55 protein-coding genes, 1 tRNA gene and 1 pseudogene (1 of these 57 running past the window's edge) are annotated in these 57,350 nt (G+C 61.4%); 23 read left to right on the forward strand and 34 right to left on the reverse strand.

Translation table 11 applies throughout. From position 1 onward, the window contains the following. The first annotated feature begins 192 nt into the window (after positions 1-192). Together F1609_RS24250 and F1609_RS24255 are read left to right on the forward strand one after the other, a co-directional pair. On the forward strand, positions 193-1,119 hold the full coding sequence (locus F1609_RS24250; protein ID WP_167079233.1) for an aldo/keto reductase: 927 nt from the start codon (positions 193-195) through the stop codon (positions 1,117-1,119). Positions 1,120-1,139: 20 nt separating this feature from the next. Beyond that, positions 1,140-1,439 (forward strand): metal-sensitive transcriptional regulator, encoded by a 300-nt coding sequence (locus tag F1609_RS24255; protein WP_167079234.1) that lies wholly within the window; start codon positions 1,140-1,142, stop codon positions 1,437-1,439. Here the strand turns inward: F1609_RS24255 and pssA are convergent, their stop codons facing one another. Next, positions 1,440-2,219, reverse strand: a complete 780-nt coding sequence (gene pssA, locus F1609_RS24260; protein WP_229422036.1) for a CDP-diacylglycerol--serine O-phosphatidyltransferase — start codon at positions 2,217-2,219, stop codon at positions 1,440-1,442. Between the two features lie 149 nt (positions 2,220-2,368). Here pssA and F1609_RS24265 point away from each other — a divergent pair, with 149 nt between their 5' ends. Both F1609_RS24265 and F1609_RS24270 read left to right on the forward strand, forming a co-directional pair. Further along, positions 2,369-3,322: a CAP domain-containing protein gene (locus F1609_RS24265; protein ID WP_167079236.1), complete on the forward strand. Its 954-nt coding sequence runs from the start codon at positions 2,369-2,371 to the stop codon at positions 3,320-3,322. Between the two features lie 74 nt (positions 3,323-3,396). Then, positions 3,397-4,029, forward strand: a complete 633-nt coding sequence (locus F1609_RS24270; RefSeq protein ID WP_167079237.1) for an Hpt domain-containing protein — start codon at positions 3,397-3,399, stop codon at positions 4,027-4,029. Between the two features lie 14 nt (positions 4,030-4,043). Here F1609_RS24270 and F1609_RS24275 read toward each other — a convergent pair whose 3' ends face one another. The 14 genes from F1609_RS24275 to rpmH form a co-directional block, all read right to left on the reverse strand. Continuing rightward, positions 4,044-4,259 carry a hypothetical protein gene (locus F1609_RS24275; RefSeq protein WP_167079232.1) on the reverse strand — a complete coding sequence of 72 codons (216 nt, stop codon included), beginning with the start codon at positions 4,257-4,259 and terminating at the stop codon, positions 4,044-4,046. 284 nt (positions 4,260-4,543) lie between these two features. Further along, positions 4,544-5,095, reverse strand: coding sequence for a DUF1439 domain-containing protein (locus F1609_RS24280; protein WP_167079238.1), 552 nt, complete (start codon positions 5,093-5,095; stop codon positions 4,544-4,546). Between the two features lie 91 nt (positions 5,096-5,186). Further along, positions 5,187-6,509, reverse strand: a complete 1,323-nt coding sequence (locus F1609_RS24285) for an RNA polymerase sigma factor (RefSeq protein WP_167079239.1) — start codon at positions 6,507-6,509, stop codon at positions 5,187-5,189. A gap of 16 nt (positions 6,510-6,525) precedes the next feature. Then, positions 6,526-7,356, reverse strand: coding sequence for a YciI family protein (locus F1609_RS24290; protein ID WP_167079240.1), 831 nt, complete (start codon positions 7,354-7,356; stop codon positions 6,526-6,528). Between the two features lie 83 nt (positions 7,357-7,439). Then, entirely contained in the window at positions 7,440-7,853 is a 414-nt protein-coding gene (locus tag F1609_RS24295) for a YciI family protein (protein ID WP_167079241.1), read from the reverse strand. 14 nt (positions 7,854-7,867) lie between these two features. Continuing rightward, the gene (locus tag F1609_RS24300) at positions 7,868-8,353 is read right to left on the reverse strand and encodes a VOC family protein (protein WP_167079242.1); all 486 of its coding nucleotides are present in this window, start codon (positions 8,351-8,353) and stop codon (positions 7,868-7,870) included. A gap of 170 nt (positions 8,354-8,523) precedes the next feature. Further along, positions 8,524-9,306 carry an EAL domain-containing protein gene (locus tag F1609_RS24305; RefSeq protein WP_167079243.1) on the reverse strand — a complete coding sequence of 261 codons (783 nt, stop codon included), beginning with the start codon at positions 9,304-9,306 and terminating at the stop codon, positions 8,524-8,526. Between the two features lie 92 nt (positions 9,307-9,398). Further along, positions 9,399-9,956 (reverse strand): riboflavin biosynthesis intermediates N-glycosidase, encoded by a 558-nt coding sequence (ybiA, locus tag F1609_RS24310; RefSeq protein WP_167079244.1) that lies wholly within the window; start codon positions 9,954-9,956, stop codon positions 9,399-9,401. Positions 9,957-10,022: 66 nt separating this feature from the next. Beyond that, a complete protein-coding gene (locus F1609_RS24315; protein WP_167079245.1) occupies positions 10,023-10,958 on the reverse strand; it encodes a hypothetical protein in 936 nt (311 codons plus the stop codon). A gap of 150 nt (positions 10,959-11,108) precedes the next feature. Further along, positions 11,109-12,488 carry a tRNA uridine-5-carboxymethylaminomethyl(34) synthesis GTPase MnmE gene (gene mnmE / locus F1609_RS24320; RefSeq protein ID WP_167079246.1) on the reverse strand — a complete coding sequence of 460 codons (1,380 nt, stop codon included), beginning with the start codon at positions 12,486-12,488 and terminating at the stop codon, positions 11,109-11,111. 110 nt (positions 12,489-12,598) lie between these two features. Continuing rightward, entirely contained in the window at positions 12,599-14,272 is a 1,674-nt protein-coding gene (gene yidC / locus F1609_RS24325; RefSeq protein ID WP_167079247.1) for a membrane protein insertase YidC, read from the reverse strand. Between the two features lie 11 nt (positions 14,273-14,283). Continuing rightward, the gene (yidD, locus tag F1609_RS24330) at positions 14,284-14,544 is read right to left on the reverse strand and encodes a membrane protein insertion efficiency factor YidD (RefSeq protein ID WP_167079248.1); all 261 of its coding nucleotides are present in this window, start codon (positions 14,542-14,544) and stop codon (positions 14,284-14,286) included. Continuing rightward, the gene (gene rnpA, locus F1609_RS24335) at positions 14,541-14,975 is read right to left on the reverse strand and encodes a ribonuclease P protein component (protein WP_167079249.1); all 435 of its coding nucleotides are present in this window, start codon (positions 14,973-14,975) and stop codon (positions 14,541-14,543) included. The genes yidD and rnpA overlap by 4 nt, the downstream gene beginning before the upstream one ends. Positions 14,976-15,007: 32 nt before the next feature. Continuing rightward, complete coding sequence (gene rpmH / locus F1609_RS24340; protein WP_010401996.1) at positions 15,008-15,142, reverse strand: 50S ribosomal protein L34; 135 nt, start codon at positions 15,140-15,142, stop codon at positions 15,008-15,010. Positions 15,143-15,785: 643 nt separating this feature from the next. On the opposite strand from rpmH, the gene dnaA reads away from it, so the two are divergent. From dnaA to gyrB, 3 genes are all read left to right on the forward strand, one after another. Continuing rightward, positions 15,786-17,201, forward strand: coding sequence for a chromosomal replication initiator protein DnaA (gene dnaA / locus F1609_RS24345; RefSeq protein WP_167079250.1), 1,416 nt, complete (start codon positions 15,786-15,788; stop codon positions 17,199-17,201). 302 nt (positions 17,202-17,503) lie between these two features. Continuing rightward, entirely contained in the window at positions 17,504-18,610 is a 1,107-nt protein-coding gene (gene dnaN / locus F1609_RS24350; protein WP_167079251.1) for a DNA polymerase III subunit beta, read from the forward strand. Positions 18,611-18,787: 177 nt separating this feature from the next. Beyond that, on the forward strand, positions 18,788-21,280 hold the full coding sequence (gyrB, locus tag F1609_RS24355; RefSeq protein ID WP_167079252.1) for a DNA topoisomerase (ATP-hydrolyzing) subunit B: 2,493 nt from the start codon (positions 18,788-18,790) through the stop codon (positions 21,278-21,280). A 108-nt stretch (positions 21,281-21,388) separates the two neighbouring features. On the opposite strand, the gene F1609_RS24360 is transcribed toward gyrB, so the two are convergent. The 3 genes from F1609_RS24360 to F1609_RS24370 form a co-directional block, all read right to left on the reverse strand. Then, complete coding sequence (locus tag F1609_RS24360; RefSeq protein ID WP_167079253.1) at positions 21,389-22,498, reverse strand: MrcB family domain-containing protein; 1,110 nt, start codon at positions 22,496-22,498, stop codon at positions 21,389-21,391. A gap of 450 nt (positions 22,499-22,948) precedes the next feature. Further along, complete coding sequence (locus F1609_RS24365; protein ID WP_167079254.1) at positions 22,949-23,611, reverse strand: DUF4276 family protein; 663 nt, start codon at positions 23,609-23,611, stop codon at positions 22,949-22,951. Further along, positions 23,611-24,690: an AAA family ATPase gene (locus F1609_RS24370; protein ID WP_167079255.1), complete on the reverse strand. Its 1,080-nt coding sequence runs from the start codon at positions 24,688-24,690 to the stop codon at positions 23,611-23,613. The genes F1609_RS24365 and F1609_RS24370 overlap by 1 nt, the downstream gene beginning before the upstream one ends. A gap of 286 nt (positions 24,691-24,976) precedes the next feature. On the opposite strand from F1609_RS24370, the gene F1609_RS24375 reads away from it, so the two are divergent. The 7 genes from F1609_RS24375 (at position 24,977) to F1609_RS24405 (ending at position 35,167) form a co-directional block, all read left to right on the forward strand. Next, positions 24,977-26,050: a hypothetical protein gene (locus F1609_RS24375; RefSeq protein WP_167079256.1), complete on the forward strand. Its 1,074-nt coding sequence runs from the start codon at positions 24,977-24,979 to the stop codon at positions 26,048-26,050. A gap of 253 nt (positions 26,051-26,303) precedes the next feature. After that, complete coding sequence (locus F1609_RS24380) at positions 26,304-26,912, forward strand: DUF2760 domain-containing protein (protein ID WP_167079257.1); 609 nt, start codon at positions 26,304-26,306, stop codon at positions 26,910-26,912. Next, the gene (locus F1609_RS24385) at positions 26,909-28,762 is read left to right on the forward strand and encodes an Hsp70 family protein (protein ID WP_167079258.1); all 1,854 of its coding nucleotides are present in this window, start codon (positions 26,909-26,911) and stop codon (positions 28,760-28,762) included. Before F1609_RS24380 ends, F1609_RS24385 begins: the two co-directional genes overlap by 4 nt. A gap of 8 nt (positions 28,763-28,770) precedes the next feature. Further along, entirely contained in the window at positions 28,771-31,599 is a 2,829-nt protein-coding gene (locus tag F1609_RS24390) for an Hsp70 family protein (protein ID WP_167079259.1), read from the forward strand. A gap of 159 nt (positions 31,600-31,758) precedes the next feature. Then, complete coding sequence (locus tag F1609_RS24395) at positions 31,759-33,459, forward strand: hypothetical protein (protein ID WP_167079260.1); 1,701 nt, start codon at positions 31,759-31,761, stop codon at positions 33,457-33,459. A gap of 56 nt (positions 33,460-33,515) precedes the next feature. After that, complete coding sequence (locus F1609_RS35260) at positions 33,516-33,983, forward strand: HNH endonuclease (protein WP_167079261.1); 468 nt, start codon at positions 33,516-33,518, stop codon at positions 33,981-33,983. A gap of 92 nt (positions 33,984-34,075) precedes the next feature. After that, positions 34,076-35,167 (forward strand): phospholipase A, encoded by a 1,092-nt coding sequence (locus F1609_RS24405; protein ID WP_167079262.1) that lies wholly within the window; start codon positions 34,076-34,078, stop codon positions 35,165-35,167. Between the two features lie 67 nt (positions 35,168-35,234). Here the strand turns inward: F1609_RS24405 and F1609_RS24410 are convergent, their stop codons facing one another. From F1609_RS24410 to F1609_RS24420, 3 genes are read right to left on the reverse strand one after another with little or no spacing between them, the layout of a single operon-like run. After that, a complete protein-coding gene (locus F1609_RS24410) occupies positions 35,235-35,999 on the reverse strand; it encodes a hypothetical protein (protein WP_166881596.1) in 765 nt (254 codons plus the stop codon). 45 nt (positions 36,000-36,044) lie between these two features. Further along, positions 36,045-36,833: a DUF2491 family protein gene (locus F1609_RS24415; protein WP_167079263.1), complete on the reverse strand. Its 789-nt coding sequence runs from the start codon at positions 36,831-36,833 to the stop codon at positions 36,045-36,047. Between the two features lies 1 nt (position 36,834). Then, a complete protein-coding gene (locus tag F1609_RS24420) occupies positions 36,835-37,389 on the reverse strand; it encodes a hypothetical protein (protein WP_167079264.1) in 555 nt (184 codons plus the stop codon). Between F1609_RS24420 and F1609_RS24425 the strand changes: the two genes are divergently transcribed. Together F1609_RS24425 and F1609_RS24430 are read left to right on the forward strand one after the other, a co-directional pair. After that, positions 37,382-37,867 (forward strand): hypothetical protein, encoded by a 486-nt coding sequence (locus tag F1609_RS24425; RefSeq protein ID WP_167079265.1) that lies wholly within the window; start codon positions 37,382-37,384, stop codon positions 37,865-37,867. The two genes, F1609_RS24420 and F1609_RS24425, sit on opposite strands and share 8 nt — an antisense overlap. Positions 37,868-37,962: 95 nt before the next feature. Further along, positions 37,963-38,448 carry a phage regulatory CII family protein gene (locus F1609_RS24430; RefSeq protein ID WP_167079266.1) on the forward strand — a complete coding sequence of 162 codons (486 nt, stop codon included), beginning with the start codon at positions 37,963-37,965 and terminating at the stop codon, positions 38,446-38,448. 43 nt (positions 38,449-38,491) lie between these two features. Here the strand turns inward: F1609_RS24430 and F1609_RS24435 are convergent, their stop codons facing one another. Next, a complete protein-coding gene (locus F1609_RS24435) occupies positions 38,492-38,896 on the reverse strand; it encodes a hypothetical protein (protein ID WP_167079267.1) in 405 nt (134 codons plus the stop codon). 119 nt (positions 38,897-39,015) lie between these two features. Next, on the reverse strand, positions 39,016-40,203 hold the full coding sequence (locus F1609_RS24440) for a GGDEF domain-containing protein (RefSeq protein WP_167079268.1): 1,188 nt from the start codon (positions 40,201-40,203) through the stop codon (positions 39,016-39,018). Positions 40,204-40,360: 157 nt separating this feature from the next. Here F1609_RS24440 and F1609_RS24445 point away from each other — a divergent pair, with 157 nt between their 5' ends. After that, a complete protein-coding gene (locus tag F1609_RS24445; protein ID WP_167079269.1) occupies positions 40,361-41,362 on the forward strand; it encodes a 2-hydroxyacid dehydrogenase in 1,002 nt (333 codons plus the stop codon). Between the two features lie 63 nt (positions 41,363-41,425). On the opposite strand, the gene F1609_RS24450 is transcribed toward F1609_RS24445, so the two are convergent. The 10 genes from F1609_RS24450 to F1609_RS24495 all read right to left on the reverse strand — a co-directional run bounded on the left by F1609_RS24450 (position 41,426) and on the right by F1609_RS24495 (position 52,161). Further along, positions 41,426-42,073: a hypothetical protein gene (locus F1609_RS24450; RefSeq protein ID WP_167079270.1), complete on the reverse strand. Its 648-nt coding sequence runs from the start codon at positions 42,071-42,073 to the stop codon at positions 41,426-41,428. A 1-nt stretch (position 42,074) separates the two neighbouring features. Next, a complete protein-coding gene (locus F1609_RS24455; RefSeq protein ID WP_167079271.1) occupies positions 42,075-43,196 on the reverse strand; it encodes a pesticin C-terminus-like muramidase in 1,122 nt (373 codons plus the stop codon). Positions 43,197-43,564: 368 nt separating this feature from the next. Continuing rightward, positions 43,565-44,137: a DUF4123 domain-containing protein gene (locus F1609_RS24460; RefSeq protein WP_167079272.1), complete on the reverse strand. Its 573-nt coding sequence runs from the start codon at positions 44,135-44,137 to the stop codon at positions 43,565-43,567. Positions 44,138-44,139: 2 nt separating this feature from the next. Beyond that, positions 44,140-44,475 carry a PAAR domain-containing protein gene (locus tag F1609_RS24465; RefSeq protein WP_167079273.1) on the reverse strand — a complete coding sequence of 112 codons (336 nt, stop codon included), beginning with the start codon at positions 44,473-44,475 and terminating at the stop codon, positions 44,140-44,142. A gap of 27 nt (positions 44,476-44,502) precedes the next feature. Then, complete coding sequence (locus tag F1609_RS24470) at positions 44,503-47,127, reverse strand: type VI secretion system Vgr family protein (RefSeq protein ID WP_167079274.1); 2,625 nt, start codon at positions 47,125-47,127, stop codon at positions 44,503-44,505. A 354-nt stretch (positions 47,128-47,481) separates the two neighbouring features. Next, positions 47,482-48,222, reverse strand: coding sequence for a DUF4142 domain-containing protein (locus F1609_RS24475; RefSeq protein WP_167079275.1), 741 nt, complete (start codon positions 48,220-48,222; stop codon positions 47,482-47,484). A gap of 344 nt (positions 48,223-48,566) precedes the next feature. Further along, positions 48,567-49,376, reverse strand: a complete 810-nt coding sequence (locus tag F1609_RS24480) for a response regulator (protein WP_167079276.1) — start codon at positions 49,374-49,376, stop codon at positions 48,567-48,569. Positions 49,377-49,409: 33 nt separating this feature from the next. Beyond that, a complete protein-coding gene (locus F1609_RS24485) occupies positions 49,410-49,751 on the reverse strand; it encodes an Hpt domain-containing protein (RefSeq protein WP_167079277.1) in 342 nt (113 codons plus the stop codon). Further along, positions 49,748-50,134 carry a response regulator gene (locus tag F1609_RS24490; RefSeq protein ID WP_167079278.1) on the reverse strand — a complete coding sequence of 129 codons (387 nt, stop codon included), beginning with the start codon at positions 50,132-50,134 and terminating at the stop codon, positions 49,748-49,750. The genes F1609_RS24485 and F1609_RS24490 overlap by 4 nt, the downstream gene beginning before the upstream one ends. Continuing rightward, a complete protein-coding gene (locus F1609_RS24495) occupies positions 50,131-52,161 on the reverse strand; it encodes a PAS domain S-box protein (protein ID WP_229422037.1) in 2,031 nt (676 codons plus the stop codon). Before F1609_RS24495 ends, F1609_RS24490 begins: the two co-directional genes overlap by 4 nt. Before the next feature lie 353 nt (positions 52,162-52,514). Here F1609_RS24495 and F1609_RS24500 point away from each other — a divergent pair, with 353 nt between their 5' ends. The 6 genes from F1609_RS24500 to F1609_RS24525 all read left to right on the forward strand — a co-directional run bounded on the left by F1609_RS24500 (position 52,515) and on the right by F1609_RS24525 (position 57,263). Then, positions 52,515-53,102: a hypothetical protein gene (locus F1609_RS24500; protein WP_167079280.1), complete on the forward strand. Its 588-nt coding sequence runs from the start codon at positions 52,515-52,517 to the stop codon at positions 53,100-53,102. Positions 53,103-53,269: 167 nt separating this feature from the next. Beyond that, positions 53,270-53,343, forward strand: a tRNA-Cys gene (locus F1609_RS24505). 35 nt (positions 53,344-53,378) lie between these two features. Continuing rightward, positions 53,379-54,551, forward strand: a complete 1,173-nt coding sequence (locus F1609_RS24510; protein ID WP_167079281.1) for a DUF1565 domain-containing protein — start codon at positions 53,379-53,381, stop codon at positions 54,549-54,551. A 154-nt stretch (positions 54,552-54,705) separates the two neighbouring features. Next, positions 54,706-56,010, forward strand: a complete 1,305-nt coding sequence (locus tag F1609_RS24515) for a cation:proton antiporter (RefSeq protein WP_167079282.1) — start codon at positions 54,706-54,708, stop codon at positions 56,008-56,010. A 91-nt stretch (positions 56,011-56,101) separates the two neighbouring features. Beyond that, positions 56,102-56,785, forward strand: coding sequence for a hypothetical protein (locus F1609_RS24520; RefSeq protein ID WP_167079283.1), 684 nt, complete (start codon positions 56,102-56,104; stop codon positions 56,783-56,785). A 37-nt stretch (positions 56,786-56,822) separates the two neighbouring features. Then, positions 56,823-57,263, forward strand: coding sequence for a hypothetical protein (locus F1609_RS24525; protein WP_167079284.1), 441 nt, complete (start codon positions 56,823-56,825; stop codon positions 57,261-57,263). A gap of 51 nt (positions 57,264-57,314) precedes the next feature. Here F1609_RS24525 and F1609_RS24530 read toward each other — a convergent pair. Continuing rightward, positions 57,315-57,350 (reverse strand): annotated as a pseudogene (locus F1609_RS24530) (transposase) (its annotated part continues 240 nt past the right edge of the window); the annotation flags it as partial.

Below are 57,350 nucleotides of genomic sequence, written 5' to 3' on the forward strand. Positions count from 1 at the left end.
GGACCGGCTATGCCAGCGAAGCAAAACCGGGACCGATCACCATGCTGCATGGGCTACAGCGCTTCGACAGCATGGTGCACGGCTGGAAACTTGCAAAAATGTGGGCATAGCATAGCGCCTGCGCGGGGGCGACGGCATTGAGGTCAGCGTTCTAGCCTGGCTACTTAATACTCCATATAAAGAAAGAAAACCATGACCGCAGCCCTGCCCGCCGACCTGTTTTGCCCGCGCGTCAACACCCGTCTCCATGGCCCGGCGCTGTCGCGCATCGTGGCCGGCATGTGGCGCATGGGGGAGTGGGGCATGACGGCCGAGCAGCGCGTGGCCTTCATCGAGCAGTGCATCGCGCTCGGCGTCACCAGCTTCGACCATGCCGATATCTACGGCAACTACGGCGTCGAGGGCCTGTTCGGCGAGGCCCTGCGCCTGCAACCTTCCCTGCGCGACCGCATCGAACTGATCAGCAAGTGCGGGATCAAGCTGCTCTCGCCGCAACGCCCCCAACACACCATCCAGCATTACGACACCAGCGCCGCCCATATCGTGGCCTCGGTCGAGGAATCGCTGCGCCAGCTGCACACCGACCGCCTCGACCTGCTGCTGATCCACCGTCCCGACCCCTTGATGGCGTTCGACGAGATCGCCGCCGCCTTCACCAGCCTGCGCCAGGCCGGCAAGGTCTTGCACTTCGGCGTGTCGAATTTTTCGCGCCACCAGTTCGAGTCGCTCAACCGCCGCATCGAGCTGGCCACCAACCAGGTCGAGTTTTCGCCCCTGCACACCACGCCGATGTTCGACCAGACCTTCGACGGCCTGCAAGACCTGGGCGTGGCGCCGATGATCTGGTCGCCGCTGGCCGGCGGGCGCCTGTTCGCCAGCAGCGACGACAATGCCGACCGCCTGCGCCTGATGATCAAGGGCATCGCCGACGAACTGAATCAACCGTTCGCCAGCGTGGTGTTCGCGTGGATCATGCAGTTGCCATGCCGCCCGCTGCCGCTGACCGGCACCGGCCGCATCGAAGCGGTCGCGGTGGCCGTGGCCGGCACCGGCTTCACGCTCAGCCGCGACCACTGGTTCACCATCCTGCGCGCCGCGCGCGGGCACGAAGTAGCCTGAGCCGGCGCCACGGGCAGCGTATGCCGGACATCGTCGACAGCAGCGCCCTGAGCGCCTTGCAAAAGAAGGACTTGCTGCACCGCCTGGCGCGCATCGAAGGCCAGTTGCGCGGGGTGCAGAAGCTGGTCGCGCAGGCGGCCACGGCGGCCGATTGCGATGCCGTGGCCCAGCAAATGGCGGCGGCGCGCAAGGCGCTCGACCGCTCGTTCGTCCAGTTGCTCACCAATACCATGCAAACCCAGAGCGCCAACGCGGCCACGCTGGCCGAGGCGCAGGCGGCGGCCAGCAAGCTGGCCGCCATGCTCGATAAATTCGCCTAATCAGTCTTCATACACCGCCGGCGCCGGCACGCCGCGCCAGCCCAGTTGCCATGCGATATTGAGCAGCAGGGTAAAACTGATGTACAACACGAAAAACAGCACGAAGAAGCGCGTTTGCAGCCAGGCCAGTAAACCCAGACCGACGCCGATGACGACGAACAGGCCCACGCTTTTCGGCTGCTTGGAACTCGGAAAGCGCACCGTCGAGACCATCAAGGTGCCCACGCCCACCATCAGGGCCATCACCAGGTAGCCCTGCGCGACGGTGGTCAGCGGCGCCGGCCAGGCCACCACGACGGCGGCCACGCAGGCCGCGCCGGCGGTGATCGGCATGCCGACGAAGTAGCGCGGATCGGTCCGTCCCACATTCACGTTAAAGCGCGCCAGGCGCAGCGCGCCGCAGGCGACGAACACGAAGCAGGCCAGGCCGCCGGCGCGCAGCAGGGTCGGATGGTCGACCCCCAGTTGCACGAAACCATAGCAATACAACAGCATGGCCGGGGCGCAGCCGAAGTTCATGACGTCGGCGATCGAGTCGAGCTGCATGCCGAATTCGGACGAGGTATTGGTGGCACGCGCGACAAAGCCGTCGAGCGCGTCGAACACGCCAGCGAGCACCAGCAAAATGGCCGACATGCGGTAGTCGGCGGCCAGGCCGACGTGGGCGTTGTCGACCGACATGACTATGCTGCCGAAGCCGCACGCGATCGATAGCAGCGTGACAAAGCTCGGCAGGGCAAACTTGGCGCGCGCGAGGCGCTGCTGGCGTGTGGGTTTCAAGTGGGTTCGCAATCGCATCAGGAATAGTGTTGGTATTTTACAGCGTCATCCTGTCTGCGCCAGATCAATCCCGGGCAAACAAATCTCACCGATTTTCAAATTCCCCTAAAATCGATTTTTAGCGGATTTTTCTGCACGGAGAACTCGGGATGAACGGATTTCAACGCTCGAACATGGCTGCGGCGCTGTCATGCGCGCTGTTGCTGTCCGCCTGCGGCGGCGGCGGCGACAGCAGCAGCAACGCCACGCCGCCCCAGAGCAGCGCCTCGGCCGCGCTGGCCCAGGTGCCGGGCGCGCCGCTGGCGACCAACAATACCGCCATCGATGGCCTGAACTGGATCAATTTCCGCCGCACCCAGATCGGCATGCCGGCGCTGGCGCGCAACACCAGTATCGACCGCGCCGCCCAGGGCCATTCCGACTACCAGAAGATCAACAACAAGGTCACGCACGACCAGGCCAGCGGCGCCCCCGGCTTCACCGGCGCGCAACTGAGCGAGCGCCTGACCGAAGCCGGCTATCTGTTCGCGCCCACCGAGCGCGCCTATGGCGAGGTGATCTCGGCCACCTCGAACGCGTCCGGCTTTTACATGGCGGAAGAATTGATCACGGCGATCTATCACCGCTTCGTGATGTTCGAGCCCAAGTTCAAGGAAATCGGCACCGGCGCGGCGGCCAATGCGAGCGGCTACATCTACTTCACCAGCAACTTTACCGCCAACAATGGCTTCGGCCCGGGCATGGGACGCGGCAATATCGCCACCTGGCCGGGCGATGGCCAGACCGGCGTCACCCCGAATTTCTTCAGCAACTATGAAGAACCGGATCCGGTCGAGAACCTGAACGAAGTGGGCTATCCGATCAGCGTGCACGCCGACCTCGACGCCACCCTGACGGTGCAAAGTTTCACGGTGCGCCCGCGCGGCGGGGCGCTGCTCAACGTCAAGCTGCTCAAGCTCGGCGTGGACAGCCACACGCCGCAGTCCGCAGCGGCGATCATTCCGCTCACCGTGCTGGCCGCGCGGACCGTGTACGAGGTCAATTTTTCCGGCGCCATCGACAACGTGCCCATCACGAAAACCTGGACTTTTACCAGCAAATAGGGCGTGATCGCTGCAGTTTGCCGGCGCGAGTCTGCTATCGTGTGGTTTTTCAGATAAGGAACGCAAGCCCGTCCATGCCACCAAACGAGAAGCCGCCCGTCCCCCTCGAACTGCGTTCCGATGCCGCCACGCGCCAGGTGATCGACATGGCCGACGGCATCGACCGCATCATGGGCAACCGCGCGCTGTATGCGCGCATGCTCCAGCGCTTTCGCAGCGACTATGCGCACGGGACGCTGCCGATCGGCGCGGCGCTGGCCGCTGGCGACACCATCCTGGCGCACCGCCTGGCCCATACCCTCAAAGGCGCCGCCGGCCTGATCGGCGCGCACCGCCTGCATCAGCATGCCAGCACCCTGGAACTGGCGATCCGCACCGATCCGGCGGCGCAGGAGGCGGCGCTGGCCGCGCTGGGAGATCCCTTCAACCAGGTCCTGCGCCTGCTCGACCAGGTGCTGGCGGGCGGCGCGCCCAACAGCGTTGCACTGGACATGCCGCAGCGCTCCCTGATGCCGGACCCGGCCCTGCTGGCGCGGCTGGTGCAACTACTGGTCGAGGCCGACGGCGCGGCGGTCGACCTGCTGGAAGAGTCGGGAACGAGCCTGCGCGTGATCCTGGGCGAGGCCAGGCTGGCGCAGGTCACAAAAGCGGTGAATGACTTCGATTTCGACGGCGCCCTGCGCGCCCTCAGGCAAGCGGCGGGCTAAGCCGTCAGGGCGCTTCAGCGCGTGTATTCGGCTTCCTCGTCGAAGGCGTCGGCGCAGGGCTTGCCGCAGAAGCGCTTGACGCTGTCGAGCGGCTTTTCGCAGTACCAGCACGAACCCTTCGGCGGCAGGGCCTGGCGCGGCCGCACCGGGGCCGACTGCGCATCGGACTGGTGCTCGGGCCCCATGTCCTGCGTGTCTTTTTTCGGAAAATCATCCTCTATCGTTCCCACAAGTCCCCCCCAAAATGACAGCACAGCGAATTCTCAAAGCAAGATTACTTTAGCGGAATACTTCGGACATGAGAATTCGCAAGTCCTCGGGCATTCGGTGACATTGGTCGCGATCCATCCCAAGTTTGCACGCAATATGCGGCTGCCGCAATCAAGGGAAAACACGCTTTCGTTGCGACGCAACAACCACGCAGATACCCGACAATGCGTAAAAACGAGGCAGCGCAGGGCAAACCGGCCGTGCCGGCGGGTAGGGATGGCAGGAGGACGGTGCGGCGCCGGATTTACTTGACCGGCTCGACCGTGACGATCAGGGAAGTGGCCGTGGTTTGCAGGCGGGTCGGAACGAACTGGACGCCGGCATAACGCAAATCCTCGGGCCGGAAGTTGTAGACAGCGACATCGGCGACGACCTTGTTCATCAGCACATTGGCGGCGCTGGCGAGCTGGCGCTGGCGCGCATCGTCGACGCCGTCGATGGCGAAGCGGTCCACGCGCGGCTCGGCCATCAGCACGGCGTTGCGCGCCGCATCGACATAGGGGCGGCCGGACATGGCCAGGCTGCCGCGCCAAGACTGGCGCGTGAAAGGTGACGACACTGCCGCGTCCAGGGAAACGCCGACGCGGCCGTTGCCGCCTGCCAGCGACAGTTGCGGCCGGTTGAGCTGGATGTCGATCACTTCCAGCACCCGGTTGCTGATCGGGAAGCGCTTGTCCATGCTCGCTTGCAGCTTAGTCAGCGGCAATTCGATCTGGCGCGGGCCGATCACGCTGGCGCAGGAAGCCAGCAAGCCGGCCAGCGCCAGCACGGCACTGGTGCGAAGGAGGTTTTTCATGGGGGAAGGCTAGCATAATTCGGGCGCGGCGGACGCCGGGGTGGAAGGCGTTAGCCATGAAACCGAGCGTGAAGGCTGTTCGAGCATCATCCTACCCGGCGCCAGCAGCACCAGCCGCATCCCCCTGCCCTGCTTCCGCGCCGCACCCGTGCGCCCTTGCCAGCAGCAAGGCCCGCTCGCGCAGGTTGTTGGTCAGCGCCGCAGCCTGCTCGAACTCGGCGCGCGCCTCCTCCATGCGCCCCAGGCGCGCCAGCAAATCCCCGCGCACGCTGGGCAGCAGGTGATAGTTGCGCAGCGCGTCGCTGGCGATCAGCGCATCGACCAGTTCCAGCCCCAGCGCCGGCCCGTACGCCATCCCCAGCACCACCGCGCGGTTGAGCTCGACCACCGGCGACGGCATCAGTTGTGCCAGCGCATCGTAGAGCGCAGCGATGCGCTGCCAGTCGGTCTGCTCCGGCGTCAGCGCACGCGCGTGACAAGCGGCAATTGCCGCCTGCACCGCGTACGGACCGTACTCGCCCAACTGCCCGGCCCGCTCAAGCGCCGCCAGCCCGCGCCGGATCAGCAACTGGTCCCAGCGGCCGCGGTCCTGGTCGAGCAGCAACACCGGCTCGCCCCGCGCCCCGATCCGGGCACGCGCGCGCGAGGACTGGATTTCCATCAGCGCCACCAGGCCGTGCACTTCCGGCTCATCGGGCAACAGGCCGGCCAGGATGCGTCCCAGCCGCAAGGCTTCGTCGCACAGCCTGGGCCGCATCCAGTCGCTGCCGGCGCTGGCCGAATAACCCTCGTTGTAGATCAGGTAGATCACTTGCAGCACCGACGCCAGGCGCGCTACCAGCTGGCTGGCGCGCGGCACCTCGAACGGTACCTTCGCTTCGGCCAGCGCGCGCTTGGCGCGCACGATGCGCTGCGCCACCGTCGCTTCGGACACCAGGAACGCATGGGCGATTTCATCGGTGGTAAGGCCGCCCAGCAGGCGCAGGGTGAGCGCCACCCGCGCCTCGGTCGACAGCACCGGATGGCAGGCAATGAACATCAGCCGCAGCAGGTCGTCGCCGATGTCGTCGTCCAGGGCGGCGTCAAGATCGGGCGCGGCATCTTGCAGCAGGGTTTCGATCTCGTAGGTCAGCTCGGGTTCCTTGTTGCGCTGCAATGTGGCGTGGCGCAAGTGGTCGAGTGCGCGGTTTTTGGCGACCGTCATCAGCCAGGCGGCGGGATTGTCGGGAATGCCGGCCTCGGGCCAGCGCTCGAGCGCGCTGACCAGGGCATCCTGCGCCAGTTCCTCGGCCAGGCCGACATTGCGCAGCATGCGCGCCAGCGCCCCGATAATGCGCGCCGACTCGATGCGCCAGACGCCTTCGATGACGCGCGCGGCGGCCTGCTTTGCGGCGCTGGTTTCCGGTCCCGCCATTGCCTGGCGCGGCCGGCTAAGGCGTCGCCTGCACGCCGCTGGCCGGCTGGGCGCGCATGGGCCGGCCATCGGTGCGCGCGGCGGGCGCGAAGGCGCCGGCGCCGGCGCGCTCGGCCAGCTGGCGGATTTCCACCTCGACCGGCGGACCGTCGGGATAGGGGTTGCGCGTGGCCCAGGCAATGGCGTCTTGCAAGGCCGGCGCGCGAATCAGCCAGTAACCGGCAATCATCTCCTTGATTTCGGTGAACGGGCCGTCGACCACTGTGAGCTTGCCGGACGCCAGCTTGACCCTCGCGCCGAACGCGCTCGAACGCAGCCCGTCGGCGCCGAGCAGCACCCCGGCGCGCGCCTCGGCCGCGTTATGGGCGTCGAGCGCGTCGAGGCGTTCGCGGGCCACCGCCGCTTCGTCTTCCAGCGCGCGGTTCGAACGCAGCAGGATGGCGAAACGCGGTCCCTGGGCATCAGCCGCCTCGGCGGCGGCGCCCACCTCGGCGCAGCCACCAGGGCAGCCGCTCAGCCGCACCTCGACCTCGGCCGCGCCAGCGTCGCCGGGCGGCCAGCGCGCCGCCCAGTCGAGCGCCTCGTTTTTCGATGCGACGTCGATGACGGCAAAACCGGCGATCAATTCTTGTGTGTCGGGAAAGGGACCGTCGGCCACCGTGGCGCGCCCGTTCGCCAGGGACAGGCGCGCCCCGCCGGTGCTGGGAAGGAAGTGTTCGCATCCGCGCAGGATGCCGGCGTCGGCCATCTGGCGGGTGTATGCGGCGAGCGCCTCGCGCGCGGCCCCCGACAAGGGCTGGCCGGCTTCATCGGCCGGGTCGGATCGTCGCAAGAGCATGTAGCGCATGGTGTTCTCCAGGTTGGCGCAGTGGCCGGATGGTGCCTGTGCAACGCCGTTCCCGCACCGGACGGGACGGGAACGGCGTGGATTTACATCTGCTCGCGCAAGCGCCTTTCTTGCTCGCGCAACTCCGGCGTGAATTCGGCGCCGAAGTCATCATCTTCCAGTACTTGGCGGATTTCGATGTCGGTGTCGCAATCCATTGGATTCGGACAACGCTTGACCCATTCGATCGCCTCTTCCTTCGACTTTACCTGAATCAGCCAGAAGCCGGCAATCAACTCCTTGGTTTCGGCAAACGGCCCGTCCACCACGGTGCGCTTGTTGCCCGAGAATTGCACGCGCGCGCCGCGCGAACTCGGGTGCAGGCCTTCGCCGGCGAGCATGACGCCGGCTTTGACCAGCTCTTCGTTGAATTTGCCCATGTCGGTCAGCAACTGCTCGCTGGGCATTTTTCCAGCTTCCGACTCGGGCGTGGCCTTGACGATAATCATGAATTTCATGGCGTGGCCTCCTGTCAGGCGCCGGGATTGCCGCAGCTATCGGCCGCAGTTGCGGCTGCCTGCATTTCTTCCATGCTCATGTCGCGCACATGATGGGCAATCGACCAGCTGTGGCCGTACGGGTCCTTGACCATGCCGTAGCGGTCGCCCCAGAACATGTCGGCCGGCGGCATCACGGCGGTGGCGCCGGCGTCGACGGCGCGCTGGAAGGCGGCGTCGGCATCCTGCACGTACAGGTGCAGGGTGACCGGCGTGCCCTTGAGGGTCAGGGGGCCGATGGCGCCCCATTGCGGGGTTTCTTCGCCCAGCATGATGGCGGAGTCGCCGATGCGGATCATGCCGTGGATCAGCTTGCCATTGGGCGCCAGCAGCTTGCCGCAATCGGTGGCGCCGAAGGCCTTGACGTAGAAATCGATGGCGGACACGGCGTCGGCGCAGACGAGGTGCGGCGTGACGCTGTGCATGTCCGAGGGAATACGTTCGACAGCAGGTGTGCTCATGATGATGTCTCCTTCGCGTAAGGGTTAGTCAGTCAAGGGCTGCGTAAGTTCCGTGCGGGTGATGAATGGCGTATCGGGCATAGCGCTTCTCCTTGACAAGGGGCTTGCTACGACGACGACGTTGCAGCTGGCGGCAAATCGACAGCGTTGTTAACTATTTTTCGGTTTGTTTACCAGGCGGTGGGATCGATGACGCCGATCGCGCGGAAAGCGGGCTTGCAGAACAGGTAGCCTTGCATCAGGTCGACGCCGGCATCGCGCAAAAAGTCGCGCTCGCCCGGGGTTTCGATGCCTTCGGCCAATACCGCGATCTCCAGGCTGGCGCAGATGCCGACGATGCCGGCCACGATGGCTTGCTTGGCCGGACTGGCGTCGATATCGCGCACCAGTTGCATGTCGATCTTGATGATATCGGGCTGGAATTCGGACAGCAAATTCAAACCCGCGTACCCGGCGCCAAAATCGTCGATCGCGGTGCGAAAACCGAAGCGGCGGTATTCTTCGAAAATATTAACCAGGTGCGGCCGGTCCATCACCTGTTCGCTTTCGGTGACCTCGAAGATAATCCGCTCGATCGGAAAGCCATATTCGCGCGCGGCGTTAAAGGTGCTGCGGATGCAGGCTTCGGGCCGGTACACGGCATTCGGCAGGAAGTTAATCGACAGCAGTTCGGTAATGCCCAATTCGGCCGCGCCGCGAATGGCGCGCACGCGGCAAGCCTGGTCGAACATGTAGCGGTTGCTGTCGTTCACTTTCGACAGCACCGAATACGCCGATTCGCCATTGGGCCCGCGCACCAGCGCCTCGTGCGCGTAAATGGCGCGCTCGCGCAGATTCACGATCGGCTGGTAGGCGTATTCGAAATCGAAACCGAGTTCGTCGTTGTTGCGGCATTGGACGCAGGCCGGAACCGGCTTGACGTGGGCATCGTCGGCGGGGCAAATAGGGATCATCAGGCGGCCAGTTCTGGAAATGCGGCGAATAAGCCACTATAACAAATCAGCGGCCTCATGCGCGCACTATGCGACCTGGTGCTGGCCGCTTGTTATGCGAGCTGCAATTGGCTGCGCGCTGCCATCAGCGCAAAGCCGAGCAGGTTCGGCCCTTCCCACAGGTTGGGGTCGTTCGAACGGGGATCGTCCGCCGCCAGGCCGGTGCCCCAGATGCGGTCGAGCGGGCTGGCTTCCACCAGCACGTGCTTGCCGGTGCCGGTGAGAAAATCGCGCAGGGCTGGGTTTTGTCCGAATTTGGCCACATTGGCGCGGCAGACGATCTCGAAACGGTGCGCCAGCCAGTCGGCCTCGACAAAGTTGGCGACCTTGCGGCCGAGCGCCTTGGCGGCGCCCGGGGTGGGCGCGGCCAGCACCTCGGCGCGGTTGGCCTCGTCCTTGAACAGGCGCGCCTTTTCGGCCATCATGAAATGCTCGGCCGTAGGATAGCGGTCGCCGTCGAGTTCGAACGGCGCCTGGTACCACTGGCTGAAGCAACTGCGCGTGATCACGCCATCCCTGGGCGGGGTGTGGCCCCAGAAATGTAAGAACGAGAACGATTCGCCGGCGTTGAAACGGCTGCGCAGTTCGTCCAGGGTGTTGGGCAAGGCCATGGTAGGACTTTCTGTTCGTAGGGAGACGGCCGCCAGTTTAACAGGCGGCCCATCAGCGCCCCGGCATCACTGCGGCAGGGCCAGGGCGGCCGATGGCGCCAGGAGCGCGGTGAGGGCTTTTGCGGGCATGCCAATCTGGGCCGAGTCGCTGTGCAGGGCAATGCCGGCGATATCGGCGCGGCACGGCGGCGTTACCTGGCTGGCCAATGCGGCATCGCTGCGCAGCAGGTCATGCAGCAACATCAGTGCCTTGTTGCGGTCGAAGAAAGTTTCGACGCGCAAAGCCGCGCAGGCGTCCGACATCAGCTGCGCGGTCCGGGCAGGCGGGATCCATCTGTGAAAGCTCGACAACAGGCGCATCGCCACGTTGCGCACCCGTGCATCGCGATCGTTCACCGCCGCCAGCGCGAGGCGAACTGCTTTGCCAGGTTGTCCAATATAGTTCATCAGGTGGATGCCGTCGGCTCGGGTTGCGGGGTGACAGCTTTGTGCGGCTTGTTCGATCTCTTGTTGCAAACCCGATGCGCGCCGGAAATAAGCCACGCGCTGCCGATGCACGGTGTCCGGTCGGGCATCGAGAAAACCCTGGCCGTTGACGAACTCTCCGCTGTGCGCCGTGGCGGGACGCTCGCCAATGGCGCGCGCGTCGCTGGCAATCAATGCGACAAGGCGCTTGAAGCGCGCGTTCGTGGCCGGTGCGGCGCATGGTGGTCGCGCCGACGCCGTCCGGGCGTCGCGAGACGGTTGACCAGAATCGAGTTGAACGACATAAAGCGCCCGGGCTCCTTCCATCATGATGGCGCTACACACCACCTTCGGTCGAGGAAACACGGCCCGCACCCTGGCGCACGCCATCGGCAGTCTGGGACTGTTCATCGGTATCGCTTCGCCGGGCGCGATGCCGGTGAGTGCACGCACCTGTTCGGTGATGCCAACATCGTTGGTAACGACATCGACCCCGGTCCAGACGACATCGCGCGCATCTGGGCCTTGTGCGCCCACGCTGGCACTCAAGGTACACAAGGCGACAGCGAGGGACGCACCCCAGTCACCGAACCGTCGTGCCCGCCTCATGCTTGCATATCTCCGCTTCCGTCAGCCGTCGTACAGGATCAGATCACGCACGCGAAAGAAAGTTCGGAATGGAGGCGTTTATTTACCGATGCAAAAGCGGCTGAAAATCACCCCCAGCAAGTCATCCGAGGAAAACTGCCCCGTGATGCTCGACAGTTGCGCCTGCGCCAGCCGCAACTCCTCGGCGAACAGGTCGAGCGACTGGTCGTTTTGCGCGGCATGCTCGCCCGCCAGCGCCAGGTGTTTCTGGGCCGAACGCAGGGCGATCAAATGCCGTTCGCGCGCCAGAAACAGCGATTCGCCCGTTTGCTGCCAACCGGCGATGCGCAGCAATTCGGCGCGCAGCAAGTCCATGCCCACGTGCTCATGCGCCGACAGATAGATATTGGTCGCTTCCTCGGTCGGGTCGACCGAGGGCTTGTGGCCCGACAAATCAATCTTGTTCCACACGCGCAGCACCGGCACCCCGGCCGGGAAGGCGGCGACGATGCCGTCGTCGGCCCGGGTCGGCCCCTGGTCGGCGTCGAGCAGGTGCAGGATAACGTCGGCTTTGGCCACTTCGCCCCAGGTGCGTTCGATGCCGATGCGTTCGACCACGTCGACGGCGTCGTCGATGGTGCGGATGCCGGCGGTGTCGATGATGTTGAGCGGAATGCCTTCGATCTGGATGGTTTCGCTGACCTTGTCGCGCGTGGTGCCGGCGATCGGGGTGACGATGGCCACGTCGGCCCCGGCCAGGGCATTCAGGAGTGAAGACTTACCCACGTTGGGCTGGCCGACCAGCACCACGTTCAATCCTTCGCGCAGCAGCGCGCCCTGGGCCGCCTGCCGGAATACGCGTTCGAGCGAGGCCACGATCACGGCCAGCTGGCCGCGCGCGTCGGATTTTTCGAGGAAGTCGATTTCTTCTTCCGGAAAATCGAGGGTCGCTTCGACCAGCATGCGCAGGCCAGTGGTCTGTTCCACCAGGGTATTGATGGTCTTGGAAAACGCGCCCGACAGCGATTGCGTGGCCGATTTGGCGGCTGCTTCGGTGGAGGCGTCGATCAGGTCGGCGACCGCTTCGGCCTGGGCCAGGTCGAGCTTGTCGTTCAGATAGGCGCGGCGCGTGAATTCGCCCGGCTCGGCCAGGCGCAGGCCCGCTTCCGCGCCTGCTTCGAGCACGCGCGCGAGCAGCATCTGCAGCACGATCGGTCCGCCGTGGCCCTGCAACTCGAGCACGTCTTCGCCGGTGTACGAGTTCGGTCCCTTGAAATACAGGGCGATGCCCTGGTCGATCACGGCGCCATCGGCCTGGCGGAAGGGAATATAGGTGGCGCGGCGCGGGCTCAGGGCCACATCGGGGAACAGTGCGGCCAGCAAGGGCGCGAGCGACTTGCCGGAGGCGCGCACGACGCCGATGCCGCCGCGGCCCGGGGCGGTGGCGATCGCGGCAATGGGGGAAGTATCGAGTTTCATAGGTGTGATTGTAATTTAATTGCCGCAACACGCCGGCGGCATCTGTTGCCGCGCGCGGATATAAAAAAAGCCCGTGCGGAACACGGGCTTTTTCAGAGGGCGGCGAAGGCTTATTTCTTGGCTGCCGCGTCTTCGAATTTCTTGGTGATCACCCATTGCTGCGCGATCGACAAGATGTTGTTCACTACCCAGTACAGCACCAGGCCGGCCGGGAAGAAGATGAACATGACCGAGAACGCCAGCGGCATGAACAGCATCATCTTGGCCTGCATCGGATCGGCTGGCGCCGGGTTCAGCTTGGTCGTGATGAACATCGAGATCGCGTACAGCACCGGCAGGATGAAGTACGGGTCCGGTGCGGTCAGGTCGGTGATCCAGCCGATCCATGGGGCGCCGCGCATTTCGGCGGACGCCTGCAGCACCCAGTACAGGGCGATGAAGACCGGCATCTGGACCAGGATCGGCAGGCAGCCGCCGATCGGGTTGATCTTTTCGGTCTTGTACAGTTCCATGGTGGCCTGGTTCATCTTGGCCGGGTCGCCTTTGTACTTTTCGCGGATCGCCTGCATCTTCGGCGTGACCACCTTGATGCGCGCCATGCTCTTGTAGCCGGCAGCCGAGAGCGGGAAGAACAGCAGCTTGATCAGGATGGTAAAGGCGATGATGGTCCAGCCCCAGTTGCCCAGGACCTTGTGGATCTGGTCCATGACCCAGAAAATCGGCTTGGCGATAATCGTCAGGAAACCGTAATCCTTGACCAGTTCAAGACCGGGAGCGATCTTTTCCAGCTTGTTCTCGTCCTGCGGACCCGAATACAGGCGGACTTGGTTCGATACGCTGGCGCCCGGTGCAATGGTGCCCAACGGCATCAGGGTCCCGATCGCGTACAGGTTCGGGGCCGCTTTCTTGGTGTAGATCTCGCGCGGCATCTTTGCTGGCGGCAGGAAAGCCGACACAAAATAGTGCTGCGAAATCGCGACCCAGCCGTCGTCCGCCTGTTTGACGTGGTCGGCCGTGCCTTTTTTCTCGATGGTCTCGAACTGCAGCTTTTTATAGTGCTCGTTCGGGGTGTACATGGTCGGACCGGTGTAGCTGGAGTTGAAGTAGGACTCGCCCTCCGGCTTGTTACCGTGGTGCAGCAGTTCGACGTACAGCGACGGCGCGACCGGGGTGGCGCCGACGTTGGCGATGTCGTGGCGCATGTCGATCAGGTAGTCGCCGCGCTTGAAGACGTAGGTCTTGGTCAGCTTCATGCCACCCTGCTCGGCTTCGAGCACGAGTTGCACCTCGTTGGCGCTGTCGAGCGCGCGCGGGCCCGACTTGGCGACAAAGCCGGTCAACTGGGTCGGCACCGGCTCGCCCGGCACGTTACGCATCAGCCCGGTCTGAGCCACATAGGCGCCCTTCGGCGTGACGTCGAACAACACCTGGTTGCGGGTCTTGTCGTGCGCATCCTTGAACTTGAGCAATTCAAGACGCCTGATCACGCCACCCATGGTATCGATGTCGACCTTCATGACATCGGTGGTGATGGTGATGATTTCGTTCTTGAACGGGGCAGGCGCGGCGGCACCGGCTGCGCCAGGCGTGCCCGGCGCGGCGGCGCTGCCGGCGGCGGCTGGCAGGCCGGTCGCTGGGGCGGTGTTGGCGACCGTGGCCGTCTTCACCGGCGGCGCCCATGGGTAGATCGACTGTTTGCCGTTCGATACCATCCAGTCGTTCCAGAGAACCACCAGCGATACGGAAAACACGATCCACAGGATAGTACGTTTATTGATTTCCATTGAGGTATTGGTCAGGAGTGGTTGCAACCGCAAGCGGCTGTAGAAGAATTCTTCTGGTGCGCAGGCGGCACCGGATCGAATCCGCCATCATCCCACGGATGGCAGCGGCACAGGCGGCGCGCGGCCAGCAGGCTGCCGCGGGCGGCGCCGTGGGTGCGGATCGCTTCGATCGCATAATTGGAGCACGTCGGGTAAAAGCGGCAGCGCTGTCCCAGCATCGGGGATAACATCAGCTGGTAAGCACGCAATAACCAGACGAGCAGGGTATTCATGGTGACGCCTTTGGCTCGGGCGTCCCAGCAGGGGGCGTCCCGGCGGGCATGGCCTCGCGCGGCGCACGCTGCGACGAGAACAGACGCGCAATTTCCGCGCGCAGGATCGCCTTGAGCGCGGCGTTGGTGGCCGGGCCTTGCTTGGTATTGACCGGGCGCGCGAGGCGCACGATACAGTCGACGGCAGGCAGCGGCGCCATGCGGAACAGCTCGCGCGTCACGCGCTTGATCGTATTGCGGGTCACGGCACGGGGCGCAAAGCGCTTGGCCACGACCACGCCGAGCCGCGCATGCGGCAAGTCGTTCGAGCGGGTGTAGAGCACGAAATGGGCCGTTTTTTGGGCGGGGCGCAAACGAAAAACGGATGAAAATTCATCCGTTTTAACGATACGCCGAACGCGCGCGAAGTCGTGTGAACCTTCGCTAGTCATAGCCAACCGCGATCGGGCAGTAAGTGCCAGACTTATACAGCCAGGCGTTTGCGACCCTTGGCGCGGCGTGCATTGAGCACATCGCGACCGCCACGGGTTGCCATACGTGCGCGGAAGCCGTGCGTACGCTTGCGACGAACGACGGAAGGTTGGTAAGTACGTTTCATGGTGGTCTCGCTTAAAGCAAAATAAAATGCAAAATCGGGTCTGACGTCCCGTCAGTTTTCGGCGCCAATGACATTTCGCAGATGTTAAGCCAGCGTCACGCCACAGCAAAAATACTCATATTTACCCGCTAAGCCACAGCTATCAGTCACGATTACATGACTCATTTGCACGGAGTACGGGCGGGGAACCTTGGATTAGAACGCATTTCGCCCTCTCCTGTCAAGGATGGCGGTGCTTTGGCCGGCTGGTCGGCGGGTTTTCGCATTGCAATTGTGGACTGGAAAATACACCAGGCGCCGGACCGGCAGGGTGCGCTGCTTGCTTTACAGGCAACTTGATTTCCAGCTATTCCCCCTCTGCCACGTTGCCCCTGCACCGAAAATAAGCGGCGTGCCTGTGGATAACTCGGGCCTTCGCGGGTAGAATAGCGTGTTACGTGTGGCGAACCGCTCGCAACGCATGCGTCAGGGGGCCTCGAAAAACCGTAGCGAGCGGCGCAAGTTTCGTTCGAGAAGCGCAGCCGTACCAAGGTACGGTGAGCATCGCCGGGCGAAAATTGCGCCGCGCAGTAGGGTTTTCGAGGCCCCCGCTAGCGAAGCATCATCGAACCGCCCCTCCACACCTTATTCAGACAGAAGATTCATGGAAAATTTTTGGCAGACCTGTTCCGCGCAATTGGAACTGGAGCTGACGCCGCAACAATTCAGTGCGTGGATCAAACCGCTGGTTGCCCTCGACTACGAGGACGGCAAGTTGCGCATCGCAGCACCGAACCGCTTCAAGCTGGACTGGGTGAAGTCGCAGTTCGCCAACCGCATCACGGCCCTGGCCTCCCAGTATTGGGAAGCGCCGACCGAGGTGCAGTTCGTGCTCGACCCGCGTAACGCCCTGCCGAAAAAACCGGTGGCGCCGCACCCGGCCCCGAACGACGGCCCGCTGCCGGGCACCATCAACAACGGTCCCGGCAATGGCAACGGTCCTGCGGACAATCCGGCCGCGCCCGAGATGTTCAACATCGGCACGTCGCCGCGCCGCGAGCAGAGCCGCGTCAACACCGACCTGACCTTCGACAGCTTCGTGACCGGCAAGGCCAACCAGCTGGCGCGCGCCGCCGCGATCCAGGTGGCCAACAATCCGGGCGTGAGCTACAACCCGCTGTTCTTCTACGGCGGCGTGGGCCTGGGCAAAACCCACCTGATCCACGCGATCGGCAACCAGGTGATGGCCGACCAGCCGGGCGCCAAGATTCGCTACATCCACGCCGAGCAGTACGTGCGCGACGTCGTCACGGCGTACCAACGCAAGGGCTTCGACGACTTCAAGCATTACTACCACTCGCTGGACATGCTGCTGATCGATGATATTCAATTCTTCGGCGGCAAGAGCCGCACGCAGGAAGAGTTTTTCTATGCGTTCGAGGCTTTGATCGCGGCAAAAAAACAGATCATCATCACCAGCGATACGTATCCAAAAGAAATCACCGGCATGGACGACCGCCTGATCTCGCGTTTCGATTCCGGCCTGACGGTGGCGATCGAGCCGCCGGAGCTGGAAATGCGGGTGGCGATCCTGCTCAAAAAAGCCCAGTCCGAAGGCGTGACGTTTTCGGACGACGTGGCCTTTTTCGTGGCCAAGCACCTGCGCTCGAACGTGCGCGAGCTCGAAGGCGCGCTGCGCAAGATCCTGGCGTACTCGCGCTTCCACGGCAAGGACATCACTATTGATGTGGTGAAAGAAGCGCTCAAGGATTTGCTGTCGGTACAGAACCGCCAGATCTCGGTGGAAAACATCCAGAAAACGGTGGCCGACTTCTTCAGCATCAAGGTGGCCGACATGTATTCCAAGCGCCGTCCCGCCAACATTGCGCGGCCGCGCCAGATCGCGATGTACCTGGCCAAGGAACTGACCCAGAAGAGCTTGCCCGAGATCGGCGAACTGTTCGGCGGACGCGACCACACCACGGTGCTGCACGCGGTGCGCAAGATCGCCCTCGACCGCACCAAGAATGCCGAATGCAACCATGAGCTGCACGTTCTGGAGCAGACTTTGAAGGGCTAAAGTTCAAATTAATGTGCGAACGGCAATTTCTGGCAAAATATAGCATTAGCAGCAAGGTTACCGTGGCCCTGTTGTTGCGTTGTCAGCCCCGGAGCAAGCCTGCTTGCCGGGGCGGCGGGCGTGGCGGCACTGCTTAGCGGGCCATACAGGGGGCCTCGAAAAACCGTAGCGAGCGGTGCAAGTTTCGTTCGAGAAGCGCAGCCGTACGAAGGTACGGTGAGCATCGGAGAGCGAAAATTGCGCCGCGCAGTAGGTTTTTCGAGGCTCCAGAGTACATTTCTGACAACTTACCGAGGATTACTATGCAATTGGTCAAAACCACCCGAGATACCCTTCTCCGGCCACTGCAGATCGTGAGCGGTATTGTCGAGCGTCGGCACACTATGCCGATTCTGGCCAATATCCTCATCCGCAAGGACGGCGAAAACGTCTCGTTCCTGTCTACGGACACCGAAGTGCAGATCACCACGCACGCCAGCATCGGCTCGGGTGCCGATGTGGCCGGTACCACCGTGGCCGCGCGCAAGCTGCTCGACATTTTGCGCGCCCTGCCCGAATCGGGCGACGTCACGATGACCCTGGTCAACAAGCGCCTGACGGTACAAACCGGCAAGTCGCGCTTCGCGCTGCAAACCCTGGCGGCGGAAGAGTTTCCGACCGTCTCGGTCGCGGACACCTACAACGCCACGGTGACTCTGCCGCAAAAGACGCTCAAGCACCTGTTCAACATGGTGCACTTTTCGATGGCGCAACAGGATATCCGTTACTACCTGAACGGCCTGCTGCTGGTGCTCGATGGCCGCAACGTCATCGCCGTGGCCACCGACGGCCACCGCCTGGCGTTTTGCCAGGTCGAGACCGAGCAGGAATTCACGCGCCAGGAAGTCATCATTCCGCGCAAGACGATTATCGAACTGCAGCGTTTGCTGGAAGAAAGCGACGAGACGGTCCAGCTGGACATTTCGACTTCGCAAGTCAAGCTGACCTTCGCCGACATCGAGCTGGTTTCGAAGCTGGTGGAAGGCAAGTTCCCGGATTACACGCGTGTGATTCCGAAGGGCTACAAGAACGACTTCACGATCGGCCGCGACGAGCTGCTGCGTTCGCTGCAACGCGCGGCGATCATGACCAGCGACAAGTTCAAAGGTGTGCGCTGCATCATCAGCCCGGGTAGCATGAAAATCAGCTCGACCAATGCGGACCAGGAAGAAGCGGTTGAAGAACTCGAAATCGACTACGGCGGCGACAGCGTCGACATCGGTTTCAACGTGACTTACCTGCTGGACGTGTTGAACAACCTGAAGTGCGACCAGATCAACATTGCGCTGGGCGACTCGAATTCGTCGGCACTGATTTCGATTCCGGACAACGCGGACTTCAAGTACGTCGTCATGCCGATGCGGATTTAAGCAACACGTAATACCGGGAACTTTCGATCCGTCGTTCCCGCGAAGGGCTAGGCGCCCCCGCGGGAATCCATAGCACCTGCGAATAGCGAAGGTGCTATGGGTTCCCGCCTTCGCGGGAACGACGGGGGCGGTTCCGACCTTTAGCACCCGATACATCGTTTTTTGAGAAAGCAGTCCATGTCCGAGAACACACCAGCAATCCCCGCCAAGATCGAAGAATACGGAGCCTCCTCAATCCAGATCCTCGAAGGTCTGGAAGCGGTGCGCAAGCGCCCCGGCATGTACATTGGCGACACCTCGGACGGCACCGGCCTGCACCATCTGGTGTTCGAAGTGCTGGACAACTCAATCGACGAATCGCTGGCCGGCCACTGTACCGAAATCCACGTCACGATCCACTCGGACAATTCGATTTCGATCACCGATAACGGCCGCGGCGTACCGACCGGCCTCAAATTCGACGACAAGCACGAGCCAAAGCGCAGCGCGGCCGAAATCGTCATGACCGAATTGCACGCCGGCGGCAAGTTCGACCAGAACTCGTACAAAGTCTCGGGCGGCCTGCACGGCGTGGGCGTTTCCTGCGTCAACGGCCTGTCGAAACTGCTGAAACTGACCATCCGCCGCGACGGCAAAGTCCATTACATGGAATTCGTGCGCGGCGTGCCGCAAAACCGCGAAATCGAGATGATCGACGGCGTCGCTGTGTCCCCGATCAAGGTCATTGGCGAAACCGACAAGCGCGGCACCGACGTCCACTTCTGGGCCGACGAACAGATTTTCACGCACGTCGAATTCCACTACGAAATCCTGGCCAAGCGGATTCGCGAGCTGTCGTTCCTCAATAACGGCGTCAATATCAAACTGACCGACCAGCGCACCGGCAAGGAAGAAATCTTCGCCTTCGAAGGCGGCACGCGCGGCTTCGTCGAATACATCAACAAAGCCAAGACGGTACTGCACCCGACCGTATTCCAGGCTACCGGCGAGCGCCTGTCGGACCAGGGCACCAATATCAGCGTCGACGTCTCCATGCAATGGAACGACGCCTACAACGAACAAGTGCTGTGCTTCACCAATAACATTCCGCAGCGCGACGGCGGCACCCACCTGACCGGCCTGCGCGCTGCGATGACGCGTGTGATCAACAAATATATCGACGAGCACGATTTCGCCAAGAAAGCCAAGGTTGAAATCAGCGGCGACGATATGCGCGAAGGCCTGACCTGCGTGCTGTCGGTCAAAGTGCCGGAACCCAAATTCAGCTCGCAGACCAAAGACAAGCTGGTATCGAGCGAAGTACGCGGCCCGGTCGAGGAAATCGTCGCCAAGACCTTGACCGACTACCTGATGGAAAAGCCGAACGACGCCAAGATCATCTGCGGCAAGATCGTGGAAGCGGCGCGTGCGCGCGAAGCGGCCCGCAAGGCACGCGACCTGACCCGCCGCAAAGGCATCATGGACGGTCTGGGCCTGTCGGCCAAACTGGCCGATTGCCAGGAAAAAGACCCGGCGCTGTGCGAACTGTACATCGTCGAGGGTGATTCGGCGGGCGGCTCGGCAAAACAAGGACGCGACCGGAAATTCCAGGCCATTTTGCCGCTGCGCGGTAAAGTGCTGAACGTGGAAAAAGCGCGTTTTGAAAAAATGCTCTCGTCGGAACAGATCACGACCCTGATCGCGACCCTGGGTACCTCGATCGGACCGGACGAATTCAACGTCGACAAGCTGCGTTATCACCGCATCATTATCATGACCGATGCGGACGTCGACGGCGCCCACATCCGCACCTTGCTCCTGACCCTGTTCTATCGCCAGATGCCGCAACTGGTGGAACGCGGCCATATCTATATCGCGCAACCGCCGCTGTATAAGGTCAAGGCTGGCCGCGACGAGCGTTATCTGAAAGATGACGTGGAAGAAGCGAGCTACATGATGACGGTGGCCTTGAACAGCGCCGTACTCATGCCGCGTGAAGGCGGCGACGCGATTTCGGGCGAACCGCTGGCTGAACTGGTACGCCAGTTCAACCTGTCGAACGCGATCATGATGCGCCTGACGCGCGTGATCGACCGTGCCGCCCTGACCGCCATCATGACCGGCGTTACCCTGGACCTGAGCACGCTGGAAAACGCCGGCGTCTCGGCCGCTGCGATGGAAAAGATGATCGACGACAAAGCCGTCAAGGTGAGCGTGCGTTCGGACGATCTGAGCGAAAAACATGCGCTGCGCATCGAGCGTATGCACCACGGCAATATCCAGGTCAGCTCGATCGACGCCGATTTTGTGCAGGGGGCCGATTATTCGACCCTGGCCAGTGCGGCGGCGACGTTCCGGGGTTTGATCGGCGAAGGCGCGTTCATCCGCCGCGGCGAAGGCGAGCGCATGAAGGAGACGGCAGTGGACGACTTCCACCACGCGATGCAATGGCTGCGCGACGAAGCCGAGCGCACCGTGACCAAACAGCGCTACAAAGGGCTGGGCGAAATGAATCCGGAACAGCTGTGGGAAACCACGATGGACCCGACCGTGCGCCGTTTGCTGAAGGTGCAGATTGATGACGCCATTGCGGCGGATCAGATTTTCACCACCTTGATGGGTGATGAGGTCGAGCCGCGCAGGAACTTTATCGAGTCGAATGCGCTGCGGGCGGGGAATATTGACGCATAAACTTTCGAATAAATATGCTAGCGACTACGTTACGCGATAGTCAGGCAGACAATCACAATACAAAGGGCTCTAACGAGCCTTTTGTAATTTTTATCTTCTTACCTCTGCTTAATCATCGCCCACGGAATCTTTCGCATAAAAACCGTACAACGAGCTAAAATCCAACGATATTTCATTCTTGAGCAATCGATTTTTTCGATTTTCGAATAATTTCATCAAATATTCTTTTTTATCGAGAGCTCGTCCATGGTGCAATAATTTGTGACACAGAGCACAAAGCGCTACGACGTTTGATGGGACGTCAAGTGACCATTTAAATTCTCCCTGATGGCTCATCGGCACTAGATGATGCGCTTCAACGTAGGGTCTTTTTCCTGAATTGGAAATAAATGTTTGATGCATCGGATCAACCTCACACATAAATTCTGCTTGGCGTAAGGCATATGCAGACACAGATACACTACGAGCCCATCCATTTCTATTTGTAGATACTCGTTTAGGAACCGGAACTGCTTTCAGAAAATCTATTTGAGTTACATCCGTATTATCCAGTTTTGTCGCTGCTTTTTCGAGTGCGACTTGCTGGAATTCTGCTTCACTCACAGGAACCAGGTTTTGTATTGAACTACCTGCCACAGGAAGCAACCTATCGTAATGGTGTAGGAGGGCGAAGAGATCCTCTTTAAGCTGCGATTTGCTGGGTAAATTAGTGCGAGGATAGTGATAACTTATGATGGCTCCGTTTTCATACCCAATGCCTAAATCACCAGTCGCTTTAAGATTAATACGGCCTAAAATAGAACGAGGTTCTGGATTTAAATAAAGCAAAGCTTTCCTCGCGCCCACTTGAATTTTTTCCACTGCCAATTTCCGAGAATAGTTACGCTGGACTGACGTCACTCCCTGATTTAAACTAAGGTAACAGCAGTCCATAGCTTCTGAGAAAAGCAAAACGATATAATATCCATCCTGAGCTGTAGTGGTAACCTTGGAATTGAAAATTGCAATCCATGGAACACGCGCGATGTTACCGGTACCGATCGACCCCATTACCTCAAAATCGGAAATGCGTCCGCAATCAGTAAGGAGCAGCGTGAAGAATCCAGGCAAATCATTAAGTATGCTTATTTGATCTGCGGTACCAATTTTTTTTGCTTTACCAGACAATTGTGATCGAGTATCAAGATAATTGTCGAAAACATCAAGAAGAAGTTGCATAGAAAAGATGACGCTAAAATATTGAACATGTAGACTACCACTATTCAACGTCTAAGTGTTACCTCAAGTGAAAAGTCATGACATTAACCAATTTGTTTGCAGTCCCACGACGCAGAATGTATGGGCGGGACGACAAGAACATCGTCGTAATAAAGTCATGACAACAAGTATGCAATGCGAGCGAACTTTGGCATTTCCACAAAGTGCTTGGGAAGCACGTGCGGCAGCAATGGACAATCTGGACGCCCTCCTCCCTCTCTGCTCACGGAAGCATCAACAGGCAGCTCCGGATTTGCGCCGAGCTATTGTCGGAATGGTGGACGATGGAAGTCGCTCTCGTATGTACCTGATGATAGTACGAGACCCTGTTTCCCCGAAAAACGTGCATGACGAGTTGCGGCTGTTTGTAAAGAGGAAGCAGCCGGCGTTCTACAGAAAAGGCACTCAGCCTTACAAATTTTCCAAGATGCTGAGCCATTCGTTAAACCGTGGGCACTGTTGGCGAATTCGTGCCAATCCGATTTCAAGGGCAATCAACACGCCAAATTGCACTTTAGCGTATTCATAGCCTGGCCAGCGTGCGATCAAACGCTTCGATGGTGCGGTCAGCTTTGAATTATTGACATGCTCCGGTCCCCCGCACGCGGCCAGTTCCTGTTGCCACGCTTGGATGACGCTCTGCGGCACCTCCGCATAGGAAAATGCACTCAAATCACTGAACAACAAAGCTTCGTATTCGTGTAGCTGCAAATAGGGAATGAAGTTTGGTTGACCAACGCTGGCGGCAAGGTTGGCCTCCAAAACAGCGACTTGTGCAGGCGCTGGCTGATTGTTATTCCAGTTTGCGACGTTAGGAAAGTCAACCGGCAAGCCGTAGACATCGAACATCGTCGTGACCTTGGCGCTCTGATCCTGCAGGCACCAGCGCTTTACCTGATGGACGATCTTCCCATAGCTGACAACACCGCCTCGATGGCCTTTGCTCGTTTCGATTATGCGAGGTGTCAGGTAAACCTGCAGGCCCGCGAAATGGGGCACCAACAACTCCCTGACAAATGTCTCTTCGGTCTGGCCCTCCACCAGGATGTTCACGCGGGTATGGTTGCCGGCCATTAGCGCGGCCTTCCGCCAAAAACATTACGCTTCCACAACTCGCCCAAGGTGTATTCCTCAAGCCATTCCGCCAACGCCGCTGCATCGAGGCGTTTGAAGGTGGATTGCTCGCCCTCCCGGTCGACCACAATGACGTGCTTTGGGTCAAATTGATTGAGCAATTCGACCGATTGCGAGGAGACGATCAGTTGATGTTTGGCCGAGGTTTGCCGCATCAGCGATGCGAGCAGTTCGATTGCGTAGGGATGCAAACCGAGTTCCGGTTCATCGAACAGTATTGTTGCGGGCATCAACTCTTCCGGCTGCAGCAAGACCGCAGCGAGACAGATGAAGCGCAGTGTACCGTCCGATAAATGATGTCCGAGGAAAGGGAAATCACTGCCTTTTTCCTGCCATTCCAACTGGATCGAATTCGGGTCCAGAGGGTTGGGACGCAACTGGAATTCGGCAAAAAATGGCGCGACCAGTCGCACCGTATCACTGATCCGGCGGAAATGATCAGGGAACTGATGCTGCAACCGGTGCAGATACGCAGGTAGATTAGATCCGTCCGGCCGCAACAGAACATTGTCGTTCAACGCGCAGCTCTGCTTCATTGGCGCGCTGTCGCTGGTGTCGTGAAAATGGTAAACGATCCAGCTCTTGACCGATGGCACGACATAGGCTGCAACGTTAGGGTGACGCCCATTGCCGGACTCGGTTTCGGTATGGCCTACGCCCAAGGAAAATACGGCTCCTGTGTAATCCCAGTAGAAATTCTCTTTGGCGAAAATGAAGCCGTTGCCTTGTGTGGGTTCGAGCCCCAGCTGGTAGCCGTTATTGCCAAAATACATCTCGGCTTCCAATTGCGGTGTCCGTTTACGCCCGTGATACAGGAGTGCATCCGGGCCGCCGTTCTTGGCGACGTAATAGTTCAGCTCACTCGCCATTAGGCGCGCCAGCAGCCGGAAGAAACTGATGAAATTGCTCTTGCCGGCACCGTTTGCACCAATCAGTACATTCAGATTATCAAGCTTAAGATTGTCCAACGAGCGGATCGACTTGTAGCCGCGAATCGTTATTTTACGAAGAGGATGCATGCTGTCATATTCCGAACCGAGTATGAAGACATCATAGCGCAGGCGTCCATTGCCGTCGTGGGCGGCGTGCGTAGTATGGCGTTCGCAGGGGCTGGCGTGAGAGTGTCGGATTCGCAACACCCGTATTGCGTCGGCGGCTGATAATTACCTTTGATAAATTATTTGTTCTATAATGTAAGTAAATTCAGCCATTCTGCCGCATATCTTCGCTGCGCACCAGGAACCTCCCATACGCCCGATCCGACGTACTTCATTGCGGCGATCCCTCGACCAATCACTGTCAAACATGAACTCCACGCTCCGCTCGTTCTTCCTGCCCCTATTCGTGACCGCGCTTGCCACCGCCAGCCCTTCCTTCGCCCAGGACAGCACCCAGGCAAGCACGCCTGCCGCTGCCGCGGTACCCGCGCTGCCGCGCCACCCAGTCTATGCCTCCAAGGGTCCCGTGTCACTGTACGTCAATACCTACGGCGATGAACTGACCTATTTGCGGATCGTGCACCGCTCGCATGTAGTTGGCGGCAACGTCGGGAGAATGGCGCTTTCCCTGCTCGGTACACGCGAACAGACGCACAATAAGGAAGATTTTCTGGGCGATGCCGTGACGGATACCCGCAAACCGCAGAACCTGATCAGCCCCTTGCTGCTGGACCTGCCCAAAGCGCTCGACGAAAAATTCGTTGCCGTGCTGGCCGAGAAAGAGGGCAGTGGCGCCGCACCACGCAAAAATGGCATGACCATCACGCCCTTGGGCTGGCATTTGCTGTACAACGAGCTCATGGCCGGTACGGAACGTGAAGACGAGTATGTGCTGCGTTTCGCTGCCCGTTTCAGCAAGCGCCCCGAAGGCGCGACCGACAGCTTCTTCCGCAAAGTGCAAGACACTGCCCGCTCCTGCGGCTATGTCTCCAAGCCACGCAAACTGAGCGCATGGAAAGCGAACGACTACGAAGCCGTCGCGGCCGAACAGAAGCTGGCGACGCAGTCGTGCCTGGCTGCCCTGACGTCCTCGATGCCGGAATGGTTGGGCATCGATACGAGCTCCAAAATCAAATCGGCCAAACTCAATTGCCAGACCGAGATGAACCTGTGCGTTGCGGAAGCCGATACCACGGTCGACCCAAAAGCCTCCAAAGTCGAATGCAAGGTGGAATACAAGCAGTGCGTCAGCGAAGACGTCAAACCGCTGGTCGACAGCACCCCGATCGGCGCCTGCAAAGCCACCTTCGCCACCTGCAAGGCAGCGGTGATCGAGAAGGCCCGCGCGATCAATCCCGGCGTGAAACCGGAAAAATCCGAATATCTGCCATGCACGGCCGAGCTCAAGGCCTGCGTCAAAACCGTCAAGGATGGTCAATAAGTCTGCAAGCACGCCGACAGGCGCATTGGCAGCATCAAAAAACCAGGCCCGCGCCTGGTTTTTTGCATTCACGCCAACCAGCCGCTTCACGCAGTGGCGTCACCAAATGATTTATACTGCCGCGCAGCATAAATTCAGGCCTTGCGCAGATTCCGGCCTTATACAGCATACAATCCCGGTTCCGGCCCTGCGGCTCACTAGCCCGGCCAACCACATCAGTCCGACATACAGCCGGCATACTCAGGAGTAATTGATGATCGACTCGTCGCCGAATTCGAATCACCCGTCCCACGACAACAACCCGCCTTCTTTCCTGCGCCGTATTCCGATCGCTTTCGGCGCTTTCTTCGGCGCGCTGTCGGATGGCGGCTTCGCCGGCCGCATCGAGCGCGTGCGTGACGGCATGCCCGTGCCACCGCCGGCCCCGGTCGCCGCGGCGCCAGCGCCAGCGCCAGTACCAGCACCAAAACCGCCGGCGGCGCCCACGCCCGACACCGCCCTGCAACTGCTGTCCCTGCTCCAGCGCGATGCGCGCCTGATCGACTTTACCCAGGAAAACCTCTCCGGCTTCTCGGACGCCGACATCGGCGCCGCCGCGCGCGTGGTGCACGAAGGCTGCGCCAAGGTGCTGCGCGAACACTTCACCATCGTCCCCGTGCGCGACGAAGCCGAAGGCAGCCGTGTCACCCTGAACGAGGGCTTCGACGCCCGCGCCGTGCGCCTGACCGGCAACGTGGTCGGCAAGGCCCCGTTCAACGGCAGCATCAGCCATCGCGGCTGGCGCGCGGCGGACGTGCGCCTGCCCACCCTGGCCGCCGGCCACGACGCCACCGTGCTGGCCCAGGCGGAGGTGGAACTGTGAGCAACGCCTACTTCTCGATCGGCATCGATCTCGGCACCACCCATTGCGCCCTGGCCTATGTGGACCTGACCGCCAGCGATGGCGAAACAACTTCCCACGGCGTCCTTGAGATTCCGCAACTGGTCGACGCTGGCGCGGTCGGCAACGGCCACCTGCTGCCTTCCTTCCTGTACATGCCGCACGGCGACGAATTGCCGCCCGGCGCGCTCAACCTGCCATGGACCAGCAGCCAGGACTACGCGGTCGGCGAATTCGCCCGCGCGCGCGGCGCCCAGACCCCGATCCGCCTGGTGTCGAGCGCCAAGAGCTGGCTGTGCCACCCGGGCGTGGACCGCCGCGCGGCGATTTTGCCGAGCGACGCGCCACCGGAAGTGACGAAATTGTCGCCGCTGGAAGCCTCCACCCGCTACCTGGCGCACCTGCGCAACGCGTGGAACGCGGCCCATCCGGAAGCGCCGTTCGACGAGCAGGACATCACCGTCACCATCCCGGCCTCGTTCGACCCGGCCGCGCGCGAGCTGACCGTGGAAGCGGCCAAGGCCGCCGGTTACGTCAACCTGACCCTGCTGGAAGAGCCGCAAGCGGCCCTCTACAACTGGATCCAGAACAGCGGCGGGCGCTGGCGCAAGGATGCCAAGCCGGGCGACATCATCCTCGTCATCGACGTGGGCGGCGGCACCAGCGACTTTTCGCTGGTCACCGTCCTGGAGCGCGACGGCAACCTGGAACTGCACCGCATCGCCGTGGGCGACCACATTTTGCTCGGCGGCGACAATATGGACCTGGCGCTGGCGCACCTGGTGGCGCGCAAGGTCGCGGCCACCGGCACCCAGCTGGACGCCTGGCAAATGCGCGCGCTGGCCTACGCTTGCCGCGCGGCCAAAGAAAACCTGCTCAGCGATGCGACCCTGGCCACCCAGCCGATCGTCGTGCCGAGCCGCGGCTCCAAACTCATCGGCGGTTCGATCCGCACCGAACTGACCCAGGAAGAAGTGCGCGCCACCATCCTCGAAGGCTTCTTCCCGCAGGTGGAAGCGGCCGCGCGCCCGGTCAGCCGTCCACGTGGCGGCCTGGTGCAGCTGGGCCTGCCGTATGCGCAGGATGCCGGCGTCACCCGCCACCTGGCCGCCCTGCTGGGGCGCCAGGCCGACGCCACGGCAGAGCTGGAAGGCTTCGCCGGCACGGTCAGCGAGAGCGCCAGCTTCCTGCACCCGACCGCCGTGCTGTTCAACGGCGGCGTGTTCAAGTCGGACGTCCTGGCCGAACGCACCCTCACCACCCTGAACGACTGGCTGGCCGGCGAAGGCGCTGCACCTGCGCGCATGCTCACCGGCGCCGACCTCGACCTGGCCGTGGCGCGCGGCGCCGCCTACTACGGCTACGTGCGTCGCGGCAAAGGCATCCGCATCCGCGGCGGCACCGCGCGCGCCTACTACGTGGCGATCGAATCGTCGATGCCGGCCGTGCCTGGTTTCGAACCGCCGATCCAGCTGCTGTGCGTGGCCCCGTTCGGCATGGAAGAAGGCATCGAAGCCCAGCTCAAGACCCAGCAATTCGGCCTGGTGGTCGGGCACGCCATCACCCTGCGCTTCTTCGGCTCGTCGGTACGGCGCCAGGACCGCCTGGGCGACCTGCTCGACTTCTGGCATCCGGACGAGATGCAGGAAGTCGGCGAAATCCAGGCCACCCTGCCTGCCGAAGGGCGCCAGGCCGGCGATGTGGTCGCCGTGACGCTGGCCGCCGTGGCCACCGATACCGGCACCCTGGAACTGGTGGCGCAAGCCGTCCAGGGCGCAGAGCGCTGGAAGGTGGAGTTCGACGTGCGCGGCAACGGCATCGGCAACACCTAGGGCACGGCGTGGCGCGCCAGTACATCGTCGGCATCGACCTCGGGACCACCAATAGCGTGGTCGCGTATGCGCCTGTCGATGCGCAGCATGGCCGCGCCGCCATTACCCTGTTTGAAATCGAGCAACTGGTGGCGCCGGGGCAAGTTGCCGCCCTGCCGCTGCTGCCGTCGGTACGCTACCATCCGGCGGACGGCGAATTGCCGGCGGCCGACATGCAGCTGCCGTGGCCGCCGGATGCTGCCGAAGCGCAGCCGGTGGTGTTCGGCCAGCTGGCGCGCCGCCTCGGTGCGCAAGTGCCGGGGCGCATGGTGGCCAGCGCCAAGAGCTGGCTGTCGCACACCGCGGTCGACCGCATGGCGCCGATCCTGCCGTGGGGCGCCGCGCCGGACGTCGCCAAGGTGTCGCCGGTGGCGGCCAGCGCCAGCTACCTGGCTTACCTGCGCGCAGCGTGGAACAGCCAATTTCCCGCTCATCCGCTCGAGCAGCAGGATCTGATACTGACGGTCCCGGCCTCTTTCGACGAAGGCGCGCGCGCGCTCACCCTGGCCGCAGCGCGCCAGGCCGGACTGCATCAACTGCGCCTGCTGGAAGAACCGCAGGCCGTGTTCTACGACTGGCTGTTCCGCCATCGCGGCGACTTGTCCGGCGAACTGGCGCAGACGCGCATGGTGCTGGTGTGCGACGTCGGCGGTGGCACCACCGACCTGAGCCTCATCAAGGTGGACCTGCAAGATGGCCAGCCGCAACTGACGCGCATCGGCGTGGGCAACCACGTGATGCTCGGCGGCGACAATATGGACCTGGCGCTGGCCCATGTGACGGAAACAAAAATGGCGCAGATGGCCGGCACGGAGCAGCCGCGCCTGTCCTCCGGCGCGCTGTCGCAACTGATGGAACGCTGCCGCGCCGCCAAGGAACAATTGCTGGCGGCCGACGCGCCCGAACAGGCGCAGGTAACCTTGCTCGGGTCCGGCTCGCGCATGATCGGCGGCATGCGTTCGGTGGCGCTGACGAAAGAGGAAGTCGGCAGCATCATCGTCGATGGCTTTTTCCCGCTGGTGGCGGCCACCGAGCGGGTGCAGCAGGCGCGCGCCGGCATCGTCGAGTTCGGCTTACCGTACGCGCGCGATGCCGCCGTCACCCGCCACATCGCCGACTTCTTGCAGCAGCACGCCAGTGCCCTGCAAGCGGCGCAGGACGACGGCACGGCCATGCCCGATACCCTGCTGCTCAACGGCGGCGTGTTCCGCGCCGCTGCGCTGGTGCAACGCTTGCAGGACACCCTGGGCAACTGGCGCGGCGCACCGCTGCGCCTGCTGCACAACGACAATCCGGACGTGGCCGTGGCCCGTGGCGCGGTGGCGTACGCGCTGGCGCTGCAAGGCCAGGCGCCGCGCATCGATGCCGGCGCGGCGCGCAGCTATTTCCTGGTGCTGGACGACGCAAAAGGGCCGAAGCGCGGCATCTGCATCTTGCCGCGCGGCAGCGAAACCGGCCGTGAAATCCTGCTCCAAGACCGCACCTTCGCCCTGCGCCTGGGGCAACCGGTGCGTTTCCATGTGATGACCTCGAATGCCGACGGCGCCGATGCCCCGCCTGCGCCCGGCGAACTGGTCGATCTGGACGATCCGAAATACGTGCGCCTGCCGCCGATCGCGACGGTACTGAAAGGCGCCAAGTCCGCAGGCGGCAAGCAGGAAACCGCCGTCCAGCTGGCCACCGCGCTGACCGAGGTCGGTACCTTGGAAATGCACTGCGTCAACCTGAGCGACGCCAGCCAGCGCTGGCTGCTGGAATTCGACCTGCGCCACGACAACACTGCGGGCGCGAGCAACAAGCCGGACGGTGCGCCATCGCCGCAACTGATGGCCGCGTTTGAGAAGATCGACCGCATCTTCGGCAAGAAAGCGCAGCAGGTGACGGCGAAGGAAGTCAAGCAGCTGCGCGCGCAACTGGAGCTGCTGCTGGGTGATCGGGAGCAATGGCCAACCACCCTGCTGCGCCAGCTGTTCGACGCCTTGTGGCAACGCGCGCGCGGACGGCACCGGTCCGCCGAGCATGAAAGAGTCTGGCTGAACCTGGCTGGCTATTGCCTGCGGCCGGGCTTCGGCCATGCGCTCGACGACTGGCGCCTGGAACAATTGTGGACCCTGTTCGAGTCCGGCGTGCGCCATGCCGACGATAGACAGGCACGCGCCGAATGGTGGACCCTGTGGCGCCGCGTCGCCGGCGGGCTGGGCGCCACCGAACAGCTGCGCCTGCTCGACGACTTCGCCTTCAATCTCCAGACCAACAAGGAAGGCGGCGCGGCCAGCGGCGATGGCAGCAACCCGGTGGTGGCCGGCAGCGACGACGACATGCTGCGCCTGGGCGCATCGCTCGAACGCATTCCGGTCGAGTACAAGGCCGAAATCGGCGGCTGGCTGCTGGAACGTATCGCGCAGCCGGCAGCAGCCGTGCCGGCGAAAGACAACACCAGCGCCAGCCGCTACCTGTGGGCGCTGGGCCGCATCGGCGCGCGCCAGCCCTTCCACGGCAGCACGCACGATGTGGTGCCGACCGAGGTGGTGGAAGGCTGGCTTGAGGCCATCCTGGCGCTCGACTGGAAAAAGGTCGAGTCGGCCGCCTTTGCCGCCGTGCATCTGGCGCGCATGACCGACGACCGCGCGCGCGACTTGCCGCTGGCCTTACGCGAACGCATCGTCCAGCGCTTGCTGGCGATCAACGCGCCGCCGGCCACCATCACCATGGTGCAGCAGGTGGTGCAGCTGGACCAGGCCACGGAACGCTGGATCCTGGGCGAATCGCTGCCGCCGGGATTGAAGCTGATCGCCTGATGCCGCCGGCCCGCGCTTGACGCGTAGCGCACGCCTTGTCATGCTGTTGTTCTTGTTTGTTCGCTTCCTCCGCCAATGAATACACTGACCGATGCCCTGAACAGCCTCACAAACAGCGATCTCAAGCAATTGCTTGCCAATTTTCCTGGTAACAATAAGGTGACACGCAAAGACTTGCTGGTCGCCGCGCTCCTTGATGAAATGTCGGACACCGGCTTGCCGCGTGTCTGGGCGATGCTCGATCCTTGCCAGCAACTGGCGGTACGCGAAGCGGCGTACGACGTCCTAGGCAGTTTCGATAGCCAGCGTTTTGCCGCCAAATACGGTCAATCTCCACGCTTTTATCATCCTGGAAAATCTGTCTCTGTCCGTGGCCCGATGAACGTGCTGAATCTGTTTCTGTTCAAGCATGACGACGCCATCGCCCTCCCCGCGCAACTTGGCCTGCGCGTAGCGGCCTTGTTCCCGCCGCCTGCGCCGAATGCGCTGGCAAGCCTTGCCGTCTTACCCGAGCCGGAACAGCAAGGACAAGGTGATGATGATCAGACGCCGCTGACGCAGCGCAATACAGCACCCGATGCCCTGTACGAGGTCGTCGCTATGCTGCGCATGGTCGATCAAAAGCACTTTACGGTCAGCGATAAAACGCGCATGCCGGGCGTGGCCGCCTTGCGTACGATTGAAGGCAAGCTTGCCAACGCCGATTTTTATGACCCCACCACCGCCTGCGACTATTCGGACCAGCAGATTGGCGCGATCAAGCCGGTGGCGTGGCCGCTGCTGCTGCAGGCAAGCGGCCTGGCGGAACTGCATGGAAGCAAACTCGGATTGACCCCGGCCGGCATCAAGGCCCTGCAGGCGCCACCGGCCGACGTGCTGCGCGGCATCTGGCAAAAATGGCTGGCCTCAACCGTGTTCGACGAATTCAATCGCGTCGATGCGATCAAGGGCCAGAAGACCAAGGGCCGCCTGACGCCGGTCGCCGTGCGGCGCGCCGCCATCGGCCAATTCCTCAAGCGCTGCCCCGCCGCACGCTGGGTCGAGGCCGATGAATTGGGGCGCTTCATGCGGGCCGAAGGCGCGCCGCTAGCGGTAGCCAACGATCCGTGGTCGCTCTATCTGGAAGACGCCAATTACGGCGCGCTTGCGTATACCGACGACGAGTGGGATATCTTCGAACGGCGTTATCTGCTGTGCGTGCTGTTCGAATACTGCGCTACCTTGGGCATGATCGACGTGGCCTATCGCTCGCCGCACGATGCGCGCCCCCGGTTCCAGGACTTGTGGGGCGGCCAGGGCATGAGCTTCCTGTCGCGTTACGACGGCTTGATGTATATCCGCTTGACCGAGCTGGGGGCGTATTGTCTTGGCCTGAGTGCGACCTACACTGCGCCCGCCCAGGCCGCCTCGTGCGCCTTGTCGGTCAGCGCCAGCCTGGCGATCGGGGTGAGCGGCGGTAGCCTGTCGGCCGAAGATGCGCTCTTGCTGGAAAACTGGGCAAGCCGCGACAGCGACTCTGTGTGGCGTCTGGACCGCGAAAAAACCATGCTCGCCGTCGAGCGCGGCCAGGATACGGCGCAGCTGGCAGTCTTCTTGCAGTCGCGCGACAGCCAACCCCTGCCGGCACAGGTGGAGAGTTTCCTGCGCACCTGCAACAAGCAGGGCAAGGCGATGCGCGTGCTGGGCGCCAGTGTGCTGATCGAGTGCGCCGATGCGAACACGGCCGACCTGATCGCCGGACACAAGGACACAGCGGCGCTGTGCATGCGCGCGGGCAAACGTCATCTGGCGGTATTGCAAAGCCAGGAAGACAAATTTCGCAAGGCGGCGCGCATGCTTGGGTATGGCATCGTTTTATAAGCGAGGACCGGATTGCTTTTTCAACGGAGCAAGCTTCCCGCCTGGACACGCTGACCATGTACCAGCGCACCGCCGACGAGCGCGAACTGGCGCGCAAGGTGACGGCGCTGCTGCGCCAGCCCGGTAGCGGCGGCGTGCCGGCCGGATCGGCCGCGCCGGCCCAGGTCATGACGCAGTCGCTACGCTACGTGCGCGATCCGGCGGTCAAGGCCTGGGTGCTCAAGGTCGCGGACGGCATCTGCGAAGGCTGCGACATGGCCGCGCCGTTCACGGGCAACGACGGCTTTCCCTACCTGGAAGTGCACCACGTCATGCCGCTGGCCAGCCAGGGCTCGGATACAACCTCGAACTGCGCCGCGCTGTGCCCGAATTGCCACCGGCGCTGCCATCTGTCCCTGGACCGCGACGAATTCCGGCTGGCGCTGTACGAAAAAATCGACCGTCTCGTGCTCGAGGTGCCCGAGGTGCCCGACAGCGTCCTGGATGAAAACGCCGTGTTTATCGACCCGACAAACAACAGTTGAGCTCGTTTCGCACGCATCTCACCATGCAGCGCGACATTTTTTCTCATATTGCGCTACAGTAACCACCCTTTTGTTATTTTAGAAACATCTACATGCACGCCGCCCGACTGCCCCTCCTCCTGACCACCCTCTTCATTTCCGCCGGCGTCGCCCAGGCCGGCGAGCTCGAACAGCAAATGCTGCGCTGCTCCGTGCTTGGCGACCCGAGCGCGCGCCTGGGATGTTTCGACACGCTGACCAAGGCCGCCACGGCCGAGACTGTTGCCGGCAATCCGACGCCGGACGCCACCGTCGCCGTCGACCCGGTCAAGCGGGCAGCAGCGGCAGCGACCGCCGCCGAGCCAGCAAAGCCGATTCCGGCCGTGGCGTCCAACACCCCGGCCCCGCCGGAAACGCCGATTTCGCGCCTGGAGCAGTTGTGGGAGTTGAGCGATGCCTCGCGCCGCGGTACCTTTGCCGTGCGTCCGCACCGCGAAAACTACCTGCTGGTGGCCAATTACAGCACCTCGTCGAACGATGCGCCGTACCGCGACTTTACCCCGTCCGGCCTGAAAACCAAGCGCGTCGAGCTGACCTATCAGCTCAGCCTGAAAATGAAGGCCGCCGAAAAAGTCGCCGGCTTGCCGGTCGATATCTGGCTCGGCTATACCCAGCAGAGTTTCTGGCAAGCGTACAACCGTTCGCAATCGAGCCCGTTCCGCGAAACCAACTACCAGCCTGAAATCATGGCGGTGGTGCCGATCAATAAATCGTTCGGCCCAATGAACCTGCGCTTCGTCAATTTTGGCCTGATTCACCAGTCGAACGGCCAAACCTCGACCCTGTCGCGCAGCTGGAACCGCATGTACACCGAAGTCGGTGTCGATAACGGCAATTTCGCGCTGACCGCGCGCCTGTGGCGCCGCCTGGATAACGCCAAATCCAACAACGACAATCCGGACATCACCGATTACCTGGCGCGCGGCGACGTGCGCGCGAGTTATCGCAAGGATGGCTATGAGTATTCGATCATGGCGCGCCGGAATATGTCGACCGACCATGGCGCGGTCCAGGCCGCGATTGCGTATCCGCTGGCGACCAATCTGAAGGGCTATGTGCAGGTGTTTTCGGGCTACGGACAAAGCCTGATCGACTATAACTATTCGCAGCGCTCGGTCGGCGCCGGTTTTACCGTCGATTTCTGATGCGCGCTCTGGTAGCAGTATAAAAAACGGCCTCGAAAGAGGCCGTTTTCATGTGTGCATCGCCAGCTTATGCGGCGGCAGGTTTACCCGACAGGCGCTGCAGGCGTTGCAAGGCCGTTTCGCCGCTGGTGTCGTTCTGCACCGACTTGCGGATCGCATCGATTTCCGCAGCCTGGTCGAGCGGCTTTTGGCCAATGTCGGCGACGATGCGCATGCCTTCGGCTTCGTTGCTCACTTCCTGGGCGCGGCGCGTGAGGGCATTCAAGGCGGTCGAATTGCCTTTCATGCCGGTCAGGCCAGCCAATTGGCTCTGGCGCTCGGCGCGCATCGATTGCAGGTCCTTCTGCGCCTGGGCCGCTGCCAGCTGCTGCAGCGCTTTCTTGGCCTGGGCGTCGAACTCGGCGAGCTGTTTGGACAGCGCGTCGATGATCTTTTGCAGCTCGTCCATGTAGGCCTTGGCGTCGGCTTCTTCCTGGATTTCTTGCGGCAGGCGGCTCTTGTTCGCTTCGAGTTCGTCGCAGAACATGGTGACGGTCGCTTCCGAAATCTTGCCCGCAGCCAGACGTTCGGCCAGGGTTGCCGTGGCCTTTTCGTCGTTGGCGATCAGTTCGCGCAGGCTGACCACGTCCTTGTGCTCCTTCTCGAAAGAGGAACGCGCCGATGCCAGCACTTGCGCGGTGGCGCGCAGGGTGTCCGCCAGGCGGTCGCGGTCGGCTTCGGTCGCCGTTTCAGGATCAAAATTGGCGATCGCTGACGATATACGGTCGCCCAGCACGCCGAAGTGCTTCGAAATCAAACGCGCCGTCAGTCCCCATCCACTTGCATTGCTCATCTTGAATCCCTTTCGTTGTTAAGTAAAACTGCCTTTACCGAACCGTTACTGGATAACGACCCGTTCTTGCTCCACCGGTAAGCCAATGACGAAATCGACATGGATACCGCGTTTTGAGTTATCGCCATTCACGCTGGAGAGAATCTCCGTCGTGATCAGCAAAAATTCGCTGCCGCCGCCCGGCAATTCGCGCACGTACGGCATGAAATACATTTCCTGCTTCAGACCCTTTTCCCCGCCGGCGTCGTCGATCCGGGTTTCGGTGCCGGTGAACGGACTGACAAAACTGGCGTTGCGGTCGCCCGCATCGCGCACATAATCGAGGCGGTCGCTGTCGCCGAATGCCGTGGCCAGTTCATCCTCGGACAGGCCGACATCATCGAGCTGCTCGCGCCACAAGGTGTAGGTCTGGTCGCCCAAGCCAAAACCGGCGCGGCCGGTGTAGGCGTCCTGGTCTTCCGCCGTTTCGGGAATCACACGGGCCAGCTGGGTGCAGTACATGATCTCGGCGACCTGGCCTTTTTCATCGGCGTACAGCTGCAAGAACTTCTCCCTGGCGTCATCGTCGCCCTTGGCCAGGTAATACCGATACAGCCCGCCCGCCAGATTGAGCTTGATCTGCGATACCGCCTCGATCAATGTATCGGCCTCGCGCGGCATGGCGATCAGCGAACCGTTGGCCTGGGCCCGGATCAGGGGCGACATCTGCAGCTTGAGCATGCCGCCGATGCGCGCGCCCATCGGCAAGCCCTCATCTTCGCGCCGCGCCTTGCCATCGGCGCCGTGCTTGCCGGCGATGCCGCGCATATAGTCGAATGCATTCTTCCAGCCCATCTCAATTCCGATCAAAAGAATAGTTTGCGGTGCTCGGCGCTTTGCCGCGCCTTAAAAACTTCCATCCCAAATAAGCGATCCAGCCCAGTACCGAGAGAATCACCAGCCACACGAAGGTGCGCAACAGCGATTTACCCAGGGAGCGTTCCGGCGGCGCCTCAACCGTGCCTGCCGGACCGGGAACACTGGCGCTGCTGCCCGGCGTAGTACCGGCCATGCCGCTATTGTTCGCATTGCCCGGATAACCGGTATGCGCATGCGAATTGGCCGTGGCGCGGCCCAGTAAAAACCCCGCGATCGCGCCGCCGATGCCGCTACTATTATTCTGCGGCACGATAATCGGCGCCGGCATCGAGTTACCGTTATATTGGCCATTCCGGTTGCCGTTGGATTGGCCGCCGTATTGCCCCGCATTCTGCCCACTGTTCGTGTTCCCGTACTGGCCCGCATTCCCCGAGCCATACTGCCCGCCTGGCTGGATCGGCGGCACCGGCCGGCTATCGCGCGGCGCATTCGCGGCCTGCTCGGCTGCCCGGCGCGCTTCCAGCGTGCGCAAGGCATTCGCTTCGGCATTGCCCTTGTTCAAGCGTTGCGACAGCACCGAACTTGGCTTCTGCTGCACTGGCTGGGCGCCGCCATCTTGCCGCGCCGGCGCCCCGCCGAAGGAACCGAAACCGCCGTACGCCCCCTTCTTCTCCGCACTGCCCGACTCCGCGCTGCTGCCCTGCGACCACGCCGAACCCGACCTTTGCGGCGGCGGCGCACTCTCTTGCGAGCGCTGCGACCACGACGACCCGGAGCGCTGCGGCGGCGGCGAAGCCGACGACGAACGGCTGCCGAAGGAGCCAAACGACGAGTTGTTCGACGATGTTGACCGATTGCTACTTGTAGGACTGGATTTTTGGGAGGAAAATCCACTCTTGAACGAACTCGAGCTTGAGCTCGACCGCGAACTCGAACTTGAGGACGGCTTCGCTACGGCCGTGACCGTGGTTGCGGCGGGTAGCAGCAGAGCCAGCAGCAACATAATCTGAGTTGACTTCATTTTTATTTGGCCGGGTTGAAGGTTGAAAGAAGCATAACAGCACATCGGCTGCGCATGCACCGGTAAAAAAAGGCAAGATTTACCATGACTCGTAAATATCTGGACATGAACCAGCACGATGCGCTCTACAGCGTGGCGCGCCGCTATCCCGGCGGCCTGGAGATGCTGGCCAAGGACATTGGCATTTCCGCCAATGTGCTGCGCAACAAGCTCTCGCCCACCATTTCATCACATTACCCCTCGTTCGAGGAAGTTTCCATCATCGTCGAGCATTGCCACAAAGCCGGGGTGCAGGAAGCGATGATGCCGCTGCATGCATTGTTGAACCGGCACGGCATGGCCGCCTTCATCGTGCCGCAACCGGAACAGGTGGGCCGCGACGACCTGTCGCAGACGGTGTGCCGGGTCATGAGCGAGGTCGGGGCCGTGGCCGAAGCCGTGTCGGAGGCGCTGATGGATGGCGTGGTCACCAGCGCCGAAGCGGACCTGATCGAGCGCGAATTTCATGCTGCCTTATCGGCCCTGGGCGCCTGGCGCGCACGCTTGCGCATGCGTACCGGCACGGGCTGATCGCAGCCGGCCATGCGCAATCACACGCATGGCCGGGGTGTTATCAAGAGCGCGGCTGCGACGGCTTGAGCGAGCGCAGGAACAGACCGAGTCCGCCGATCGCCAGCACCAGGATGCAAATCAGTTCGAAGGCCGACATGGTGCGCAGGCTCATGCTGACCGACGAAATCACGCCGAATACCAGCGCCGCGAACGAGCACAGGGCAATCAGCCAGCCCAGGTAATTCTTCGAATTATAGAAAACCATGCCGATCCCGATCATCATCGGAATCATCACCATGCCGCCGCTGATGCCGAATCCGGAACCGAAGCCGAACAGGCGCGAACCGAATCCGAAATTCGAACTGACCACGATCCCGTTAAGCAGTAAATAGAATCCGCCGCACATCATGATCAGGCCGAGGAAGAACTGTCCAATGCCGCCGCTGGTTCCGCCTGCTCCATTCATTTCCGAATCTCCGCTGAATAAATAATGCCGACACTATAACAAAAAGTAATTGCGGTAAACATCTCCGCTCAAGAGTCGCTTAAACAGTCAGTTGCCGTATGGCTTGTGTCTTTTCTTCGCTACACCAATGCCGCCACCGGCTCGCTGACCACGACCTGGTTGCGGCCCTGGTGCTTGGCCTGGTACAGGGCCTGGTCGGCCATGCGCAGCAAGGCTGCGGCATCGTCGCCGGCGCACGGCAGGCCGATCGTCACGCCGACGCTCACGCTCAGGCTGCCCGAGTCGCTGTCGGGATGCTCGATCCGCAGCGCCGCCACCGCCGCCGTGAGCACTTCGCCCATGGCCTGCAATTCGCCGGGGACCGGGTTGTGCCAGATCACCGCGAACTCTTCGCCGCCATAGCGCGCGGTCAGGTCGAGCGGGCGGCGCGCCTGGGCGGCGATGACGTCGGCCACCGCTTTCAGGGCCGCGTCGCCACGCGCGTGTCCATAACGGTCGTTATAGCGCTTGAAATGGTCGATATCGATCATGGCGATCGCCACCGTCTGGCGGTCGCGCAGGGCCTGGCGCCAGACGCGCTCCAGATGGATATTCAGGGTGCGCCGGTTGGATAATCCGGTCAGGCCATCGAGCGCGGCCAGTTCGTGCAGCAGCGTATTGACCAGGAAAGTGGTGCGCATGCTGTGTTCGAGAAAGTAGGCGCCGTACGCGCCCACCCCATTGGCCGCGCACATGAAGACAATCTGGTACAGGCGCGCGCGCGGATCGGTTTGCAGCCAGAATTCCATGATGACGAAAGCGCACAAGGTCACCATATTGGCCAGCAGCGCGCGGCGCCATGAAAGGAAGGCGATCAGGTAGATGAACAAGGCCACCAGCAAGATGCCTTCGTACGGGATCTGGTAGCCGGCATCGAGCGCGCTGCCGATCACCGCGACGGTGCTCAGTCCCGTGACCAGCGCTGCCGAAAACACTGCCGTTCCAAGATACGGCCGCCACGCCGCCCGATAGCTGGCCAGCAGCACCACGATAAAGCTCGGGATAATCAGCCCGATCCGGATGCTGGCCGTGCGGATCGACACGTAGGCCGGCAAGGTGGCCAGGTCGAGAATCACGAACATGGCAAACAGGACAATGCACACATACGCGGCCATGCGCACGCGCGCCACGTGGCCCTGAACATAAAATGCCTGGAACTGCTGTTCCAACCCGTCTTCGAAACGCAGCCAGCGATAGCCCTGCTCCAGGGCGCGCCGGTGCGGCGACAGGCTGGCGTTATTCAGTAATTCCGGATCGATTTTCAGCATGGGCGGCGCGGAATATGAGTTGGGAGCCAGCCAATCATACGCGTGTGGCGCGCGCACAGCGCATGGATTGCACCATTTCATTTATCCGCACGAAGATGGAGATACCGGCCTGACAAGGCTATGATGGTCCATCTTCATCACGCGGGAACCGACAACCATGAAAATCGCCATTTTCAGCACCCAGGCCTACGACCGGCGTTTTCTGGACGAAGCGCTGGCGGCGCGCGCCGAGCGCCGCCATATCGCGCTGGAATATCAGGAAGCGGCGCTGGCGCTGCATACGGTGGCCCTGGCGCAAGGATGCGACGCGGTGTGTGCCTTCGTCAACGACCGGCTCGATGCACCGGTGCTGGAAGCATTGCACCAGCTGGGCGTGCGCGCAGTGCTGATGCGTTGCGCCGGGTTTAACAACGTCGATATCGAGGCAGCGCACCGGCTGGGATTTTTTGTCGCGCGCGTGCCGGCCTATTCGCCGGAAGCGGTCGCCGAACATACGCTGGCGCTGATCCTGACGCTCAACCGCAACACGCACCGGGCGTATGCGCGGGTACGTGAAGGAAACTTTGCGCTGGACGGGCTACTGGGCAGCAATTTGCACGGGAAGACGGCGGGTGTGGTCGGCACCGGCAAGATCGGCCTGGCCACGGCGCGCATTCTCAAGGGCTTCGGCTGCCGCGTGCTGGGGCACGACCCTTTTCCGTCGCCCGGGTTTGCCGCGCTGGGGACGCTGGTGGACCTGCCGACCTTGCTGGCCGAGTCGGACATCGTCACGCTGCACTGCCCGTTGCTCGATACCACCCGGCACATGATCAACCGCGACAGCCTGGCCGGCATGAAGCGCGGGGCGATGCTGGTCAATACCTCGCGCGGGGCGCTGATCGATACGCCGGCCGTGATCGACGCGCTCAAATCGCGTCAATTGGGGTTTCTGGCGATCGACGTGTATGAGCAGGAAGCGTCGCTGTTTTTCCACGACCGCTCGGGCGATATCATCGAGGATGATGTGTTTCAGCGTTTGATGACGTTTCCGAATGTGCTGGTGACCGGGCATCAGGGCTTTTTTACGGTGGAGGCGATGCGCGAGATTGCGGAGGTGACGTTTGGGAATATTGAGTGTTTCATAGGTGGAAGACACTGCATTAATGAAGTGATGCCTTAACGAACGCGCTGATCAGTTGAACTTTTTAGGAATACCAAAGAAAGTAGCGGCGGCTCGGCGAAATCATTTATTGGTTTTTTCCAAGTAGACCCCCATTATTCCGAACCCATCGCCATCTCGGCTGCGCCCATCCAGAACTATCGGCAATACCATATCGCCATTTTTTGCTATCCAAGCATCAAAACTGTACGTCTTTGCAAGATGGACCAAGCTATATTCTATCGGGACGATTTCAGGCCATATTGCCTCCCTTTCTTGGACGCTCCATTTTTCAATCTGGACAATCATTAAGTTGTTCGAGTAAGCCTTATTTTTATCGCAAATGAAATCCCAGTAACCTCCACAGAGCTTCTTTAAATCGGGATATAAAATTGTCATGGAGAGAGTTTCGCCAATAGGCCCGGAGAATTGCATAGTTTTCAGGTCAATCCCGCCTGGCATGCCCGCAGATCCTGTCCATTCAAAACGAATATGCATCCCGACGGGAAAAGCAGATGCCCTTTCTTGCAATTGCCTCTCTAGGTCTTCTGGAAATCCGTAAAACTCGCGAAAATCATGCGATTTTACTTCCCATGTGCCCACGAACTGCATCGCTGGATTTTTAAATTTTTTCACAATTGGAGCTGTCCACGCTGAATTATAGTAGAACCACAAAATTGTGGCGACCAAAACCTGAACACTATATCGCCTCGCCATAATCCTTGATTTCATATTAATCCTTACTCATTGCCTTAAACAAATAATCCCGCTCCCTAATTTTCGGTATCTGGGAAGCATCATTTTCTAAAATCGCCCTCAACATATCGTTTTTGGGAGTTCCGTGTTGATAAGTATGGGATAACAAAGCGGTCTGCTGCTCTTTGGTAAGCTCTGTAAAAGCAATCCCATTCACATTTTTATGATTTTTTAGCCAGGCATTATATTTCGACAACGTATCATTCACGGCTGCGTTTTGGGATACCATGTCGAGAAAATGCGTTTCCTTTTCGCTTAACACCAAAGGATTGCGCCTAAGAAATGCACACGCTTCTGCACCAATTTTCTCAAAGTATGGTTTTATTTTTTCGTTAATTATTTGCAGTTCATCAACAGATATTTGATGTTCGCCCGTATTCCATTTTTTCATTATTCTTCCAAAACCAGCCTCATCGAATTGCCCTAAATCGACACCCACACCAATGGTCACGCCCGAGCGATTGCTTGGCTCCCCAGAATAATCCCCAACTAATCGAGGCTCCCAAACTCCCGAGGAATTCTTCATGGCATCAATCACAGGCGAACCATTTTTCATGTAAGGCCACCAAGGAATGTATGCCTGTGTCAACTCCCCGCCCTCCAAATTTAAAAGCTGCCCAAAGTCTATATTGGTTCCATTTCTCTTATTGATTTCGTCACCTATTGATTTTGGCCATATTATTTTTGAAGCATTCATCATTTCGACACAGCCGGGATGTCTGATGCGGCATGAAATCTTGTTCATCCCCTCATAAATTTCAAGTTTCTTAGTTATCTCGGCGGCAGTAACCTTATCATTTCTTCTCTGCGCTTCGCTTTCCTCAATTTTTGCAATTTCCTCCTGGCTTAGCTCTCTATTTTTTTTCGATTTTGACCCGGATTTCTTTTCCTTGTTTTCATTAATCCTTTTTTCCAATTCAATTTTTTGGCTTTTTAGCTTAACTATTTCGGCTTTCCTAATCTCCATATTTTCTTGGCAGGTTTTCGCTTTAGCTATGAGAGCGATTTCAACGTCCAATTCGTATCGATCGGCTTTCGGAAGGTTGTCCACAGTCCTAGCCAGCGTTGAGGGAGGCTGTTCTATTTTTTTAGATGCCATGAACTGTTATCTCCGCCAAATAGAAATCAATCCATTTTTTTGCATAGTCAACATTATTCATCTCTGCATGGTGCATAAAGTATTTTATAATGCACTCAAAGTCGACCTTACTGCATCGCAATGAATTTGCGCGTAACAAAATAAACGCCAAGAGCACTATATGCTCGGGATTAACCACGTTTCTTTCTCGGCAAAAAAAGTAAATTCTCTTCAAATGCGATATTAAAATTTCAGCAGAGTATTCATTTGTATGCGAGTACAGACTTGAATACCATGCATCAACCATGAGCTCTATCCAGGCTCGACAGTCTCTTCGTGTCACTCGCGCCTCCTGTTCTACTGTAAACTCAATCATCTCGTCCCTTTACCTACTGGCTGGCATCTATATTACGTACCTCGAACCGCATCGTGCCTGGATCGAAAATCCGACTGATAAGCGTTGTCTTCTTCCCTGCCAGGGCGATAATCTTCCCGCTACCAGCATCCTCAAAATAAATCGCCCGGCACGCACTTCCACAAAACTGACCCAGTTGCTCGTTATTCGCCATCCGTACAAATCGTGCAAACGCCCGCGCGTCGTAGTAGCGGAAGTAGCATTCAACTCCATCGCTATTCCTGACAAAACTGTTTTTCTTCAATTGAATCTTGAGCGCATCGCATCCCGCATCGGACTCCACCAGCATCGTCACGCCCCGGTGCCAGACCTGGTCAATAAACGCCGCTGCATCCGCACCAAACTGCGCGCACGGAATCAGATACGGCGCCACGTTGCGCAGCGTGACTTCCTTGGTGCCGCTGTACAGGCACTCATGCGTCACCCCATCGCGCTGCAGATCGCCCAGTAAATCGTTGTCTGCCGCCGCGTCGTACAGGACATACAACGTTCCACTGCGCTCGACGAGCAACCGGTGCAGTGCTTTGCGCGTAAGGTCGTTGAACATCGTCAATTCCCTGGCTGGACCATCATCGCCCCGGCTTCCGCCGCTTCAATCAGGCAGGTCTCATGCTTATCTTTCCCAAACAAGACCGTCATGCAGCCGCCGCTGATAATGCCGTGGCAACTGACCCGGTCGCTCATGCATGCCGCCGGCTTGCCGTTGATCAGAACCGTTTTTTCACCCTCGACAATGGTGTCGCGCGCGCCGTTGTGCTGGACCTTGTCGCCAATGCGCGCCGCCGGCAAGCTACCGATCAACACATTGGCACTGCCCTCCAGAATGGCGCCGCTGCCCCGGTTATGCGCCACGTCATCCGTTTGCCTGGCCGATGGTTTTCCCATTGCTGACACCTCCTCGAACTGAAACGATTAACTCCCGCCGCCCCCTTTGCCGCCGCCTTTGATCAGCGCCGCCGCGCCGCCTACCACCGATCCCACTACCCCGGCAATGGCGCCGGCATCGCCGCTTTTGACCGCTTTCGCGGTCTGCGCGAGATTCTTCAGTTCCTTGAAAACGGCCAGCGGACTCATTTCTCCGCTCATCAGCTTTTCCAGGCCAGCGTCGATACCGGCTCTGCCCGGCCCTCCGCAATCGACCAGCGACGATCCCACCGCCGCCGTTTCGGCAGGCGCCTCCTTTTTGGCCTCGGGCACCCCTGGCGGGCCTTTGGCAGCACCGCAATTGATCTGCACCAGGCCACTATCGGCATTGATCTGCGCACTGCCCTGCAAATGAATCTGGGTACCCTGCAAAAAGATGCTGCCATCGCTGCGCAAAACGATCTTGGCTGCGCCGCACACCAGTTCCAGGTGCTCGCCTACCGAGGTGATATGACTCTGGCCGATGGTGCGGGTTTCGGTTTTGCCGATACTGACTTCCTGCGTTTCGCCGATCGTCACCTTGCGCGACTTGCCCACGGTCAGGAAATCAGCCATCCCCACGGCGGTATTGCGCACCATTCCCACGATCAGCGAATACGCAATACCGATATTGGTCATGCGCGCCAGGCCGATATTTTCCAGATTGGCCATGCCGATGTTTTCCTTCTTCAGCTTGGCCACCTTGATCGACCAGTTCTTCCCGATCTTGTCGGATTCGTTATTGCGCACTTGCTTGTCGCGGTTTTTGCCGATGGTGATGCGCTCGTTCTGATCGACCGTCTCGCTGCGGTTGCCACCGATATGAATGGTTTCGTTCTTGCCCACATCTTCGTCGCGATGGTCGCCAATGCTGATGGTTTCGTCATGGTCAACCCGCTCGCTGCGGTTGCGATGGATGGTGATGGTTTCGTCGCGGTCGACCGTCTCGGTGCGGTCGCGCTTGATATGGCTGATCTCGTCGCGATCAACCGTCTTGCGCCGGTCATTGCCTACCCATTTGTCTTCGTCATGCTCGACTTCGGTCAACTGGTCTTTTTCGGCATGCAGCCAGAGCTGCTCTTCGCCCTTCTTGTCTTCGAAACGCAGCGCATTGGCGTTGTCATACGCCCCGCCCGGCGTCGATCTGGTCAGGATGCCGGACTGGGTCTTGTTATCGGGTAGCGTCCAGGGCGGCATGGTATTCACGTTCGGTACCATGCCGGTGATAATCGGCCGGTCCGGATTGCCATCCATGAACTGCACCAGCACTTCGGTCCCGATGCGGGGAATGGTGGTCATGCCGAAATTGGCGCCGGCCCATGGCGTTGCCACGCGCAGCCAGGTGGAGCTTTTCTCGTCATTGCTACCCGCACGGTCCCAGTGGAATTGAACACGCACGCGCCCGTATTCGTCGGTATGAATTTCTTCCCCGGCGGGGCCGACCACGGTGGCGGTCTGGATGCCGTGAATGCGGGTGTCAGTGCTGTTATGCTCGCGCGGCGGGCGCCAGGTAATGATCTTGCGGATCGCCTTGAAGCGGTTTTCGTAATGCGATGGTGTGGCGCCCTTGCAGTGGTAGTTATTGCTCGCGCTGTGATGGACTTCGGTAATCAGGAATTCGCGCGCCTGCGCGTCGTCGCCGCCAGTGGTGGTATCGAAGTGTCCGGAAAGCCGGAACCAGCGGCCCGGCATGGCATGCCGGCTATTGCCGCTGCCATCGAATTGCTTGCCGCCCGCTTCGAGCGCCTCGATCTGGCGCTGCGCGACCTCGCGTGCGTTGGCGCTGTCTTTAAAACCATAGGCGCCGATATATTCGTACGACTCGACAGGAAGGACCTCGCCTTGCTGCTGCACCGTCGGCAGCGATGTAGTCGCAGGCCGGCCGGTTTTAAAATCATACGATGCCAGCGCCAGGCTGCCCTGGGTAATCTGGCGCCCCGGCGACCATTCGCCAATGCTATCCTCATGCTGTGATCCGCCATGGCGCTGAAAAGGGACATCGGGATCGCCATCGATGGCCGGTGCGCTGGTCGAATCGTCCGAGAGCACCAGTTTGTGGCCATGCTCCGTATGCTCGAACCAATACAAAATGCCCGCCGTGGCCCAGCGCCGTTCCAGGTAATTGCTGTCGGTCTCGCCGAACTGGCAGGCATCGGTCATGACCGGCGTGGCGCCGCCAACCCGCCAGTCCCAATCGGCCAGATTGCCGTAGTCGCTAAATATGCTGGAGGTCTGCTGATATAGCGTGGTGTTATGAAACAGATAGTTATCCCGACGCATGTCCAGATAGTTATACCAGGGCCCCAGCCGCGCTTCGTAATACGACACGCCGCCGTCGACCGTCTTCAGGCGAAATCCGAACACCAGTCCGGTGAAATAGCGCATGCTGCCGTCCTTGCGCACCAGCTGCACGCACAGCATTTTTCCCTGCACGCTTTTGAGCGGAATATTCGGCTCGTCCGACAGCAGTTCGACGAGGTAGTCGAATGGACGCGACAGCCCTTCCGTGGCTTCAATTGCATTGACCAGCAATAGCGCGGCCGGTCCGTCGTCGTGCGGGAAAGACAGCCGCATGAGGCGCTTGTGCTGGCGATCGCTGACCAGGTCGCGCAAGCTGTCGGGCGCTTCGCTCATGCCGGCGTCCTCCCGTGCGCGAGGTCAAGGCACGGAATGCGGAGGAAAACTGCGAAGGCGGCTGACATAGAAATCCCAAAAAGTGAACGATTGGCGGAACCGGATGTCTGACTGTAGACGTCGCATTTCATCGCTCAGATGATTGGGCGCAATGTTTCTATGTGGAATGTAGATCATGGCTGCCGTGTGCGTCGGCAGGCGTTGAAAAGGAGGGGATTCGTACGAAAAAAACGACAACGATGGGGGCAATCCGGTGCGCCAGCTGTGGTTTCGGCATGAGTGAAGCATGTCGCAGCCAACTGCGCAAAGACCGCACCGGTGCGTGCTGCACCGGTGCGCACTGCAAGCAAGGCCTTAGCGCTTGCCTGCGTTCTGCTCGTTTGCCTCACCCACGACAGGCGGCTTGACGCCAGCAGCCGGGGCCGGTGTTTTGGCACCGACCTTGGCTGCGCCATGCCCCGCGCCGTGGGCTGCACCGGCTGGAGACGTGTGATCGTTCGCTTCGCCCGTCAGCGGGGCTTTGCTGCCTTTGGCGCCGCCCTTGCCGCCGGCCATGCTGGTGGCCGAGTGCAGGTGCTGTTCGACCGTCGGCAGCATTTTGGCGGCCAGGGCCTTGACGTCCGGGTCCCTGGCCTGGGTTTCGAATTTTTTCAGCGCCGCATGCACGGCCTTGTGGTCGCCCACGCCGGCCTGGGCCATGTAAGCCTTGTCGAAGGCATCGTCCTTCAGCTTGCTCAACTTGGCGGCCATCGCCTTGTGCTTGCTGTCGGGCTCGGTCGGGAGCGTGACGCCTTTGGTTTGCGCCAGTTGCGTCACATCGTTGAGCGCCTTGGTGTGGTCGTCAATCATTTGTTGTCCGAAGCTGATCACTTGCGCATTCTGGGTGTTGGTCAGCGCCAGCTTGCCGGCTTCGATTTCAGCCATGTTGGCGCGTGCCATGTCGGCCACGATGTTCTGGTCGGCCTTGTTCAGCGCGCTCGCTGCGGGGGTGCTCATGGTCGCCGCGCCCGTCTGGGCGTAGCTGCTTACCGGCATGGCGAACGCGGTGGCCACGGCGGCGCCCAGTACACATTTGATCAACGTTGTTTTCAGCATGGGGAATCTCCTTGAGTATAAATAGTGTCATTGAAACAATAACGCTGCGGAGCCAGTCTAGCCGTGTAGGCATTTTCCGAGCGCTCGGTAGCCAATACGCAAGCTTACTTTCTGGCTGGCGATGAATGGCAGCGGCCGCTATGTTCGCAAGGAGACAAAAGGAGAGACGACGAGAAAATGAACAATACGGATCGGATAAGGTGCCGTGCGCGTTGACGGCGTTAAAAGGCAGCACGAGTGCGCCGCTTCCTGCGCATCCCGGACGACCCTCTGGCCTGGCCGCGTGCGGGCGACAAGCTGGCGCCGGCCGCCGTGGCGGCAAGCCGGCCGTTTATCGCCCCGCCTCAGATCCCGACCACGCTCTGGATGCAGGAATACAGCGTTTCCCATTTGAAGGGTTTGAAAATGTAGGCATCGGCGCCGGACTTTAAGCCTTTCATGACCTGGTCGTCGGATACTTCCGACGTCACCATCACCACCGGCGCCTTGGCCCAGCCCTCGTTGCGGCGGATCGCGGCCAGCAGGTCGAAGCCATCCTTGCCCGGCAGCCCAGGCAAGACGATGTCAAGCAGCACCAGATCGGGCGCCATCGCGGTTTGCACCACCGCCAGCGCATCGTTCATGTTGCCGGCCGCGTGCACGGTAAAGCCCTTCTCGCTCAGCAGCACCACCAGCAATTCCGACAGTTCCTCATCGTCTTCGACCACCAGGGCGGTGAGCGCATGTTTGCTCGCGCCTAATTGGGCCTTGTTCCCGTACGAATAGAACCCGGTATTTTTCAATTCCGTCGCACCGCGCCGCGCCTGGGCCCACGCTTCCACGCTTTCCTGCGGCGTTAACTCGGTCACTTCGAGGGTCGGCAGGGTTTCCGAAAAGTCGAATCCATCGTCGTGCAAGGCGACCTGCTGCCGGGCGGCCGGCAGGGTTTGCTGCGCGCCGCCGAACACGCGCACCAGGCCCTGTTTGGTCAGCGCGTCGAGTTCGCTGACGAGCTTGTCGAGCGGCATGCCGCCGAGCGCGAGGAAATCGTGCACGCTCGAGCGTCCGTTAATCATCGATAGCACGCGGGCCGGATCGCGGGACAGATTCTTGCACCCGTTTTTCAGCTCCGTCATGCCTTTGGAAGTCTTGCTGTAAATCGTCGATGTATCCATGATGTCCTGTTCCTGTTACTGCCTGGTCTGTCTTTACGGTGCCGGCGCAGGCGGCGTCATTTGCACAAGGGCTGCCAGGTCGGTGCCGATGTCATTCAGATTCTCAATGCTGCAATGGTTTTGGGCAAGTATCGTTTTGATTTTTTCTTCGAGGCGGCGCGCCGCCAGCCCCATCTCGGGCGCGCCGAAGGTGCCGGCCGCGCCGCCCAGCGAGTGCAGCAAGCGGTACAGTTCCTGCCAGTGCGCGCTATCGGACACCTCGCTCTGGCACAGCGCATACGCGGCGTGCATCTGCTCGAAACGGGCCGGCAGGCGCGTGCGGAATCCCTGCGCCAGCAAGGCCAGCTTCGCTTGCAGGTCGCCCGGTGCGCTCATGCCATGGCCTCGTCCCACAAGGCGCGCACCTGCAATGGCAACTGCATCGGATCGAACGGTTTGGCGATCACGCCGATGGCGCCCAGCGAGCGGTAATGCGCCACTTCGCTGGCCTGCACCTTGGCGGTCATGAAGATCACCGGGGTGCTGCCGGTATTGGGCAGCTTGCGCAGTTCGGCCAGGGTGGTCGGGCCATCCATCCCCGGCATCATCACGTCGAGCAGGAGCAAATCCGGCTTGCATTCGGCCGCCGCCAGCAGCGCTTCGCGCCCGGAGCTACAGGTGCGCAAGGTGAATCCGCCGACCATCTCGAGCGCCATCTGGGCCACGGTCTGGATATCGGGATCGTCTTCGACGTAGAGCACAAGGGAGAGGTCGGTCATGAAAGGGGCGTCCTGGAAAAAGGCGACGATGACGATGACGATGGCGCCGCCGCCGCGAGCGGCAGTTCAAAGAAAAATTCGGTGCTCACGCCGCATTCGCTGACGAAATCGATGCGCCCGCGGTGCCGTTCGATAATCGCTTTCGAGATATTCAGACCGAGGCCGGTACCGCCCTTGGGGCGGCTGTCCGATCCATCGGCCTGGGCGAATTTCTGGAAAATGCGGTCGCGGAACGCGAGCGGGATACCCGGGCCGTGGTCGGTCACCGACAGGCGCGCATAACCCGGCACGCGCAGCAGGCGCACTTCGACCACGCCGCCGGCCGGCGCGAATTTGGCGGCATTCGAGAGCAGGTTGACAATCACCTGGATCAGGCGGTCGGAATCGGCGGCGATCATCAATTCGCCATTATCGGAGCGCAAATCGAAACTGACGCGGAACGGCGAGGCAAAGGCGTGGGTGGCGGCGATGGCTTGCTCCACCAGCGGCAGCAGGGGCTGCACCACCGGCTCGAAACGCATGTTCCCGGATTCGATTTTCTCGACATCGAGAATGTCGTTAATCAGGCGCACCAGGCGGTCGCAATTCTTGCTGGCGATATCGAGCAGCACCTTGGCGCGCACCGGGATCTCGCCGGCCGCGCCGCCCGCCAAGAGGCCCAGCGAGCCCTTGATGGAGGTCATCGGGGTTCTCAGTTCATGCGAGACGGTGGAAATGAATTCATTCTTCATGCTTTCCATTTTCTTGCGTTCGCTGATGTCCTGCGCAATGCCGACGAAGCCGGACAGCGTATGTTCATCATCCCAGACGGCGGATATCGACAGCAGCACCGGCAGGCGGCTGCCATCCTTGCGGATGTACGTCCATTCGGCTTCGTCGGGAATACGCTCGCGTGCCCTGGCGATGAACATCTCGGGCCCGGGGCGGATCGGGCGCCCCAGTTCGAGCGAGAGCGCCTGCACGCGCGCTTCCAGCTCGGCCGGGTCATGCAGCACCAGCAGCGAGGCCTGGGTGCGCATCTCGGCTTCGGAATAGCCGAGCATGCGCTGGGCGCCGTCGTTGAACATGATCACCTGGCCATGCGCGTTGGCGTAAATGATGGCGTAGTTATTGCTGTTCAAGATCGCCTGCTGCAGGCTGAGCGTTTCCGCCAGGCGCCGGTTCAGGCGTTTCATTTCATCGGCATTGCGGCGCCGCGCCGAAATATCGCGCACCAGGCCAGTAAAAGCGCGACGCCCGTCGATATGCATTTCGCTCACCACCAGATTGGCCGGAAACCGCGTGCCGTCGCTGCGCTGCCCGAATACCTGGCGGTTGATGCGCACGCCGCCGCCGATGCCATCAAGCGCCAGCTCGCGCACATAGCCGGCTGCGGCGGCGCGGTAATGGCGCGCGATCAGCGTGGTCAATGGCGCGCCGATAATCTGGTCGGGCCGGTAAGCGAACAGGCGCTGCGCCTCGGGATTGAAGGTTTCGACCAGGCCGTGATCGTCGATGGTGATAATGGCGTCGCCCGCGTTTTCCACGATGGCCTGCAGGCGCGCTTCCTTGTCGCGGCTGATCTGGGTCGCCTGCTTGATGGTGTAGACATTCAGTTCGAGCTCGGCCCATTGCGCCAGGTCGCACAGGGTGGCCAGATCGTCGTCGGAAAAGCTGCGCGGCACGCGGTCGATCAGGCACAGGGTGCCGACCAGCGCGCCGTTATCGGCGCGCAGGGGAATGCCGGCATAAAAGCGGATATGCGGCGCACCGAGCACCAGCGGATTGTCGGCAAAGCGCGGATCAAGGGCCGCGTCGGGAATAATGAAGGGATAGTCGTGCAGGATCGCATGGCCGCAGAACGAGATATTGCGCGGCGTTTGCGGCGCATCCAGACCGAGCCGCGATTTGAACCACTGGCGCTCGCTGTCGACCAGGGTGACCAGGGCAATCGGGCAGGCGAACGCGCGCTGCGCGGTGCGCGTAATGCGGTCGAAGCGCTCCTCGGGCAGCGTATCGAGGATATTCAGGCCGCATAGCGCGGCCATGCGTGCGCTTTCATCGGCGGGGACTGGGGCATCAAGCAAGATCATGGTTTCCAGGTATGGCGCCGGCCCCCGGACAATCAAGCCAAGGGCGTTCAAAACACGTCTGGCGCAGTCCCGCCGCTATCTTCCGCTCATGATTCTGATAGCTATCGGTAAAAATGAAATATACCCGATTCTCTTCGTCCATGGTGTCGCTTACACTAGGTAAGACGGGCGCCGGCCCGACTTGCCGCACCCCGTGTTGTGTTTCCATCAGGAAGTTACATATTAGTGAATGCTGATGGATTTACTATATTATCGCCACTGCCAGCATATGCCGGTCCCTGACAAAAACGACGACTCGAAGGAATTAGATGAACATCACCTCCAAAGCATTGCTGTTTGCTTCATGCCTGTTTGGTGCGGTATTGCTGCAAGGCTGCGGCGCCACCAAGATCAAGGCGTCCTCGACCAATAATCCGCCCCCGGCCGAAGCGTTTTCGGCATTCGGCCGGATCGAGGTGCGGCCGGTGGTGTTCGGACCCGATGTCAAGGCCGATCCGGATGGCCTGAACAAGATCGAAGCGAATATTCAAAAGGATCTGTCGGCCTCGCTGCTGCAGTGGAATGCGCGCAAGGCCAACGGGCGCACCCTGGTGATCCAGCCGGTCATTGAACAGATGAGCTTCAAGCGCGGCGCCAAGCGCATTTTCCTGGGGCCGCTGGCGGGCAGTTCCGGCGTGCTGCTGCGCCTGAAGATCACCGACAACAAGGGCCGCACGGTTGCCAGTCCCGAATTCTTCCAGCGCGCCAGCGCCATGTCGGCCGGCTTTACCCTGGGTGTGCACGACAACCTGATGCTGACCCGCGTGGCCAACCTGGCCAGCGGCTATGTAATCAACAATTACAGCCGGGCCGAAGGCGGCGCCACCGGCGCCGACGACAAGGCGGTCGCGCAGTAGGCGCCAGCTTTTCAAGCCAGTAAAAGCCGCCCCGCGAGGGCGGCTTTTCTTTGGCTGCCACAGCAAAAGCGGCCCTGCGAGGGCCGCTTTTCTTCGGCTGCCGCACAAACACTTTGTTTGATCCAGTCGGCACAGCAAGGAACGGCGCGGGTAGACACTAGCTTCATGGCGGAGTAGCAAAATGGCAATGCACCAGCCTGCAACGCTGGGGAAGCCGGTTCGATTCCGGCATCCGCCTCCATTTTCCAGCACGATCCGGCGAAAAGGACTTTGTTGATGAACCGATCCAGGCCCCCCCACCTACTTCTGCCGGCAGCGCTGCTTGCCGGCCTGGCCCTGCCGCTGGCTGCGGCCGCCGCCCCGGTACCGGCCCCGGCCCCGGCCCCGGCCGCTGCGCCGGCGCCCGCCAGCTACAACTACTATGTCGCGAGCAACGGTTCCGATGCCAATCCCGGCACCGCGGCCAAGCCCTTCGAAACCATCGTACGCGCCTCCAGGGTGGCCCTGCCCGGCACCACCGTGCACGTGGCGCCGGGCACGTACATGGGCGGCTTTCGCACCACCATGAGCGGCAGCGCGGGACGGCGCATTGCCTACGTCTCCACCGTGCGCGGCGGCGCCCGCCTGGTGCCGCCGCGCGGCTCGCTGACCAAGATGGCGTGGGATAACCGCGGCAGCTTCGTCGACATCGTCGGCTTCCAGGTCGACGGGCGCAACGCCCACGGCGGCGTGCGCTGGACCTACGGCATCTACAGCGCCGGTTCGGATTCGCAGATCAGCAACAACCACGTGCATCATGTGGGCCAGGACGTGCCCTGCACCAGTGCCGGGGCCGCCGGGATCAGCGTCGACAGCTACTACAAGGGCCACCTGGGCACGGTGAACGGCAACCTGGTGCACGATATCGGCCCCACCGACTGCCGCTTCGTGCAGGGCATCAACATGAGCACCACCGGCAGCGTCACCAATAACGTGCTGTACGCCATCGGCGGCGCTGCCATCCAGATGTGGCACGACGCCACCAGCGTCATCGTCAGCCACAACACCATCGCGCGCTCGATGACCGGGATCCTGGTCGGCGGCGGCGACCCCTACTACATCAAGGGGCCGAACGATTTCACCAACGTCCACAACAACATCGTCTACGACAACAAATACGGCATTTCGGAACAGGGAGCGACCGGCCGCAACAACAGCTACCGCAACAACCTGGTGTATCTGAACGCAGCCGCCGACTGGCAGTTGAACAACGGACTCAAGCATTTCGACACGGTGGCGCAAGCGCCCCAGTTCATGCGCTACGGCAAAGGTGGACTGCCCGACTTGCGCCTGCGCGCAGGCTCGCCCGGGGTCGGCCACGGCACCAGCGAGCACGCGGCCGCGGCCGACATCGCCGGCAAGCCGCGCGCCCGGACCGCTGCCATCGACATCGGCGCCTACCAGCGCTAACCGGGCAGCGCGACCGCAGCGGCCGGGGAAGGTTCCCGGCCTTTTCTGTTTGCGCGCAGGGCTTCGATCCGTACGGCAACAGGACGAAGGGAAACAGTTGTAGTCTGTAGAATCGGCGCACTCCCCTCCCCTCACATTTGCGCCGAAGCTCCCCATGACGACTATCCACTGGTTCATCCTGATCGGCTGCCTGATGCTGGCGCGGGGCCTGATGGCCACCAGCATCGCGCGCCTGCCTTTCACCTCGGCCATCGTCTACCTGGGCGTCGGGCTGGTGCTCGGGCCGATGGTGCTGGGCATCTTTTCCTTCAGTCCGGTCGAGCAGTCGCACCTGCTCGAAACCCTGACCGAAATCGCCGTGCTGGTGTCGCTGTTCTCGGCCGGGGTCAAGATGCCGGTGCCGATCTCGCGCCAGCGCTGGATGCCGGCCTTCCGCCTGGCCTGGGTCTCGATGAGCCTGAGCGTCGGCCTGATCGCCGCCTTCTGCTATTACGTTCTGAACTTGCCGCTGGGCGCGGGCGTGCTGCTCGGCGCCATCCTCGCGCCCACCGACCCGGTGCTGGCGACTGACGTCCAGGTGCGCCATCCGGACGACCGCGACAAGCTGCGCTTCACCCTCACCAGCGAAGCGGGCATGAACGACGGCTCGGCCTTCCCGTTCGTGATGCTGGGCCTGGGATTGCTGGGCGCCCACGAACTGGGCGACTTTGGCTGGCGCTGGGTGCTGGTCGACGTGCTCTGGGCCACCCTGGCCGCGATCGCCATCGGCACCTTGGGCGGGGCGGCGCTGGGCCGCATCGGATGGATGCTGCGCGGCAAAGACCCGAAGCATGAAGTGCTCGACGACCTGGTCGGCCTGGGCCTGATCGCGGTGGTCTACGGCCTGAGCGTGGTGCTGCTGGCCTGGGGCTTCCTGGCGGTGTTTTTCGCCGGCGTGGCCTTGCGCCAGACCGAACTGGTGTTGTCGGGCGCCCACAAGGACCGCCAGGGCTTGCTGGTGGCCGAAAAAGCCAGGGATGATCCGGGCGCCGAAGCGCCGCCGGTCGAGGTGCCGCTGACCGTCAGCGCCGAGTCGCTGGTGTTCAAGGAGCACCTCGAGCGCCTGTCGGAACTGACCCTGGTGCTGCTGCTGGGCGGCATGGTGTCGATGCACGACTGGAACTGGCGCAGCGTCGGCACGGCCCTGTTTTTGTTCGCCGTGGCAAGGCCGCTGAGCGTGATGATCGGCCTGGCCGGCTCGGACAGCTCGATGCGCATCCGCGGCATCACCGCCTGGTTCGGCGTGCGCGGCATCGGCTCGCTGTACTACCTGATGTACGCCCTCAACCACGGCTTGCCGGCCTCGCTCTCGCGCGAGCTGATCCAGATTACGGTGGTCGTCATCATGCTCTCGATCCTGGTGCACGGCACCAGCGTCAAGCCGCTGCTCGACCGTTTCTGGAAGCGCAAGCGGGGCTGACGCCAGCCCATGCGCCAGGCCAAACCGGGCCGGCGCGCCAGGCCTACAATCGAACTCCTCCGTAGTATTTTCCCACGAGGCGGTGACGGTCATGGCTATTTTACCCAGTGCATCTTTAGCGTGGCTGGCGGCCACGCTCACCCTTTCCTGCGGCGCCGTGCTGGCGCAGCCGCGCTTCGCCGACGACCTGGCCCGCTTCGGCATTGCCGACAGCACCTGGCTGACCGAGCCGCCGCGCTACTACAGCGGCGCGGCCGCGCGCATCACCCGGCCGGCCGCAGTCGGACTCGGACGCGACCTGCGCCTGTCCACCGGCGCCTGGTGGGGCATGGCCAACGGCAAGGACGGCAGCTACGCGGTGGGCGGCCTGACCGTCATGCTCGGGCCCGATGCAGCCTCCGCCGCGCCGCTCGACATGGCCCGCCTGCTGGCGCCGTTCGCTTCCTCATCGCTCGCCTCGTCCTCGTCCTCGTCCCCCTCCTGCATGGTGCCGTGGCTGGAGTGCTCCGCGTTCGGCAGCCTGGAAGCGCGCATGCGCGAGCAACACGCCTTCCTGAACGGCCGCCATGCCGGCGACGACGCCATGGCGGGCCGGCGTAATTTTGTACGCGCCCTGAGCGCCGGCATGCGCTTCAATTTTCCCTATACGCGCACTGCGCAGCACGGGCCCTGGTTCCTGCAACTGCGCGTATCGCGCCGCTCGCCGGAGTTCAAAAGCACGCTGCCCAGGCCGCGCCGCGCGGGCATCTCGTTGACCATGGGCACCGAGTTCTGATCTATACTTGCTGGCATTACTCCACAGGGAAGCGATCATGCGCAGGTTCGCGATTGTACTGACGCCGTTGCTGCTGGCCGGCTGCATCAAGGGTTCGGCCACCTACTATATAACCGAGAGCAGCAACGATCACGTGATCACCGTGCGCGCCGAGCAGGAATATTTCTGGAACAAGGAAATGACGCTCACCCTGGTGACCTCGCACATGCCGGAATGCCAGCGCGCCTTTCCGATGGAAAGCGTAGCGCTCGACGAGGTGTCGGTCGAACTGTTCTCGAACGGCGACGATGTGTATTCGGTGCGCTCGAGCGGCGAATTGATCCAGATCGACACGCTCACCTGCACCCAGCTGCCCGAGCCGAAGCCGACCGCGCTGGGGCAGCCGGTCGGCACCTTTTTCATCGATGAAAAAACAGTCACGTTCGAAAAGGCAGCCGCAACGGCACCCGCGGCGCCTGCAGCCGCTGCGGGTGGCTGAAGCTTAGCGGCGGCCCAGGGCCTTGTGCAGGGCCGCAACGGTGGCCGGGCGGCCGACCTGATCGAGCGCGACCTCCAGCAACATCGG

The organism is Massilia aquatica (assembly GCF_011682045.1).
Lineage (GTDB): Bacteria > Pseudomonadota > Gammaproteobacteria > Burkholderiales > Burkholderiaceae_D > Telluria_A > Telluria_A aquatica.

Coding starts and splice junctions, on each gene's coding strand:
- F1609_RS24475 (WP_167079275.1), bottom strand. CDS start 48,222: ATGCTGAAAACAACGTTGATCAAATGTGTACTGGGCGCCGCCGTGGCC.
- F1609_RS24380 (WP_167079257.1), top strand. CDS start 26,304: ATGATCGACTCGTCGCCGAATTCGAATCACCCGTCCCACGACAACAAC.
- dnaA (WP_167079250.1), top strand. CDS start 15,786: ATGGAAAATTTTTGGCAGACCTGTTCCGCGCAATTGGAACTGGAGCTG.
- F1609_RS24525 (WP_167079284.1), top strand. CDS start 56,823: ATGCGCAGGTTCGCGATTGTACTGACGCCGTTGCTGCTGGCCGGCTGC.
- F1609_RS24265 (WP_167079236.1), top strand. CDS start 2,369: ATGAACGGATTTCAACGCTCGAACATGGCTGCGGCGCTGTCATGCGCG.
- F1609_RS24470 (WP_167079274.1), bottom strand. CDS start 47,127: ATGAGCGAAGCGCCCGACAGCTTGCGCGACCTGGTCAGCGATCGCCAG.
- F1609_RS24430 (WP_167079266.1), top strand. CDS start 37,963: ATGACTCGTAAATATCTGGACATGAACCAGCACGATGCGCTCTACAGC.
- F1609_RS24515 (WP_167079282.1), top strand. CDS start 54,706: ATGACGACTATCCACTGGTTCATCCTGATCGGCTGCCTGATGCTGGCG.
- F1609_RS24410 (WP_166881596.1), bottom strand. CDS start 35,999: ATGAGCAATGCAAGTGGATGGGGACTGACGGCGCGTTTGATTTCGAAG.
- F1609_RS24465 (WP_167079273.1), bottom strand. CDS start 44,475: ATGGGAAAACCATCGGCCAGGCAAACGGATGACGTGGCGCATAACCGG.
- F1609_RS24270 (WP_167079237.1), top strand. CDS start 3,397: ATGCCACCAAACGAGAAGCCGCCCGTCCCCCTCGAACTGCGTTCCGAT.
- F1609_RS24495 (WP_229422037.1), bottom strand. CDS start 52,161: ATGGCCGCGCTATGCGGCCTGAATATCCTCGATACGCTGCCCGAGGAG.
- yidD (WP_167079248.1), bottom strand. CDS start 14,544: ATGAATACCCTGCTCGTCTGGTTATTGCGTGCTTACCAGCTGATGTTA.
- F1609_RS24405 (WP_167079262.1), top strand. CDS start 34,076: ATGCACGCCGCCCGACTGCCCCTCCTCCTGACCACCCTCTTCATTTCC.
- F1609_RS24285 (WP_167079239.1), bottom strand. CDS start 6,509: ATGGCGGGACCGGAAACCAGCGCCGCAAAGCAGGCCGCCGCGCGCGTC.
- F1609_RS24250 (WP_167079233.1), top strand. CDS start 193: ATGACCGCAGCCCTGCCCGCCGACCTGTTTTGCCCGCGCGTCAACACC.
- F1609_RS24305 (WP_167079243.1), bottom strand. CDS start 9,306: ATGATCCCTATTTGCCCCGCCGACGATGCCCACGTCAAGCCGGTTCCG.
- F1609_RS24510 (WP_167079281.1), top strand. CDS start 53,379: ATGAACCGATCCAGGCCCCCCCACCTACTTCTGCCGGCAGCGCTGCTT.
- rpmH (WP_010401996.1), bottom strand. CDS start 15,142: ATGAAACGTACTTACCAACCTTCCGTCGTTCGTCGCAAGCGTACGCAC.
- F1609_RS24455 (WP_167079271.1), bottom strand. CDS start 43,196: ATGGCATCTAAAAAAATAGAACAGCCTCCCTCAACGCTGGCTAGGACT.
- F1609_RS24365 (WP_167079254.1), bottom strand. CDS start 23,611: ATGGCCGGCAACCATACCCGCGTGAACATCCTGGTGGAGGGCCAGACC.
- ybiA (WP_167079244.1), bottom strand. CDS start 9,956: ATGGCCTTGCCCAACACCCTGGACGAACTGCGCAGCCGTTTCAACGCC.
- gyrB (WP_167079252.1), top strand. CDS start 18,788: ATGTCCGAGAACACACCAGCAATCCCCGCCAAGATCGAAGAATACGGA.
- F1609_RS24435 (WP_167079267.1), bottom strand. CDS start 38,896: ATGAATGGAGCAGGCGGAACCAGCGGCGGCATTGGACAGTTCTTCCTC.
- F1609_RS24490 (WP_167079278.1), bottom strand. CDS start 50,134: ATGACCGACCTCTCCCTTGTGCTCTACGTCGAAGACGATCCCGATATC.
- F1609_RS24255 (WP_167079234.1), top strand. CDS start 1,140: ATGCCGGACATCGTCGACAGCAGCGCCCTGAGCGCCTTGCAAAAGAAG.
- F1609_RS24500 (WP_167079280.1), top strand. CDS start 52,515: ATGAACATCACCTCCAAAGCATTGCTGTTTGCTTCATGCCTGTTTGGT.
- F1609_RS24460 (WP_167079272.1), bottom strand. CDS start 44,137: ATGTTCAACGACCTTACGCGCAAAGCACTGCACCGGTTGCTCGTCGAG.
- F1609_RS24485 (WP_167079277.1), bottom strand. CDS start 49,751: ATGAGCGCACCGGGCGACCTGCAAGCGAAGCTGGCCTTGCTGGCGCAG.
- F1609_RS24360 (WP_167079253.1), bottom strand. CDS start 22,498: ATGCAACTTCTTCTTGATGTTTTCGACAATTATCTTGATACTCGATCA.
- F1609_RS24480 (WP_167079276.1), bottom strand. CDS start 49,376: ATGGATACATCGACGATTTACAGCAAGACTTCCAAAGGCATGACGGAG.
- F1609_RS24415 (WP_167079263.1), bottom strand. CDS start 36,833: ATGGGCTGGAAGAATGCATTCGACTATATGCGCGGCATCGCCGGCAAG.
- rnpA (WP_167079249.1), bottom strand. CDS start 14,975: ATGACTAGCGAAGGTTCACACGACTTCGCGCGCGTTCGGCGTATCGTT.
- F1609_RS24450 (WP_167079270.1), bottom strand. CDS start 42,073: ATGAAATCAAGGATTATGGCGAGGCGATATAGTGTTCAGGTTTTGGTC.
- F1609_RS24290 (WP_167079240.1), bottom strand. CDS start 7,356: ATGCGCTACATGCTCTTGCGACGATCCGACCCGGCCGATGAAGCCGGC.
- F1609_RS24295 (WP_167079241.1), bottom strand. CDS start 7,853: ATGAAATTCATGATTATCGTCAAGGCCACGCCCGAGTCGGAAGCTGGA.
- F1609_RS35260 (WP_167079261.1), top strand. CDS start 33,516: ATGTACCAGCGCACCGCCGACGAGCGCGAACTGGCGCGCAAGGTGACG.
- F1609_RS24280 (WP_167079238.1), bottom strand. CDS start 5,095: ATGAAAAACCTCCTTCGCACCAGTGCCGTGCTGGCGCTGGCCGGCTTG.
- yidC (WP_167079247.1), bottom strand. CDS start 14,272: ATGGAAATCAATAAACGTACTATCCTGTGGATCGTGTTTTCCGTATCG.
- F1609_RS24440 (WP_167079268.1), bottom strand. CDS start 40,203: ATGCTGAAAATCGATCCGGAATTACTGAATAACGCCAGCCTGTCGCCG.
- mnmE (WP_167079246.1), bottom strand. CDS start 12,488: ATGAAACTCGATACTTCCCCCATTGCCGCGATCGCCACCGCCCCGGGC.
- F1609_RS24375 (WP_167079256.1), top strand. CDS start 24,977: ATGAACTCCACGCTCCGCTCGTTCTTCCTGCCCCTATTCGTGACCGCG.
- F1609_RS24300 (WP_167079242.1), bottom strand. CDS start 8,353: ATGAGCACACCTGCTGTCGAACGTATTCCCTCGGACATGCACAGCGTC.
- dnaN (WP_167079251.1), top strand. CDS start 17,504: ATGCAATTGGTCAAAACCACCCGAGATACCCTTCTCCGGCCACTGCAG.
- F1609_RS24445 (WP_167079269.1), top strand. CDS start 40,361: ATGAAAATCGCCATTTTCAGCACCCAGGCCTACGACCGGCGTTTTCTG.
- F1609_RS24370 (WP_167079255.1), bottom strand. CDS start 24,690: ATGCATCCTCTTCGTAAAATAACGATTCGCGGCTACAAGTCGATCCGC.
- F1609_RS24520 (WP_167079283.1), top strand. CDS start 56,102: ATGGCTATTTTACCCAGTGCATCTTTAGCGTGGCTGGCGGCCACGCTC.